Here is a 49,327-nt window from a genome sequence, read left to right on the forward strand (position 1 = left end):
ACGTTGCTTAGGTTAGCCTGCATCGGCTTTATTCTCGTGGGCATCATCGGACTGAAAATCACCTCTTAGGCGGAGCGGCGCGATGAGACCTGTTGGAGGTCAGCTCAGAAGTAGCTTTCCAACGTGCCGCGCCGCCGGACGTCGAGCGTGGCGCAGTGGAAGGCGCCACCAAATGCCGCATAGTGTAAGAACTTGCAGGAAATCGGTTCGAATCCCCAATTCTCAAACGCACGCATCGTTGCGGTATGATGTGGATCTACGATGACGCGCTTCTCATCCACCATCAAGACGTTCATGTTGAGCCATTTCCCGCATAGTGAAGTGACCCTCAGCACAGGATCGGTGATCGGGTCGGACTCGGGGGCCACGAGGATGTCCCATCCTTTCAAGACGGCCGGAAGATGGTCGACGTCGATGTACTCGGGATTGATCAGGATCTTGCCGGGCCCAAGCGGCAATATGGTGGTGTCGATGTGCATTGGATTGGGGCAGCGGCTCTCAATCTCATGGATGCGATAACTGTCGCCAAGGTGACGACGCAGCCATTCAATGCCGGACGCATTGGTGACGTTGCTGCGGGTCACGAACAAGTCGCGTCCACAGCGAAAGAAGTCGGCGGCGTCAAAGACCGGTTCGAATTCGGTGAGAATGTATGAGATCGGCTCGCCTTTCTCCGGAACGCGAAATTCAGGGTCGAACAGTTCGTCCGTCAGTTGCGGTCTGGGCGCGCTCGTCCACCGCGCGCCACGTTGGAAATAGTCCTTCAGGATCGCACGATAGGACTGCGTCTCGAAGTAGCGACAGGGCCAAACCATTGGGGTTTCGATGATCTCGTCGCCGATCACGAGCATGCTGTCGCGCGGGCAGGAATTGCAGAAGCCGCGCGAGGACCATCCTGGCGTGCTGAAGCGCTTCCTGTGGTCGACAGCGTCCGGCCGTCTTACGATGATGCCCAGCGACTGTAGCAGCGCAACAAAGCCATCAAGCTCACGCTGGGCCGGCTCGATCATGATCCTTGGGTAACGAAAGCCTGCGAGCAGCGACTGAGCACGCGCTGCCATGCCCGGAATGTTGCAGGTGACAACCGGATGATCGGATGGGATGACCGCACCCTCAAGCCTTCCGACGATCACTTCCTCCAGCGCGCCCCACTCGTTGTGTGAGTTCACCGGAGAAACTCGGGCCGATGGAGCGGCATCCGAACCGCGACCGTGCGTGACCATATCCATGCACGAGACCCTCTGCGCTACAACAGCCGCCGGTTCTGGAAGTTCCAGGCGTCCGACCCCCGGTTGTGGGTCGATCGCAAATTTCTGGTGGCGCCTCTTGGCCCATCAGCGAAGTGGCGCCTCGTCTGATGGAGGCCCGCTCGGTGGGGCATAGCGGACTAGATTTGCTCACCCTGAGTTCTTCGCATTTTGATCCATCTGCGACATTGGGCAGCGCTCAAGAAAGTGCACGATCTCACTTGATCGGCGGAATGGTTCGCCCAGGCGGCGATGTCCTGAGCCTACGCGCTTATGTTCAACTGCCGCAGCACGTCAGCGATGAGTTGCTTCACGTCCTGATGGCCACCATTGTTGAAAGTGATGCGCGTGCCTTGTCCGTCCGGCAGTGGCGTGGCGGTCACAATCCTATCCGTGTTGATGACGATGGGCTGATCGTCCGGTTGCGTGAACTGCACGAATGCCATGAAAGATCGATCCTGCCTGTTGGGCCCGCGAGCCGCGCGTGGCGCCCCGAAACCTGCGACGCGCGGGCGTCAACGTCAAGCCTGTGTACCGAAAACGTAAAGGCGAGGCGATTCAAATGGCTTGCGGCATTTGTGCCCGCTCCACCCGACGCGCCGCCTCGCTTCCCGGTGAGGGCAGCACTCATCTACGCGGTTGCGGAATGACCGCTGTTGGCCCTTCTGAGACATGCGCGTCCGGCCAAACGTCCGCTTTGCGCAAAAAGCCGCCCTCCCCGCCAGGTCACAGTTGCCCCAAAGTCTTCACCCTGTTTCGCAACTGGCTGAGCCGATGCTACCAGCCCGCGAATATCTGCCACAAAAGCAAGAAGCTCGGCCAAATGCTGGCGAAATGTGACGGCTTATGAGCCGCTCACCCTGGGCCCCACAGAAACCACCCCGATGTCATTTCTAGCCGCAGTTGTTTGCCTGATCGTACTCAGCATTAGCGTTCTCGTCGCCCACGCAGTCGACGCTCTTAGGACGTAGCAAGTCCGCCAGCGTGAACCAGGGGCCCGCGTTGCTTTACCGCCGCAGCCGGCAGGCGTGCGCCGCCAGCAGCTGCCCCGCGGGGTGCAGGCGGTTCTCCACACCCGCGACCCGCGGTATCTCGCGCTCGCTCGGCCCTACCACCCATTGATAATTTGCGAGCTCGTGTCCGCGCCGCGTTGATGCCGGCATGCGGCCTCAGAAGATCACCTTTGGCGCATGGGCCTTGCGATCAGAATCTTCGCCGGTTTGGGCTGCTAGTCTGCTTTGGCCTCATATGCACGGATCAGGGCGAGATTCTTCAGGATGCGCTCGGTGGCTGACTCCTGTTCGGCATCGTCCTCGCCGTCCCGACAGGAGAGGCGGCCCGCCTCATAGTCGGCGAGGTCCTGGCGATCGTTGTCTACCACCCAACGAAGGCGACCGATGGATTTCATCGAAGTCTCCACCGCAATGCGGTGGCCCGGCACACTGCCCCCGCCGAAACGCGTGCCGGGCCTAGCCAGTCCGCCCGCTGGTCGAATCTGACCGGCTGACGTCGATCTTAGGGCAAAATTGTGACTCTGAAAATTGCTCGGCTGCAACACTCGATAGCTTTCTGCGAAAGGCAGACTGCTACGGAAAGGTGCCATGCATTGGCCGCCAACAGGCCAGAATCGCAACTGCATTTAAGCGCGTCTAGGATGCGGTCGGTTTCCGCGCTGGTTCGATCGAAGTCCGAGACTCCCGCTCCATCGCTAACTCAGCCCCCAGCCCCTGCGATGGAGCGGGGCAGGATTTGGAAATCGTCACAACCACAGAAACTCTCGGCCCGGTTTGCCCCGCCGTCCGGGACTGCACCAGATCAGCGAGGCTGGCTTTCGCTCGATCTATTCTGCGAAGCATTTCTGCCTGTCGCATGCAAAAGGCGGTTATGGTGAGGTCACGCCGCGCGGCCTGCGCCTCGTGCAACGCATGATCGATGGACGCAGTAACATTGTAATCAATCATTGAATGCCCCTAGCTAGGCGCGGCAGCCTGGGAGCGCACTCGCCTATCTGAATCGCAGGAAATGAACGAGGCCGCGGGAAATTTGGCAATCCCGGCTAACTACGGGAAGGCCCGCCAGCGTGAACCGGCGGGCCTCGTGTTCAACGCCTCAGCCGTCCTGTTGTAGTTCCTGTTCGATCGCTTTCAGCCGCTTTCTAAGAGCGCGATCTATGGCGCGGGCTTCTCTTGGTGCGATCCTTCCCGTCCCAATATCGGTTAGCATCCTGCCCTGAAACGTTGCGATCTGCTCCAGCGTCATCTGCTCGATTTGAGCAATCCGCGCTTCAACATCGGCATTTGCTTCCGCCGCTTTCCTGTTGCGCATGTGCTTCGCTCCTCTGATGAGTCGCGATTTTGATCCTGGACCCCGGCGGCGGCGAAGCAAACGCCAGCGCCGCCGGGCTGTGGAAAACTACCGCCGCAGCCGGCGCGCATACGGTGCTACGCCACATGGGCCGCCCGCTGGACTCCCTGCGACGCGCCTATTTTGACGAGTGGAACGCTACAAGCTTAAGAATCGTCCGGCTCAGAACTAGACGAGCCGTTCAAGGACTCGCTACCTGAACCGCGCTCCACCGACCAGGGCCGCGGATGTTCCTGGATTGACGTTGTTATGCGCAAATCGCAGGCGTGCATCGTGTGTGCGCTAACCTTGGCAATCAGGGGATTGCACACACGAATTCTCGCAGTCTGTCGATCGCAGCTATCGCACTTTGGCTGATGACCGCTGCTGTTGTCGTGGCCATTTTCGTTCGTGGTCAGACGCAGGTGGCGCGCGACGGGCGCACGGCCGTTCTACTGGTGCCGGACGAGCGCGATCTTGTGCTCAGCGAAATGCGTGGCGTGCTTGCTTCTGTGCACGGTATCGTCGAGGCAGTCAGCGCGGGCGATATGAAGGCCGTCGCAGCCGATCGCGGTGTGGACGCAGGCACGCGCGGAGGAGTGATGCAACGCGGTGACCGCAACAGGCTTGGCACGTTCGGAGCCTCGGTCGCATGAAGCCAGCCTACTATCCCAAAGCGTCATCCGACGAAGGAGCAACGATGCAGTTCGATTTAGCCTGTTCCGTAGAAGCAAGATCCATGATTGATCTGCACAGCGAACGGATGGCGCTTCTGGCCCACTGCTGCCGTACGATTTGGCACGGATGTCAGCTTTGCGCGGCGCCTGATAACGCTTCCTGCACTGGTTTGCGCCATTGGCCGGTCGAAAGCTGCTATAGTTTCCCGATTGCGCAAGGCCCGCTCTCGGAGGGGTCACATGTGATGGCGCGGGTGTCTCTCTGTTTTACTTTTGCTGAGCGGTTGTGCGGCGCGATGCCCGAGTGTGATTCTTTGGATACGCGCAGAATGGTGGTTACGATCGTTTCAGACGACAGCAATAACGCGCTTGTCAACTACGCTGTCAAGAAATTCGAGCGCGGTTGCCGCGATGGTAAGTAATACGAACACAGAGGCTAAAAAATTAGCCCTTTTGGAAAAGGCGAGTCAAGGCGCCGCATATAGGTTGGATGATGCAATACGCACAAATTCAAGAAGCAAAGCCAAACGAGCAGTTACTTGTACTGGGCTGTATGTAACCGTCGAGGATGTGACAGCGCAAAAAGAGGTGGAATTTAAAGTTGAACAGGCTGCGGGCGGCAAGATTTCCATTTCGGTCAGTCCGTTTCAAATTTTGACCGATGCCTCGTCACTGGCGACTACCGACGAGGTAAGCGAATGATGTCGTTTATCGACCCGTTGGCGACGTGCCGATCCGGCCGAATGTCCGCTTTGCGCCAAGAGCTGCCGTATGAGAATGGCTGCCCGCTTCGCAATACAGGCCATTGCCAGGATTAAGCCCGGTTCGGACGAACGATCATGATCTACCATCCCCGATGTCGAACAGCACGCCGGGCAGCGCTAACATGGAGGGCTAATCGCTCGGCATTTTGATAACGACCTGCGCCGCAATCGGAGGAAACTATCGACCTCAGTCGCAAGCCGTTAGCCTTCAAAGGCGACTAGACGTTGTACGTCAATGTTCACCTGAAACACGGGGGTTGAGAATGAAGACGATCTTGGTACCGATCCAAAACATTGAGATCATGACATCCACGCTCGAGGCCGCCGCACGTCTCGCGCAACGTACCGGCGCCTACATCGAAGGCTTCCCGCTCCGGTTCGGCATCCCTCAATATTTAGTCGCAGAATTGGCCACCGGCATCCCTTTGGATTCTTACCATGCGAAGAGCCAAGAAGAATTAGCCGAAATGCACCGTTTGTTCGAAGCGTTCATGCTGAAGCACAATATTCCTCCAGCCACTGCAGGCTCGAGCCGACCATGCTTCGGCTGGTTGGAAACCGCGCCTAAGGGTGAAGACTTTGTTGGAAGTTATGGGCGTGCTTTCGACCTCATCGTAATGCCACGGTCCACCGTTGATGCTGCCGGCCCTCACCGGCGCGCCATTGAATCCGCGCTGTTTGAAAGCGGTAGACCCATCCTCCTGGCGCCACTAGACGCGCCAGGAAGCATCGCGACAAACATTGTCATCCACTGGAACGGTAGTACCGAGCAGGCTCGGGTCAACGGTTTTGCTATGCCGCTTCTTCGTCTGGCAGAAAGGGTAACGGTGCTAACCGTGATTGGCGGACAAGAGGTACCAGGCCCATCTGCCGATCAGATAGTCCGGCAATTGCTGTACAACGACATTGCCGCCAAGCTAGTGAGCGTTGAACTGGAAGACCGCGACACTGGTGAGGCGGTCCTTGATGCCGCCAGAGCGCAAGGCTGCGATCTGTTGATAAAGGGCGCCTTTACCCGCAATAGGCTGCGGCAAATGATATTCGGTGGCGCGACCAGTTATATCATGGAGCACGCGGATTTGCCCGTCCTAATGGCGCATTAGAACTGCGCGTACAATTCGCTCCATGCCTCCGATGCTGTGCGGCGCGACTGGGCATAGAATTGCTTTCTACCGCAGCTTGCCCAACGCAGGAGCGCGCCTTCCTCGCGCCCTGTCAGCCACGGCAATTCGTGAGGCCTTTGGCGTCATCTCCGACAGATAAGAGATCCAGCCCTGACCAGGTCCGGTATGCGCCAGAAGCGGTTCTCCCCGCGAGGTCGCGTTTTGACCGGAGCCGGAAGTCGAGCGGCCAAAATAACGATCCTTGCCGCGCTGATGCTGTTGACCTGCATGTGCTAGGATTACTGCAAATCGGCGACCACCCCCGGTGCAGCATACCGACGTCCAGGCACGCGAGGACTCAACCAGCGCCCTTTCCATGCTCTCTAAGAGGGTGTCGCCAGCCCACCTCAGAGATCGGTCAGCTTTTGAGCGAATTTTGCTAAGGCAGCACTTTCGACTTTTTCAACACAATCCGCCAGAAGCTGCCGTTTCAGGCCCCGGTTTGCCCGACGAGCGGTTTGCGGGGCGGGCTGTCACTGCGCGCGATCCGAATTCATCCTCGCCGCTTGCTGCTGGCTGGCCCTAAGGCGCCCTTGCTGTTCTCGAGGCGTCAAATCCGCTCGGTCAGTGAGGTAATCCTCGCGAGCGCTCGGCAGCTCCGCACCGGTGCGTCGGCATGCGGCTGGCGAGCAAAGCGAAGTGCCCTGCCCCCCATCAGCGGTTGACCAGATTTGTTGGTATGCTCATGACCGCCAACGGCCGCAATTTCCGGTCGTTTGCTGGAATGTTCGGGACGACCGACACTCGTGCGTGACACGAAACAGTGTCTGTCGCCGTCCGAACATATGCTCCCGTCCCGGCCGAGCCCAAATGTTTGGCCGACCGGCCTCGAACCTCGGCTCGGCCGAGGCAATTGCATGCCAGATCCAAGGAGCCCGACATGACCAGTATTCGTACTCAGGCGCGCAGCGAAATGAGACTCAATGTGATCCGCCTTTTGGCCTTCGGCCTGCTGTTGGTCCTCCCTGCGGCTTCCCGGGCGCAGCACAGCCCATCGATTGCCGAGCAGATCGCCAAGACCTACGGCCTTGATTCGTTTGGACAAATCGAGGCGATCCGCTACACGTGGAACGGTGAGTTTCCTGGCGGTCACAAAATTTCTAACAAGTGGGAATGGAGCCCGAAGACCGACACGGTCGCCTACGAGGGGAAAGATAAGGAAGGCAATCCGGTCAAGGTGACCTATCAGCGCTCCCAGCTCTCTAGCCAAAGCGATGTCGTCAAGAAAGAAGTCGATCCGGCATTCGTCAACGATCAATATTGGGTGCTGCTCCCGTTCCACCTGCTATGGGATGGTGCGACCGCAACCGACGACGGCCAGCAGAAGCGACCGACAGGTGACGCGTCTGCCCAGAAGGTCGTGGTGAAATACCCGTCGGAGGGCGGCTACCAGCCCGGCGACACCTGGGACCTCTACATCGGCGCCGACAAGCGAATTGAGGAAATCGCTTACCACCGGGGCGCTGCCAACCCGCCGCACTTCGTGACCGGGATATATGCGGACCACAAGAAGGCTGGTCCGCTCCTGATCTCAACGGATCACCCCGGGATGGTGGACGGAAAGCCCTTCCGGATCACGCTGACGGATGTGTCGGTAAAATTGACGGGATCCGACAAATGGATCGACGCACAATGACCCTCGGAAGTTTTTTTTCGGAAAGCTGATCGAAAACACTTAAGGCGCATCGTCCGATCGCCTGCGGGCGGTGCGCCTTGTCAGGCAATCGGCACGCAGAGTAACGATTCGATTAAGCGATACGTAGAGCAACCAAGTCCCCTGGGAGCCCGCGCATGCCCACCAATCCTTTCACCGACGTCTGGCATTTCCTGACCGCGACGACGAGTGACTATCTCCATCAGGGAAACTGGCGCTATCTGATCCTGGCGCTATTCTGGGCACTGCTGCTTGCCAGCATCGTGATTGCCGTGCGGAATTGGCGAGAAGATCCTGCGCAGCGCAGCAGCCGGCATCTTGGAATCTGGGTGGCGCGAGTCCTGGTCGGCTGCCTGTGGTTCCAGGGCATGTTGTGGAAATTACCGCTGCCGGTGTCCGACGGTCTGCAATACTGGACCGAACAGGAATCGACCAGCGCGGCGTTCGAGTTTCACCGCACCTTCATGAAGGACATCGTGCTGCCTCACATGACGATCTTTGGGCCGATCGTCTTTTTGGCCGAGCTAGTGTTCGCTGGATCGATGATCCTCGGCCTTGCGGTGCGATTGGTGGGAGTGCTGGCCCTCGCCTATACGCTGCAACTCTGGCTCGGGCTGTATGGCAACCCATCCGAGTGGCCATGGACGTATATGTGCCTGGCCCTCCTGATGTTCCTGTTTGCGCTCGACGGCGCCGGCCGCAGTCTTGGCCTTGATGCCTGGCTTCGCCGCGAGGTGCCCGTCGTGCGCGACGGCAAACGGTTTATTGGCTGGTTCTTCAACATCGCGGGTTGATCGTTGATCGCGGTCGTTTGGATGAGAAAACGAGCATATGAGGGCGCTGGCCTCGCAGCGACGCTCGTTATCGCGCTGGGCGCCGCCGTCAGCGCGCACGCCGCCGACATCGGCTATCTGGCTCCGCCGGGAGTCGCCGCAACGGCGTTTCCCGCACCCCAGCGTCCGGTTGCCAAGATCGTCAGCCCCAGGCGTTCCAATGAGGAGCACCGCGACTCCCTCAATGAGAATGGCGAGATCGTCCGTCTTCTTGAACTGAAGCCTGGCATGACGGTCGGCGACATCGGTGCGGGCAGTGGCTACCACACCGTTCGCCTCTCGCCGCTCGTCGGCCCCACCGGCTCTGTCATCGCTGAGGACGTCACGCGGAAATACCTCGTCGAGCTCGCCAGGCGAACGGAGCAACTGAATCTGGTAAACGTCAAATTCGCGCTCGGCGAACCAGGTGACCCGCGCGTGCCTGCGTCCTCGCTGGATGCCGCGATCCTCGTGCACATGTATCACGAGATCGCCGAGCCCTATGCCTTCCTCTACAATCTCGTACCCGCGCTAAAGCCCAGCGCGCGGGTCGGAATTGTCGACCTTGAGCGTCCGACATCGGAGCACGGCACGCCGATTGAGCTCCTGCGTTGCGAACTCTCTGCCGTTGGGTATCGCGAGATCGCGACATATCAGCTGGCAGGCGATGGCGGATACCTCGCGGTGTTTTCGCCACCGGAAAAACGACAATCTCCCGGGAGCATCGTTGCTTGTGCGGATCGTACCGGCACACGCTGATCACCTTCGCAGCTCGAGCGCGAGGCGAACAAACGTCGCCGAAATGGACCAGCCCGCCTTGACGCCGGCGACGAGATTGCCGGAAACCTTCGATACCCCGCCAACCCTGCGCCGCTGCCCAACGGCAATTTCCAGTGCCGGCAGTCGCGCCGAGGCGACCCGCATCAGCATTTCCAGGTTCCAGCCATAGGTCTCCTCTTTCATCCCGAGACCGCTGAGCGCATCCCGCCGGATGGCGCGAAACGGCGACAGATCGGTGAAGCTTGTGCCATAGACCAGACGCAACAGCAGCCTGCCGACATGGGCGGCAAGGAGCTGCTGTGGTGCCAGGCTGCCAGGCTCGCGCGAACCGCGTACGCGCGATCCGAGCACGAAGACCGCCTGGCCTGTAACGATCGGCGACACCAGATCCGAGATGAATTCCGCAGGATCGCCGCCGTCGCCGTCGAGGAAGACGAGAATGTCGGCGTCGGCGCGCACGGCGGCGATGCCGGCCTGAATGGCACGACCGTAGCCGCGGCGCGGCTCAACAATGACGCGAGCCCCAGCGGCCTTTGCCCGCTCAGCACTACGATCCAGCGAGCCCCCGTCAACGACGATGACTTCGCTCACATTCTGCGCGAGCACCCCGGTTACGACCTGGCCGATCGCCGTTTCTTCGTCGAGACACGGGATGATCGCCGAAACGATGGCCACCTCGTTCACAGGCTCCAGCGCAGGCCGCAATTGGCGCAGCATTTGGGCGGCTTGTCCGAGAGCAGCGCCGCACGAAAATCCCGATACGCGGGCCCGTTCCAGATGTCCTGCAAGGACTGCTGCGCCGCATGGCCAAGCGTATAATTGTCATAGCCATGCTGCGAAAACGGCGCGATACAGCACGGCAGTGCGCGACCATTGGCCGTGAAATACATCAGTGACCACGGCCGCCGGCAGAGCGACCACGGCGAACCACAGCCGCTGCCCTTCAGACTTAGGCCCGGCTCGCTTGCCGCGCCCGACGCACTGAAGGTGATGCCAAGGGAACGCGCCAGCTCCTCGGCCTGCTTCAGATAGGCGGCTTCGCCCGCGGTCAACCCTTCGAACAGGGCCTGTTCCGGACGCGCCTTGCCGATGGTCTGTTCATCGAAGAACACAAGGCGTTGCAGGTAGACCTCCTTGACACCGATCTCGGCTGCCACTTTCACGAACGCCGGGAGTTCCTCGACAGTCTCCTTCAGGCCTGTAAGCCAAACGGAAACCTGCGGCTTCGTATATCCCTCCCGCTCCTGCAGCTCGCGAAACGCGCGCACGTTGCGGAGGATGCGGCCGAAATAATCCCGGCCACGGATCGCCTTGAAACTTTCGCGGTTTGACGCATCGAGCGACACACGCAGCTCATCGAGCCCGGCCTCGATCAGCGCACGGCCGTTGCGCTCACTGAGAACCGTTCCATTGGTGTTGAACAGGACGTAAACGAGGCGATCCTTAAGGCATTTGACCATCCGCGGCAGATTCGCGACCAGCATCGGTTCGCCGACACCGTGCAGGACGGCGCGCGCGAGATCGGGAACCTGGTCGACGATCGATGTGAACAGGTCCCAGTCCATGTCTGCGGGCGGCTCCAGCTCCTCGTAGGTGCGAGGACAGGTGGTACACAACAGATTGCATCGGTTGGTCACTTCCAGATAGAGGCAAACCGGCGCACGCTGCGCGACCTCGGTGCGCTCGCCCGTAACCTGCTCGTGATAACGGCGTGGATCGAAGGGCGCGCGAATGCCCCGCGCTTCGCCGGAAAGGCTCATGGTGACAACCCCGTTTCTGCGGTTCGCTGCATGCGGGTCCTCCAGGTCGTCAGGGCCCAAGCCAGTAAGAGACCTCCGAACAGAATTGATTTTGTCACCATTCTTGGAATGTAGAAGTCCCAATCGAGTTGTTCGGACAGTAACAGTGCACCAATTGAAACAACCCACGTCGGCAGGGAGCCACACAGGGCGACAAACGGCGTGATGACGAGAAAGTACCAAGGATAGTTTGGCGACAACAGCAACAGAGTCAGGAGTAGCAGCATGTTGATGTCGGCAAGCCTGGACGTGATGCTATGATCAGAGCTGCGCGCCACGGAAAGCCCTTTGAACACGAGGATCAGCGCGGCCAGCACCGCGTAAGCTACCACGTCACCTTGGTGCTCGCCAAACACAAGCCGCCAGACCGACAACGGCCAGATCTCGTAGCCGGCACTGATGCCTTCTTCGCTCAGATAGCCTTGGGTCAGGAATCCGAAAGCGCCCCAACCGACGGATGAATAGGGAAGATAGCAGAGCACGACTGCTGCGATCACGACCAGCGGCATCTTGAGGTCCCACGGGCGCCAGATCCCGGCGAATACCGGTGCCGCAAACGGCTTGACCAGCATCGAAAGCGCGATCACGACGGCCCCGCGCAACGCATGGCCGGTCAGGGCAACGAACAGGCCCAGCAGCATCAGGGCAACCATCAGCGCGTCGACATGGCCGCTGTTGGCAATCTCCCACAAGGGCAGCGGATGCCAGAAATAGGCAACCACGCGCGTCACCGGGCGCTTCATATGCTGCAACAGCAGCATGATCAAAGACACGGTGACGGCCTCGCACCCCAAGAGCGCGAGACGCATCACAGTCACGCTTTCGCCGATCCGCGTGACGGTGAGAAAGAAAAATTGCGCGACCGGCGGATAGATCGTGACAGCCGTATCGACGCGGTTGATACGGGGAAAGATCGCGCCATCGCGGAGAAATACCAGCGCCTCATCCGCCGGAACATAACGGTAGGGATTGATGTCGGCGCCCTGAACCCTGCCATCCCAGACATAGCGATAGATATCGCTGGACAGGAGCGGATCGAACAACAGTGCATAGATCCTGAGCGCAATCCCGAATCCAAAGATGAGCCACAGCGCGTGATCGATTGGCACGCGCTCGGCGAGGCGCGTCGCCACGATCGTCAGGAGCCCCGCGGCGATGGTCAGAGCAATGAAGGCGTTGTCACCATAAGCCTCGAAGGCAAAGGGAGTGACCAGCGTCATGCCGGCGATAACAACACCGATGCCGGCCGACAGATGAAGCGGAGCAGCATTGTTGGCGGCGCGTGCCAGTCGACCGAATTGCCTTCGAGCAGCCCCGGCCATCAGTTTACGGGCTTATCATGGGCCCGGCCTCGAGAAAGGCCCGGGTCGCCGCGGCAAACCCGCCCTCGCGAAAGCGGTTCGAACGGCCAACCAGCTCCTCCTGTAGCCAACGCAACGTCTCGACATCGTCGACGTCGTACCATTCCGGAAGCACCGTTGTGGCAAGACCGATTTCGGCGGCGCGCTCGCGTGTGCTGCGGGCAACCGTTTCCGTTCCCCATGCGATACGGGTGAACAGCTGCTCATGCGGGTGCTTCAGCCCAATGAGGTAATAGCCACCGTCGCTCGCCGGCCCAAGCACCATCCGATCACCGGATTCGCGCAGCGCAGTGATCGCCTGCGCAAGGAAGCGAGGGGGCAAGGTCGGACTGTCGCCATTGACGAGCAGGACGCAGTCATGTCCGACATCGAGCAGCGCACGCGTCGCGCCGATCAGCACGTGGCCGAGATCATCGCCAGCCTGCAATAACAATCCGAACCCCGCAGGAAGCAGCTGTCGCATGATATCTTCGGCTCCCGCCGGCGCATAGACGCCATAGCCGCGCCTGCCGAGCGCTTCCGGTACCGCCTCGATCGCCGCGCCGACGTCTTGCAGAAAGCAGGCAGACAGCTGGGAAGCGGCCGCAGCGCCAATAGCGCTCGCAAGCCGCGTCTTTGAGCGGCCGGGTTGCGGCGCCTTGCCAATGATCCCGATCGCCGCGCCGCTCACCGAACAAGCCCGGATCGCACGCGATCAGCGGCGATCGCGACCAAGTGCAGCGTGTCATGTCCCTGCACGGGGATGGGCGAAACCCCGCCATCGTTGACCGGCATTACCAGACGAACCTCGTCACACCGTTGCCCGGTCATTGGTAGCGTTCCAGTCGACGGCGGGCAAGCGCTGTCCACCGGCCGCCGCTGGAAAGAAAGGCGTCGTCGACGCCAAAAAAAGATTTCAGGGGGAGTAACGAAATAGCTTTGAGCACGTAACTACCGTGGCCTGTACCCTGCCGCTGGCAAGGCAAGAGCTTGCCATGCTTGAGGCTGGTCGTGTTGATCCGATGGTGCGGGTCGCGTAGCATCGTTCGCGCAGAGAGCAGGTTCCATATTCTTCGAACTTGGTTGGCAGCACCTAGGTATCGAGGGTCGTTATGAATCACGAGACCGCAGTTTCGAATGCCAAAGACATCGCTGACCGCATTCTCGCACCGGCGGCCAGACAAAGCGACAAGGAAGCCCGATTTTCATCCGAGGCAATCGCGGCGCTCGGTCCGGCCGGATTGCTGGGGATCACGCTGCCCACCGAGGTAGGCGGCTCGGCGCTCGGACCACGGACCCTCGCCGCGGTCGTCGCGACGTTCGCAGAAGCGGATGCATCGGCCGCGATGGTTTATTTGATGCACATATGCGGCACCGCAACCATCGCGGCGGCCCGTCCGGGAGCCGCCGTCGCGCAGACGCTTAAGGACATTTCGGCCGGCAAACACCTGACTACTTTGGCGTTCAGCGAGGCCGGATCTCGTAGCCACTTCTGGGCGCCTGTCTCGCGAGCGAAGCGCAGCGGCGCCGGCGTGCACCTCAGCGCCAAGAAATCGTGGGTGACGAGCGCCGGTCACGCGCAAAGTTATGTTGTCTCGGCGCTGTCTCCTGAAGGCAAAGGTCCAACGGAGTCGACCCTTTACCTTTGCACCAGCGGTACGCCCGGACTGTCGGTCGCCGGCCCGTGGGATGGTCTCGGGATGCGCGCCAACGCATCCGCGCCGATGATCCTCGACGATTGCGAGGTCGCGCCCGGTTTCCAGCTGACCGATGACGGTGCCGGGTTCAAGGCGATGCTGGAGGTCGTGCTTCCGCTGTTCAACCTTGGCACATCGGCGGTCGCACTTGGTCTTTGCCGGGCCGCAGTGGCAGGAACCGCGGCACATCTCAATGCCGCTCGCTTCGAGCATCTGGGCCAGACCCTCGGCGAGAGTCTGCCGACGATTCGCGCGCAGCTTGCGACGATGCAGATCGACACGGATGGACTTGCCGCACGTGTCGACGATCTCGTCGATCACCTCGAGCGGCCCCGGGATACGACGTTGCTGCGCGTACTCGAGAGCAAGGCAGCGGCAGGCGATGTCGCCATCGCCGTCACCTCGGCCGCGATGCGGGTGTGCGGAGGCGCAGCATTTTCCAGGCATTTGGCTATCGAGCGATTGTTCCGCGATGCCCATGCGGGCGCTGTGATGGCGCCAACGGGCGATGTTTTGCGCGACTTCATCGGCAAAGCCATTTTGGGAATACCGCTGTTTTGAGCGCGAGAGCGCGGCGCCGCCTGGCAGCGCTTCGGGAGCGCGATTGATCGCATTTGAACATCGAGCCTGCGAAGGAAGACGCTGTCATGAGCCGGACGATCTGGGTAGGTGCCGTCGCATACGATCCAAAGGTGGTTGGTATCTGGGAGGGCATGCGACGGTATTTTCACGAGGAAGCGAGCATCCCTGTTGAGGTGGTGCTGTTCCAGAGCTACGAGGCACAGGTCGAAGCGCTACTGGCCCCGCCCGGCGCGCCGCTGCCGCGCATCGACATTGGATGGAATACGAACCTCGCTTTTGTCCAGGCCGATGCATGGAGCGACCATCGGTGCCGACCGATTGCGATGCGCGATACCGATGTCGGCTGGATGACCAAGCTCGTCGCAGTCACCGGTGGGCCTGTGGCGAAGCTTGCCGATCTCAGGAACCGCACGCTGGCTCTCGGCAGCCGCGATAGCGGCCATGCGGCAATCCTCCCGGTCTACTTTCTGCAGCGCGAGGGGTTCGTTGAGGGGAAGGACTACCAAACGCTGCGCTTCAACACCGACCTCGGCAAACACGGCGACACCGGTACAAGCGAGGTTGACGTCGTTCGCGCGGTCCTCGACGGCCGCGCCGATGCGGGAGCAATCGGCAGCCCATTCTGGAATACCGTGCATAGCGAGCGCCTGGTGCCGGAAGGCGCGCTGACGGAGATCTGGACCTCGCAGCCCTATAATCATTGCATGTTTACTGCTCGGGCCGATCTCGACCCTGCATTGGAGCAGGCGTTTGCCAACGCATTGTTTAGAATGAGCTACGACAACCCCAAGCATCGTCCTGTGCTTGAAGCGGAGGGGTTGCGCCAATGGATACCACCGCAGCTCGAAGCTTATGCCGAGTTGCGCGACGCCTCGACGCAACAGGGGTTCTTGAAGCGGCCCTGAACGCTGTCAGGCGCAATTGAAAATCCTTGCCAACCGGCGTTGATGCTCGGATTCGCGATCGAAGGCGCGGCGCACGGCCGCGAAGGAATCGGCAAGTGGAAAGATGTCGCGGCTGACCAGCAGATCGTTATCCTCAGCTCCGACCGGATGCCAAAACACGCCTTCAGCGGTGATCGTCACCTCGGGAACCAGATCTGCCCTTGCCAAGGCGATGCCCTGCGCGGCCGAGCCTCGGAGCGCAATTCGCCTGATCACCCGGTTCTCCTCGCTCACGTGATGGGTATCGAGGAAGCCACGGAACTCTTCCGCCTCTGCGTCAGTTGAAACCGTCGCCGCCAATCGCACCCGAAATCCGTCGGCGCGGGCCAGCTCGATTCCCTTCCAGGTGCGCGCCCATGTCCCCTTTCCACGATGGCTCTCGTGACGTTCCGGCGTTGGGCTGTCGAGGCTGATCTGCAAGGTCACTCGCTCGCGCGGCAATGAGCGCAGCGTTGCGAGTCGGCTTCCGGCAAACAGCATGCCGTTGGTGAGGACCGTAGTTGGCGCCGCCGCCGCGCATGCAGCAATGATCTCGCCAATATCCGGCAGCATGAATGGCTCACCGCCAGTGAGAAACATTTCGTCCACGCCAAGCTCCGCCGCTTCGACCGCAATCCGCCGCACCCGCTCGACGCCAAGCGCCCGCCGTTGAGCTTTGGGTGACGAGCGCACGCAACAATAGTCGCAAGCAAGGTTGCAGTCGAAGTTGGTGTAAAGCCACAGGCGTGAGCCGACAGGCCGATCCTCTCCAACATTCTCAGGAGCCTCTCCGTAGCGGAGCACCCAGCGGGTGCGGCCGCCTTCGACAGAAGTCCCGACCAGGCTATTGCGGGTGAAGCGACACCATGCCTCAAGCTCGGGGCCAATGCTTGCATCGCCGCTGATCACGGCGACGAGATCGCCCCTACGACTGAGGCGCAACGCAGCTATCAAATCTGGCAGGAGGCCCGAGGCAAACGTCTTGGTGCCGGCATCGAGCTCAAGTTTCGCGTTGGTTCTCATCCGTAGATCCTGGGTCCTGCGATCTACCGCACCATTTTCGCACCAGAAACGATCTCACCAGAGCGCAACGAACACGATCAATTTCCAACGAAAATTCAGTAAAATCAACGATTGCGTTCTTTAGCCCGTCGCCCATAACGGTTTGGTTGCGGGTTCGAGTCCTGCCGGGCTCACCAGTGAATTAGTGGCTTAGGCGGTTTTCATTTCCTCATTGTCAGGCTACCGCACCTGAATGCCTGATTGCTCTGCTTCTGCAAACATCAAACTACTGCTTCCCGTTCGATCTGACTATGGTTACTCCTTCTTGATCGTAGATCCGGCCGCCTTATCGCACGAACCGGCCAAACAATGCTCTGGCCAACGGCCCACTAACGGTCGACGTCTTTCGTACCTAAAGAGCCGTCTTGTCGGCCTGCGGCGGCTTGGCCGTCTGACCTTAGACGGACTGTCAGATATCGCCTATGACGCGACTTTTTCGGCGGGGGGCCGCTTTGCGCCAATAGCTGCCGTGCTCCACCGCCCCGCCCTTCTGCACGATCAACTGCGCTGCAATACTCGGCTAGCGAAAGCGCGGTGGAATGCCGACCTCGAGCGGGATAAGCCAAGCTCACGACTTCGGTCAGCGTCCTCAATGTGAAAGTGAAGCGAGAACAACGTCATCAGACTACGCTAAACTGCGAGATAGCAGCCGGTCGCCCTACTCCCACTCAATCATATCGGACGACGTTTTGTCGTTGATTTGCATGCACAAATTTTGACGCCTGACAGACAAATGCCGACGGTATACCCGGCGTGATTTTTTGGTCTTGAATTCACAGAAAAAATTGCTCCTCGCGAAGCACTCGCAATTCCGCCACCTATCAGAGTCTATCGACTGGATGGCGCGCCGCGTGCGTAATCAAGACTGACACTGCGCTCACTGGCACGAACTTTCAGATACCGTCAGAGCTGTCGGGAATATTTGCCTAGCGTGCCGTACGACGGTTTTGCCACGATTGCTGGCGCCTCGGTCAGCTTGAGCTAGATCAAGCTTTTCATTTGCTACCAGCAAACTGTCGGGGCATGCCCGACTCCGACAAACAAACTGACAGTGAGAAAGCCAAGCCGTCGCGCTTGGACGAGGCACGCCAGATTGTCGCGGAGTAAGTCGTCGACCTCCGCGAGATCCTTAGAAGGCTCCGCAAGCCGAACTAGGGTCGCCAACCGAGGCGGCCTCAATCCCTTCGGTTGCAGCAGAGGCCCTTAGCTCCCCCTTTCGCGCTGACCTTGGTTGATGGCCATTTTGACCCGTTGCTGAAGTTGATCCGGATTCCATCGGGTTTGACACGATCATTAGTACAGGCTAATCATTAGCTATGACTAATTATACTGTCGGAAGCCGCTGTCGTAACCGATTTGCAAGATCCCCTCGGCACCGCCAGGTTTGGGACGGCGGTTAGCCATGGCCAAGGACAGCGTGCAACTAGCCGCATTGGGGGATCCGACTCGCAGACGAATATTCGAACTAGGTCGTGTGGACTCTTGGGATTCTCAAATCAGCAGAAAGGTGATTCAAGGCTGTTTTTTTGGGGGAGGCAGTCTTGGGCGCCACGGATCGGTTGGTTTTGAGCGACGAACAGTGGGACCGCATGTCTGGCCTGATCATTGGTCGCTCGGACCAGCGCGGATCGACAGGGCGCGATAATCGCATGTTTGTGGAAGGCGTGCTCTGGATTGTTCGCACCGGAGCCCCCTGGCGTGACCTGCCGCAGGTTTTCGGCGAGTGGAACAGCGTCTTCCGGCGGTTCAGCCGCTGGAGCCAGAAAGGCGTCTGGCGGCGCGTCTTCGAGGCGCTGTCGGACGACCCGGACTTCGAATACCTGATCGTCGACTCCACCATCGTCCGCGCGCACCAGCATGCCAGCGGCGCAAAAGGGGGGCTCAGGATCAGGCCATCGGACGCTCGCGCGGCGGCTTGAGCACCAAGATCCACCTGGCGGTGCGCGGGCTCGGATGCCCCGTCCGCTTCACCCTCACCGCCGGTCAGAAAGGCGACGCCCCACAGGCCGCAGCCTTGCTTGAGGGCGCGCCCGCCGAGTTCATCATCGCCGACACTGCTTACGATGCCGATCACATTCGCGAGACGGCCGCCAGCAAAGGCGCCCAAGCCGTCATTCCGAACAACCCATCTCGATCGCTCAAACACCCGCTCGACAAGCACCTCTACGCGCAACGGCACCTCGTGGAATGCTGCTTCAGCAAGCTGAAGCAGTTCCGTCGCATCGCAACTCGCTACGAAAAGACCGCACGAAACTACCTCGCCATCGTCACCATCGCCGCCACGGTGCTATGGCTGCGATAAGTGTCCACACGACCTAGTGGGCGCGCGGCCTCGCACTGTCGTTGAAATCACCAGAGAACTGACAGTCTCCCAGTCAGCCGTCTCTCAGCATCTGAAGGTGCTGCGCGAATCCTGTTTGGTCCGTGCCGAGCCAAAGGGAGCCAGCAACATTTATCACATCGATCCAGCGGGGCTCGGCCAGATGCGCGCCTGGCTTGACCGGTTCTGGAGCAGCGCGCTGGCAGCCTACAAAGTGGCCGTCGAAAAATCAGTGGAGGACGAGCAATGAGCTTACGTGTACCGGCCGCGCCCATTAAACAATCTATCGTGGTTGAGGCGCCTATCGAGCGTGCCTTCAAGGTCTTCACCGAAGACTTCGGCAGCTTCAAGCCACGCGAGCACAATCTGCTCTCCGTCCCCATCGCAGAGACTGTGTTCGAACCCCGTGTTGGCGGTCACGTTTATGATCGGGGTGTTGATGGCAGCGAATGCCGCTGGGCGCGCGTGTTGGCTTTTGAACCGCCAAATCGTGTGCTTCTAAGCTGGGACATCAGCCCGCGCTGGCAAATCGAAACCGATCCCGACAAGACCAGTGAATGGGAAGTGCGCTTCATCGCCGAGACGCCAAGCCGGACCCGGTTGGAGCTTGAGCACCGTCACCTCGAACGTCATGGCCAAGGTTGGGAAGGCGTGCGTCAAGGGGTTGAGGGCGATCAGGGTTGGCCGCTCTATCTGAACAGGTTCGCCGAGCGGATTGCCCGCGAGGCATGATGCTCGCGTGTCCCTTACGATGTGATCGTGACTACGGAGGCCTGTATGGCAGCCTATTCGCTTAGCATTTTCGGAGTGCTTGTCCTTTGCCTCCAGTCAATTCTGCTGGCGGTCTATTCAGGAGCCTCCAAAGGCAGGGCCGGGGCACTCTCCGGACCTGTCCTGCCATTGGATGACGACAACTTGCTGTACCGGATAGATCGCGTCCACTTGAACTCGGTGGAGGCACTGCCGCCTTTTGTTGTCCCAGCATTGCTCGCTATGATGGTGGAGGTTAGACCCGTCACGCTTGCAACGCTCGTATGGGTCTACGTCGCAATTCGTCTCATCCATGTTGCGGTTTATCTGCGCGGCGGCAAAGCGGCCAAAGGTGGCAGCATCAGAACTATACTCTATGTTTCAGGGGCACTTGTAACCGTCGTACTCATTGCGGCAACTGCCGTGGCGGCCACCCACTAGGGTATCAACACTGGGCCATCTGACGACGGCAACAATTTTGGCTTTTGGCCCCCTTTGCGGATCTTGGAGCCCCGAACTGCTTGAATTCGGCTAATTCGGCATGACTCGCGAGCGGCATGTAACTCAACTATTTTTTGGTCCATGAACGATTGATGTTGCCCACCGCCGCCGCTGAGTCTGGTCGGAAACAGAAAGCGAGACCGCTTTTCGCCGCGTCCTGTGGGCCATGCTGATTTAATCCTAGCGGCGATCATGGCCGTGTTGGCTATACAAGGCGCAGTTCTGATAGTCCGCCAAGGCACTGGCGAGCTGCGTCCAAGCCCGATTGCGACGCAAAGTGAGACAGCTGCGGGCCGCTAACCAGCGGATTGACTGCGCATATTTCGGAAACGATCAGCCAAATTTCATTTTCGGCGGGCCGGCGCTGGCTATACGGCACCGTGCGAAATGAACATTGGCGTCTAGCCGCGTGGCCGCGGCACAAGTGGCGATCATGCGCCGTCCCCGCTTTATCGCCGAACACGCTCGAAATGCTCGTGGCTTCCTGGGTCGGATCATTGCCTCCATCATGGCTCGCGAGACCTGGAGCCAAAATTTGCGCTTGATGGATGCGGTCGGGATCGATCGCGATGACCACATTCTCGACGTCGGGTGTGGGCACGGGCGGAGTCTATCCGAACTGGCCACCCGAGCCTCGATGGGGCATGTCGTTGGCGCGGACCCATCCGCGCTGATGGTCGAGATCGCGTCGCAACGCAATCGGCCGCTGATCCAGGCCGATCGCATCGAAGTGGCCCTTGCGAGTAGAGGCGCTGCCTGCCGATGCGACCTTCGACAAGGTTCTCTGTGTTCACGTGCTCTACTTCTGGAAGGATCTCGACGTATCCCTGCGCGAGATCGCCCGCGTGTTAAAGCCTGGCGGTCGATTGGGATTGTTGTTCCGAACCAAGGCCGACCCGGCGGCCATCGCATCGTTTCCGGCCGAAATCTACCGCTTTCCGGAACTCGCCGAAGTGACGGTGGCTCTCGAACAAGCTGGTCTGAACGTCCATGCGGCCAGCGATCGCACGAACGAGCCTGTCCTCCTCATTGCGGGAAGATGACCGACTGAAACAGCAGAACGACCACAATCAACCGATCAGGCCGAGACGATCGCGCTCAGACGCTCGATCACCTGATCGATCTCGTCCGCCGTAGTGTCTCTTCCCAGGCTGAAGCGAAGCGCGCCCATTCCGATTCTTTCGGGTACGCCCATCGCGGCGAGAACGGGCGAGAGTTCAATCCGTCCCGAATGGCACGCCGATCCCGTGGACGCCGCAACGCCGTTCAGTTGCTCCAGCATGTCCGTGCCAATCCCGCCGACGAACGACACGTTGAGAGTGTTTGGTAACCGCTCCGTGGCGTGGCCATTGAGCGCGACGTGATCGCCGAAGCGATCTTGAAGCGTTGCCCAGAAACGATCACGCAGAGCCGCGATGCGCGCCATCGTCGCGAGGTCTGCGGCGATTTCGCAGGCCGTCCCGAGCCCAATCGCGAGCAGCGCGCTCTCGGTGCCGGCGCGCCGGCCGCGTTCATGGCCGGCGCCGTGGATCAAGGGCTCGAGCTCAAGACCGCCTCGGACGTAAAGCGCGCCCACGCCTTTCGGCGCGTAGAGCTTGTGGCCGGCAATCGAAAGCAGATCGCCCCCAAGTTCGCCGACCTTCGTCGGGATCTTTCCGACCGACTGCGCCGCATCGGTGTGGAAGCGGATCTCATGCTCACGCGCGATCGCGCCGATTTCCTCGATCGGCTGAATTGTGCCGACCTCATTATTGGCGTGCATGATGCTGATCAGGACTGTCTGCGGGGTAATGGCGCGGCGCACATCCTCGGGATCGACGCGGCCAGTGCTATCGACCGGAAGATAAGTGACCACAGCGCCGAGCCATTCGAGAAACCGGCAGGGAGCAAGAACAGCGGGATGCTCGACCGCCGATGTGACGATATGCGCCCCCTTGCGGTTGAGTGCGAAGAATGTGCCCTTGATCGCTAGGTTGTTTGCTTCGCTGCCGCCGCTGGTGAAAACAATCTCGTCGGGCGCGGCACCGAGCAGCGCGGCGACCTGACCGCGGGCCTGCTCCAAGGCGACTTTCGCCGGAACGCTGGCCCAATGGCCGCTGGACGGATTGCCGAACGCCTCGTCCAGGAACGGCCGCATCGCTGCCGCCACCGCCGGGGCGATCGGCGTACTCGCGTTGTAGTCAAGATAGATCGGCTGCATCGTCGCGACCACACCTTCCTAGTTGTCCTTCAGATGAAGCCAGGACAGCTGTTCATTGGCGAACACATGCTTGCCCGGTTTCAGCTCCTCCGCCCGGTCGAAGGCACCGACACAATAATGCGTCTCGATCGGAAAATGCACGGTGGCGCAGGTCAACGTCGAGCCGCAGCGGACGCAGAAACTGCGTGTGGTTCCCGGCGAAGACTTGAACGTCGTAATGGCGCCTTCGGTCACCGTGACTGCGTCGTTCTCGAAGCCGACGAACAGCTCACCGGCGCGCCGGAATGTCTGCGGCAACTGTCGCAACGGCACCAGAAGATGCCCTTGGGTTGGCCACGTGCTTCGAAACGCACCGCCTCGCACAGGCAGCGCCCAGAATAGATTTCGGTCATCGTCGCGCTCCGGGCCTGGCTTCCATGGCGATGGCGACGAGCACCCCCGAGAGGAAGGTGATCGCACCGATCAGGCCGATCGACCAAGCCATTCCGTACAAGTCGGCGATCACGCCAGCCGATAGCGCGCCTATCGCGTAGCCGAGATCGCGCCAGAAGCGATAAACGCTGAGCGAACGCGCGCGCCAGCTCGGATGCGACGCATCAGAGACCGCCGCGATCAGGCTTGGGTAAACCATCGCCGTGCCGACACCGAGCAGGACGCTCGCGACGAACCACCATTCGAAGTGACTGGTCGCCGCAGTCAGCAACAGGCCCGCGGCCTGCACCCACATGCCAGCGGTGATCAGGCCCTTGCGGCCCCAGCGGTCCGACAGCGGACCGGTCGCGATCTGCAGAATGCCCCAGACTGCCGGATAGACCGCCTTCAGAATACCGATGCGCTCGACCGACAGGCCAAAGGACACGAAGAACAGCGGGAAGATGCCCCAGCTCATGCCGTCATTGAGGTTATTGACGAGTCCGGCCTGGGAAGCGGCGAACAGGTTGCGATCTTTAAAAGAGGTCAGGAGGAATATCTCCCGAAAACTGATCGGAGCCGCCTGCCGCGCATGGCCCGCGGTCTCGAGCCGCACGTGATCGCGTGTGTCGCGCACCAAAAGGATCGAAAGTGCGAAGCCCAGGACCGCGTAGGCAACGCCGAGATAGATCGGCGCCGGCCTCAGCCCGTATTCAGATGCAATATATCCGGTGAGAAAGGCAGTCACACCCACCGCGAGATAGCCGGCGAACTCGTTCAGGCCAACAGCAAGGCCACGCGATTTCGGGCCGACCAGATCGATCTTCATGATGACCGTCATCGACCATGCAAAGCCCTGGTTGATACCGAGCAGCGCGTTGGCCGCGATGACCCACTTCCAGCTTGGCGCGGCGATGATCATGAACGGCACTGGCAGCCCAACGAGCCAGCCGAGAACGAGAACGCGCTTGCGTCCCCAGGCGTCGGCGAGCTGACCGGAGACCAGATTGGCGCAGGCCTTCACCACGCCGAAGCTGACGATGAAGGAGACGACCAAGGTGGTCGAACTGATTCGAAACTCCTCGGCGCCGATCAGCGGCACAACGGTGCGCTCGATCCCAACCATGCCACCGACGAAGGCGTTGATCAGGACAAGCAGAGCGAATTGCGGCCAGTTCTCCTTCAGGCCCAGCCTGACTGATGGGGCAGCTTGTGGACTGAATCCCGCTTCGCTCATCCGATCACGCGATGGTAGCCGTGCCGCCCGAATTCTCGGCCCTGATCTTCGCGGCTTCCAGCGGCGCCGGCGGAATCTCCGACAGCATGAAGCGAATAAACTCGGCTTCATCCGCGATCATGAGCGCCTGGTTGTGCCGCTTCTCGAAGCCGATGGTCGACCAGGGCTTGCCACTGAGTCGCCGGCCGCAGACTGAACCTGCATAGGCGCCGGCCAGCACCTCGACATCGTCTGGAAGCTGCTTCAACCGGTGTGCGCTGTGAAACAATTGCTTCGCGCCCTCCTCCGCGCTCGTGGCAAGCTCGGTGCGACCGAGATCGCCGACCACCAGCGTGTGACCGCTGAGGACGAACCAGGGTTCCTCGCCGCGGGTATGATCGGTCACGAGAATACAGATGTGCTCGGGCGTGTGGCCGGGTGTGTGCAGAACCTTGGCCGTGACGTTGCCGAGCGGAAGAACGTCTCCGTCCCGTACGCTCTTGAACGGAAACGCGACGCGCGCCTCGGCCGAGAGCACATAGGGCGCGCCTGTTGCCTCAGCGAGTGCCCGCCCGGCGGAGATGTGGTCGGCGTGAACGTGCGTGTCGATCACGTAGTTGATCTTCATGCCGGCATTTTCTGCGGCTTGACCATAGGGTCGGATATCACCAACGGGATCCACCACCGCCCCTGTCGCCTTGCCACCGCAGCCGAAGAGGTAGGAGATACCGACCGGATCATGATGCAAGAACTGGCGCAGGATCATGGGCTTGCACTCCTCTACGAGAGCAGCTAAGTAACATTCAATCGATCTGCTGAATGATATAATAAGGAACAACCGTGTCAAGCACCGGACCGAAACAGGCGATTTACGAGAGCCTCGCCGAAGTGGCGCAGGCGCTCGGTCACACTCACCGGCTTGAGCTCCTGGAGCACCTCGCCCAAGGCGTACGGACCGTTGAAGAACTGTCCGGTCGGGCGCACCTGACGTTTGCCAACACCTCGCGCCACCTGCAGATCCTCAGGCGGGCGCGCCTCGTCGAAACGGAGCGGCGTGGCAAGAACGTTCTCTATCGCCTGGCGGGCGAACCGGAGGTGGTCGCACTGCTGAAAGCGCTCGGTCGCGTCGGCGAACGGAATGTTGCCGAGATCGGCCGGGTCGTGACCGACTACTTTCAGGCGCGCGACGCGCTCGAACCGGTCTCCCGCGACGACCTGGTCGCAAGGTTGCGCGACGATCTGGTCACGGTGCTCGATGTGAGACCGGACGACGAGTTCGCGCTGGGCCATCTTCCCGGCGCTCTCAACATTCCGCTCGCCGAACTGGAACGACGTCTCGGCGAACTTCCGAAAGGACGCGAGGTAGTTGCCTACTGCCGTGGGCCTTATTGTGTTCTTTCGTTCGAGGCAGTGGCGGCGCTCAGAGCCCACGGCTATCGCGTCCGCCGGCTTGAAGACGGCTACCCCGAGTGGAAAGCCGCGGGTCTTCCTGTCGAATCCCTCGCCTGAGTTAAACTGGACCCTGTTGCATCATGGACAAGAAAATCGATCGCGCGGATGGCACATGGCCAATTGCCAGCGAGAAAGATTACTCTGCTGCTTCGATCTTCCGACCGGAAGCCCTGTTGAGGGAAGCGCGCAGGCAGAGACAATTACCGCTCGTCGCGGTACCCGAAATCTGCGTGTTGGACCCGGATGGCGATGTCGTTCGCTATCTCAAGCGGACCGGTGCCGGACGCATTCATGAAGGATGGGCCTGCTATCACACCGAACTTCTCGCCTTCGATCTCGACGGCATCGGCGAGGTCGGGGTCGTCGGCTGCGCAGTCGGTGCTCCCTTCGCCGTGCTGGTTGCCGAACAGCTTTTCGCATCCGGTTGCCGGCTGCTCGTCAGCGTCACCTCCGCCGGCCAGATCACTCCGATCGGACCGACGCCGTACTTCGTCCTCATCGATCGCGCGCTGCGGGACGAAGGGACGAGCTATCACTACCTGCCGGGCTCCACGTTCGCCGATGCACCCGATACGTCGCTTCTTGCTCGGGTCGAACAGACTGCGCACACTCTTCGAGGCATAGCGTTACATCGCGGCGCGACATGGACGACGGATGCCCCCTATCGCGAGACCGAGACAGCGATCGCGCGGGCGCGCAAGTTAGGCCTGCTCGCCGTTGAGATGGAAGCTGCGGCCCTATACGCGTTCAGCGCAACGAGCGGTCACTCCATCGTTTGTTTCGCCCACGTCACGAACTCTATGGCGCAGACTGAAGGGGATTTCGAGAAGGGCGAGGCCGACGGAGCTAAAGCCACTCTCGCGGTCGTTGCTGCCACGGTTCGCGGTTGGCGCAGCTAAGGTTTGGAGGACTGCAGGTAGGTAAATCAATCGCCGCATTCGGTTGGTGGCTCGATCGGGCGCTCAAACGAACACCAACCGGATTCGGCGGCCAGCAGAATCGTACCCAAGACGAAGCGCGTTGCCATCTGGCATAGCCTTCGCAGACCTATCGCCGAGTCTTAGGATGCTGAAACGCTCTTGCGAGGATTCATGCGGGACGAGCTAACAGCCGACGAACTGGCGTTTCTATTGAGGCAAGGCTTAGGGCCTGACGACGTCCTTGACGTGCGCAGGATGACGCGATCCTATTGGTTTCAAGAAATCAAAAGACTCAATAAGACCATCGCACTCGGCAGCGCGTGCAAGAAGGGAGGACACCGCCTCCGGTCTCGAAAGGGTCATTGCGTCCAGTGCGACAGCTCCAAGATCGCTTTCGCCGGCCGCCACGACCTGACACAATATCTCTATATCGCGGGTTCCTTACGAGCGCGCCTTATCAAGATCGGTGTCTGCAAGGATCTACGTCAGCGTATCAGACAGATTTGCACCGAGCGTCACGGAGATGCCCGGGACTGGGAAGTTATTTATGCCGTCGAAATCGAGAGGGCTGGAGAGATCGAGGAACGGGTCCTCAGCAGGCTTGGCCACTTTGCGATCCATTCTCACTATTGGAAGAATGGGTCTCTTCAGCAATCGATTGAGCTCCGCCGCTGTTCAATAAGTCAGGCACTTGAGGCAATGTCGGCCGGAGATCGAGGGGAAGGACTTCTATCTCGCCATCAATTGGCGTGACAAGTCTACGTACGAGTTCACCTAACTTCAGAGACGTAAGAATAATAAAGGTAGGCGGTGGGAAACTTCAAAGAGGTTCGGTTTACAGGAGCGGCGTGCTCCTCGAGACCTAATGTCTGTGTGGGTTTCGTTTATGGCGGCGCAGGCCCGGTCCCGGAGACGTCTGGTTCTCGCCTTTTTGCACGCTCTGCTACGCTGCACTAACCCGCCGGCAAACCGTCTGTTGGATATCCGCTTCCACTGAGTTAAGCGGAGTGTGCAGCAGACCAGATCTACACGAATGAACTAACGCGAATCTGGCCGATAACGGCCAGGTGCCCTATGCCCACTCAATCATCTAGGACTACAGAACCGTGTTGAATTGCAAGCACAATCTCTCAAAGCTGACGGACAAATCCCGACAGTACACGGCAATCGCCAGCAGCATTTCCTTCTGACCGGTCTCCTTCTTCGGCTTCTTCGGCGCCTTTATGGGCTCGGCCTGGCCGACGCTCCGGCTCGGCCCTAGCCGTGCCCGATGTAGTCCATTCTTCCACCATCCACTACCAACATCTGGGCCGTCACCCAACCCGCCTCCGGCGCAGCAAGGAAAGCCACGACGTTGGCGATATCCGCGGGCTGCCCGATGCGCCTCATCATTGTCCGCCCGGCCAGACTCTTCTCGATCGCGTCCCACTCGCTGGCGCTGCGCTTTCCCTGCGTCATCTCCGTGCGGACGAATCCTGGCGCCACCGCGTTCGCGGTGACCCCATCAGGGCCCAGTTCCATGGCGAAACGCCGCGTCAATATCGCGGCCTCCGCTTTTGTCGCGGCGTAGAACGCATTGCCGGGCAGCGCCGTGCCGATTGCGGCTATCGAGGCCACATTGACAATCCGGCCATAGCGGCGGGCGCGCATGCCTACCATCGCAGCGCGGGTCGCGTGAATAATGCCATCCGCATTGACGCGACGCATGCGATCGAACTGTTCGTAATCGAATGTGTCGAGTGTTGCCTGATGGGACACCCCGGCATTGTTGACCAGTATGGTCACCGGACCAAGCTGCGCCTCGGCCTGCTCGATCATCACCTGGACAGCGCGAAAGTCCGCAACGTCCGCACCGGCCGTTATAGCGCGGCCGCCTTCGCCCTAATTTCGGACGCGACCTGCGCGGCCGCATCCGCACGCGCCGCATAGTTGATGCACACGGCGGCGCCCCGCTGCGCCAGAACAAGCGCGATACCTCGGCCGATGCCGCGCGCGCGGCCCGTAACCACCGCCACTTGGTTACTCCATGTCATTGCTGTCCTCCCGCTTGCCTTCTGGCGAGACTCCGCAAGTTCTTGGGAATATCTGCCGCAACTAACGCCACGGCAAGTCGTTCCGATCCATTTCAGCGTTCGGGAACGCATCGCAAGGACGTGGCCACTCGCCCTTCTTCATACCCACTGAAGGTCGAGAATTTGCCGTTGCGTCAGCTGCTGACGGCACAGCGGACGCTCATGGTAAGCTCGACTTATTCCCAGTCTGCCCCGAAGCGGACTTCGGAGGCTGTAGGAAGCCGTTCTGAAGTAGGACCGCCTCGGTTGGTGGTCTCTTTCGTCTCGCTGATGTCGTCTGTTGGCCCCTCGCCGAAGGACGCTCTGAGCTCGTCAGCGGCAGCTGTCGGGGGCAGACCGGACAGGGTTTGAGGCGCGGCGAAATCCACGCGAATGGACCCAAAGCGCACATTCAGCGCCGATTCAAACACTAGCGGCCTGATAGCGGATACGCTGCATCCAGTGTTTGAAGCTCCTGAGGTGCCAGCGTCAGTGACAGCGCGACGGCGTTTTCCTTGACATGTGCCACGGACCCGGATTCGGGAATTGCAATGACGTTGCCGCTGCGGATGGTCCAGGCCAGTGCAACCGCGGCTGCGGAGCAAGCGTGTGCTGCGGCAATACGCCCAAGAACGGGATCGCTCAGTAAGCTGGCGCCGAGGCCGCCAAGCGGCGAATAGGCCATCACCGGCATGCCGTGTCGTTCGCACCATGGCAGCAGGTCGCGTTCACTGCTGCGTCCGCCGAGGTTGTAAAAGACCTGATTGGTCGCGCAGCGATCGCCTTGTGGAATACGGAACAGATCATCCATTTGGGAGACTGTGAAGTTGGACACGCCCCAGGCACGAATCTGGCCGGCGGCGCGTAGGCGCTCTAACCCCGCGACGACCTCGGAAAATTCGGCGTTCGGAGTTGGTTCATGCAGCAAATAGAGATCGAGATGATCAGTACCGAGCCGGGCAAGGCTCGCCTCGCAAGCACGCGCCATCGCATCTCCCGTGGCGTCATCGGCTTCCACCTTGGACACCACGAAGGCGCCATCACGCTGGCCGGCAATCACGCGCTTGATCAATTCTTCGGAACGGCCTTCGCCGTAATTCCCCGATGTGTCAATCAGCGTCATCCCGAGCGAGAGGCCCGTGCGTAGCGCTTCTTCTTCGTCAGCTGCCGGATGTCTTCCCTGCCCGATATGCCAGGAGCCCTGACCGATCGCGGGGACACTGGTGCCGTCACGAAACTTGACGGTCCGTGCCTTGCCCGTTGCGGCGACGGCCGTCGCTGCATCGAGAGCCAGCGCGCCTGACAAGGTCACCAACGAACCAAGCGCGACGCAACGTTCATTGAATTCACGCCGGCTCAGCAATCTTGTACCTCTGCTCTTCACGACACTGTTCGTTCGACGGTGTGCTCGATAATGAAGATCGTTCAGTTGAGTTCCACTCGGCCAGTCACCGTGAAGACTGAAGCCTCAGGCTGCTGAATCAAGACATGGCGGAATATCTGCTTGTGTCCCTTCTGCGAAGTGTCCGCGCGCCTCGTCGAGATCCGGATAGTGGGGTATAGCGGACTAGATTTGCTCACGTTGAGTTCTTCGCATTTTGACCCACATGAGACATTGGGCCGAGTATTTCGAACCCCCTTCTCGGGAGTGTGAAATCTGCTAGATTTCATGCAGCTGCCCTCGTCGTAACCGGACGTGCCGAAATCCTCCTTAGAGGGAAAGGGCAGCGATCATACCGTCGGCAGGTGTCGCACTCCTCGACCCACGCGCTTCTTTTTCTTGCGCTAAATACGGCAGTTTGCGCACGGCCTTCGCAACCTTGGTGGCGGTGCGCGAAATTTCGCTTGTTCTGACATCAATCGACATATTCCCCGCTGCGCAATAGGGAGAACGTCCATGGTTCGTAAACTCTTGATCGGCGTCGCCTCGGCCGCCGCTCTCACGCTTTCGGTTTCCGCGTTCGCGCAAAAGCCGCAGTTCGGCACGGCCTCAGAGGCCAAAGCATTGCTGGAGCGCGCTATACCCGTTGTGAAAGCTGACAAGACTGCCGCCTTCGCCAAGTTTCTCTCGGGCGAGGATGGCTTCAAAGACCGCGACCTCTACGTCTTCTGCGCCAACAGTGGAGACGGCAAGATAAACGCCGCCCCGTCTACCGTCTTGGGCAAAGATGCCAGAACTCTCGTGGATAAGGCGGGTGATCACTACGGCCAGAGAATCCTTGACCAAGGGAGCGCAAAAGGCGAAGGCGTCATCAGCGAGATCACTTACATGTTCCCGCGGCCCAACAGTGATGCACCCGTTCAAAAGACGGCCTTTATCACCAAGATCGCCGATCAAATTTGCGGCGTTGGCTATTACCAGTAGACCGTCTAGAACCGGATAATTCCGCGGGACGCAGCGCGCAAAAAGCGAAGCGGCATTTGCGCCCTGAATCAATGTCTCTTGCGGGCCCTGAAGAGACGCGCGTAGTGGCTTTCGAAACGTCGGCTCTTGAGGGCTAAGCAAACCAAGGCTGAGCCGGACTCGGATCGCTGCTTTTGACCCACTCCGGACCGGGGCGGCCGCCCACGATCTCATTCGATGTTGGCGTCGGCATCGACCGGATGATGGCGAGAGGCGCTGCGGGCCACATCGCCTTATGAAGAAGCCCCGCGGTTTGCACGGGGGCTTCTTTCCTGAATGCCTGGCTTACGATCCCGGAAGGAAGATCTGCCGCGAGTACCATGGGATCGCGGTAATGGCGATGAGTTGCTCCGAACCATCGAACAGAGGAGTAAGTTGCCGACCGGAAGCCTTGAACGAGACTTTTTGTGCGCGATCTGTCCCTGTTACTGTGCTGCGCACCACGTCCGTGGCTTGCTCATAGCGATATATGCGATAGAAGTCGGGTTTGGCTCCCGAATAGACAAGCGATTCGACATTAGCCCGCCCGGGCACGCCGCGGGTATACTGAACCTGAGCCTGAACCGAATCTCCGGCGTCTGTCGTGAAGGACCATGACTCCTCGACACTCGTCATTCCGGCAGGATCGCTGTGGATCTTTCTGTCCAAGTCAGCCTTCGCGTAGACGAAATTGCTATAGGGGCCGGGAGCGTAACTTGTTGGCGAAAACAGTCCGCCGACTACCATTGGTACAGCTTTTTCCATCCCTTGCCTCTTGGCTGGTATGACCAGCGCGGCGCCGCGAACAGCATCTACCGGCTTTCCCTCGGCATCTTGGGCCAAGATCTGGTCAACCAAGACGACTGAGAGATTGGATCCTTTGGACGGCCCAGTATTGGGCGCCTCTATTTGCCAGCCTTCCGGCAGCATTTTTTGAGCCGCCGAGTCGGCTACCTTGAAACTAAGAACCGTTCGTACGTCTAGAGTGCTGCTGTAGAGTTTCTCCTTTTCGCCAGCAAAGGCAGGCTGAGCGAGAAGTAACAAGATCGCTAGAGCGTGTCTGCGCATGGTCTCTCCTCCCTCGGTTGATCGATCCGGTGTGCCGGATCAACGACCCCTAGCCTATATCAAATCCTTTGAGCAGTCAGAGTCCGGTCCTGCGACAGAAGATTAATTCTGATCCGGATCGGCGAGTTTGCCGGACGCGTGTTCCTGGGTTTGATGCCAATGCCGAAATGTCCGAGTCTGGCCCCGAGCCGACCAACGTGTAAGCCGTTACGGCGTCGGCTGTCTGGGCTAGACCGGACATCAGCCCGCTCTGCCCAGACCGCCGCTTTTGACCCGTTGCGGAATTCGATAAGCCACCGGAGAAACGAGGAAACAAGTTCACGGCTTGCAAACCGGAGGCGACTGTGCGGGCAGCTCGGGATCCTTGTGGTATCGAGCGAGGATCGGTTCGAGAACCTCTTTCGGCCAGAATTTCGGAGTGCCGATCTGCTTCAAGCAGAAGGCGCTCCAATACAGCCCCGCTCGCGACAGCGACTGGCGAGTTGCAGCGGCTTGCGCGACCGCCTCGATGTCGTGGGATTCCGGATAAATGTAGACCGTCGTTGGATCGTCCTTCAACAGCGGAACGATTTGCTGGGCGTCAGACGGCGACCAACTGGTGCAGCCATCGCTGCGACCCCCGGAGTAGTCCACCAGAGTCCCAAATGGAACGTAACCGTTCTGGTTCGCATATGGACTACGTGGATTCTTTCGAAGACATATGTCCTTCAGTGTGACGGCCGCATGTCCACCGATGGCGCGCGGTCTGGCGTTGGCGGTCTCGCCTTCGCCATCGAACTGAACAAACGAGCGCGTCAAGGCCGCATCTTGTTTCGTCGACACACGATAATAGCCTTTGAACGACGTTTTCGTCTCACCTGTCACGTAGGCGCCGCCGGTCGTCAGGTACGAATCCATGGCATTGCCAAAATTCTTCGCGCACTCTCTGCCATTTGCGAAATCAGCAACACCCTTCAAATTGCGACCGCTGCCGTGCCCTGCGGAAATCGCACGAAAAGACCGGTCGGCTTGGCAAATAACGTAAAACCGGGAGCCCAATCTGCCATTGCCTAAATCGTTGGGGCGCGTCGCGTCCATGGCAAAATAGCAGGGATTTTTAACGACGCCTTCGTTCACCTTTCTCAGATAGAGGGCGCGCGCCCTCTGTAGGACCACTTGCGCGATCTGCCCGTCGCCTTCGCCAATATGGTCCCGCAGCCAGGCCGGAACGTCCGACGTTTGCTCCGCTGCAAAGGATCCAGCCGCCAGCCACGCGGCCATTGTGACGCTGAGACCAACCATCTTGAGAAAGCTCAATCCTGACCGCAACGGATCGCCTCCACAGTCGGCATGCTAGTCCTTACCCTTAAAAGCATTGTTGCCGCTCTGGTCGGAACGGAACGCCGCCGGGAAAATTAGTCTTCGCGGGCTTTTAGTAGCCACAATCTCTGTACTGTTTCGAGGCAACACGAAAGTGCGAGCCTATTTCAACGAAATCCACGTCCAGACATTGGTTTCCTCGACGGTATTCGCCAAGGCCGTTGCATTGAAGGTACTCAAGGTTTATTCGCCAGCGCTTTTCGCGCGGTGAGTAGGTTGCGAAGTCATGCTGGGCGCGGGCCGGTCCTTTGCAGATTCCAGTGATGTATTGTCGGACCTCAGCGGGCAAATTGCCTATAAGACGAGCATCCCAAGGATCCTCCTTATTTGCGGCACTGCCTTTGGAAACAGCGGGCAGTTCACTGCAAATCAGAAGGCAAAGAGCCAGCAACAAGGTCCGGACTGTCATTCGACACTCCCGTCAAGTGCGACCCGGTGCCGGCGCCTTCAACTGGACCGGGCGAAATTCACCGGCGCGATGTAAGTATCCTGCGCGCCCGGCTTGGCCGCAGGGAATGCCGGGAAGGGACTCGCGCGTCGAAGAATCTCGATCGCCTCGCGATCGAGTACATCGTTGCCGGACGACTTCGTTACAGTGCTGGCGATCACATCGCCTGCGCGGTTCAACATAAATCTAACGATGACCGTGCCTGACTTGCCGCGCGCGGCCGACGGGTAGCGCTTGAACTTTTGCAGATGGCCGAACACCAGCGCGTTATAGGCGTTTGAGCCTGCTTCGGTGAACTGTCCGATATGCTCGCTCTTTGGCGGCGCGCGGGTTTCCGGCGCGGGCGGTTGAGGCAGGGGCTTCGGTTCGTCCACCTCCTTCTCGACCTTTGGCAGCGTGACTTCGGCCTCTTGTGCCGGCGGCGGTGGCTGCACCACCGGCTCTTCCTGCTTCTCCTCGACCTTGGGCGGTTCCGGTGGCGCGGCCTCAGCCTGCTGCATGGTTGGCCCGACGGCGATGTCCTGGTCTTGAATCTCGGGCGAACTGCTTTCGACCGGCGCCAGTGTCACCGCGATCGCGGGCGGGATGTTCGGCTCGACCGGCCTGCGGGCATACCACAACGCAACCGTGGCCACGATCGCCGCGTGCGCCATCAGGATCGTCACGCCGGCAAATGTCCAGCGGGAAAGTCCGCGCCGTTCTGGCAGATGCAGTGCAAACGCGTTCATGGCTTGGCTGCCGGCGTTTCCAGGCCGACCAACGCGAGCTTGAGGTATCCGGCGTCGCGCAGGCTGTTCATCACCTCCATGAGCGTGCCATAGCTGAGGGTCTTGTCTCCGCGGACGAAAATCGTTTCGTCCTTATGGTTGTTGGTGGCGGAATCGAGTGCGGCCGAAAGCTCCCCGCGCGGCACCAAGGTCTCGCCAACCGCAATGGTCTCGTCCGGCTTGATGGTCACGAAGACGGGCTTGTCCGGCCGCGGCTGCTCCGGCGCGGTACTGGCGGGCAGGTTGACTCCGATGTCGACAGTGGCAAGCGGCGCCGCCACCATGAAGATGATCAAGAGCACGAGGATCACGTCGATGAACGGCGTGACGTTGATCTCGTGCTGGATTTCGAGATCGTCGCTGCCCGAACGTTGTCCAAGACGTATGGCCATGCTGTCACTCCGCGGCCCGTGACAGCATCGCCGCGCGGCCGTGCTGTCCGCGGCTGATCATCAACAGGAGCTGCGCCGAGGCGTCGTCCAATAGGGTGCGGTAGCCGCCGATGACCCGCACTAGGTGGTTGTAGATCACGACCGCGGGGATCGCGGCGACGAGTCCCATGGCGGTTGCGAGCAGCGCTTCGGCTATACCGGGCGCCACCACCGCGAGATTGGTCGTGTGGGATTCGGAGATGCCGATGAAGGAGTTCATGATGCCCCACACCGTGCCGAACAGGCCGACGAACGGTGCCGTCGCGCCGATCGTGGCGAGCAGGCCGGTGCCGCGCGAGATCTGCCGTGTCATCGCCGCCTGCACGCGCTCCAGCCGCAGGGCGACGCGCTCCTTGAATGCGTCGTCGACGATACCGTCGGACAGCTCGGCCTCGCGCGCAGTGGTGAGGATGAGCTGGGCGACGGCGTCCCTGTCGTTACGGCAGGNGCGAGGCTGCCGCCGCTTTCCAACAGCCTGGTGCGGCGGCGGGCCTGCCGCCGCGCACCCGCTAACTCAACCGTTTTGGCAAGCCACACCGTCCAGGTCACGAGCGATGCAAACGCAAGCCCGATCATCACCGCCTTCACGATGATGTCGGCGTTGAGGAACATGCCCCACGGCGAGAGATTACGGGGCAGCAGCGGATTTGACGTGTCAGCCAGCGCAGCCGTCGAGATCGCGAGCGGTGCAAGGCTCACGATTGTCAGCGTGACGATGCGGGCGAATTTTCCCGACTTCGCCCGTGATTTGCGATCAGGCATATGGTTCTCTGCTCCCGCTCATATCTTCTGTGAGATGCCGACGAAGAAACCACGCCGCGGTCCGAATTGCGGCGCGAACACGCCGATGCCGGACCCGTCCCTGATTTCGTAGATCTTGTCGAAAAGGTTCACGACATCGAACCGCACCGTGGTCGGCTTGTTCGGCGCGACGAAATGGAAGTCGTGCGACACGCCGACATTGACCTGGGTGTAGGACGGCACGTGGTCGGTATTGGCGAAGCCGGAACGAAGCCCGCTGCCGTAGATCATTGATGCGCTAAACTTCGTGTCGTACCACTGATAGGAGGCACCGGCCGAAGCCGTCACCCACTGGCTATGGTCGGTGTGGATGTAGTGGGTGGCGATGTAGGCCAGCTCGTCCGGATCGAACAGGAACTGGTTCGAGACGATATTGGTGCCGATCTGGCGCGCCCACGCCACGTTGCCGTAGAGCTTGAGATTGCCCTTGGTATAGCTCGCCTTGAGTTCGAGCCCGATATTGTTGGCCTTGGCATAGTTGAAGCCATCGAGCACATAGGCTTGGCCGAACTGCCCGTCATCGAGCAGATCACGCGCCAGCTTGACGTAGCCGTCGAGGCCGACTTCAAGGCCGGGAATCGGCCAGATCTTCTGAACCACGCCGGCATCGAAGACGTGGGCTCGTTCCGGCAGCACCGGATCGTTCTGGGTGACCGCGGGCGCAGCCACCATGCCCTGGAACAGCGCAATGTTGGTCGGCGCCGCAATCACCTGCTGCGGCGGCGTGAAGGTCCGCGCGTAGCCGGCATGGACGGTGGTGCCGTCCTGGGGCACCCAGGTCAGGCTGATGCGCGGGCTGAACTGGTTGGCATCGACATATTGCCACATCTGGTCGAAGCGCAGACCCACGTTGAGGGTCAGGTTGTTGGTGATCTTCCATTCGTCCTGCACATAGGCACCGAACAGCCAGCCAAGCTTGCTGGAGGAATCGTAGATGGTGACGGGTGGGAGCGGTGCGCCCGTCGTCGGGTCGAACGCCTGACCACCATTCACCGGGTCACTGGGGAACGTCGTGTTGATGCCAGTGACCAGGGACCGCTCGGCGCTGGTGGTGAACCCGAACCGCAGCGTATGCGCGTCGGCGATGCGCCAGGCGGTATCTTCCTGGATGCCGTTGACGTAACTCTGACGGTACACGCTCGATGAAATGCCGTTGATGAGCAGGTCACCGATCGGGTCGGGCCAGAAGTGGAGCTGGCTGTAGCGGTTGAAATAGGAAAGCTGGTAGTCGATTCCTTCGGCCGAGTGCTGGTAGGCGACGACGTTGAACTGGTTGAGTTCGGACTGCCGCTCGTTGAGAAACGCGGAATTGAAGCTGGTTATGTTCCCCAACTGGAAGTTGGACGGCTGCCCGGGATTGTTGGGAATCTGATACAGCGCGTTCGAGACGCCGCCGATATAGGTGATGCGGCTGTTGGGATCGAGCACCGTCGAGACGTAGGCAAAGCCCTTTTCCTGTTGCGTGCGGTCGTGGATGGCCTCATTTGCGGGCGTCGGATTCTCGATGCCGAGATTGTTGTAGAGATAGCGACCCGACACGTAATACTGCGTTTGTCCCACCGTCCCGCCGTATTCGGCGAATGGCGTGATGGTCTGGTGGCTGCCGCCATAGACGCTGACCTTGCCGGAATTGTCGAACGCGTCCGCCTTGGTCGTAATATCCAGCACGCCGGCCGTGCGCAGCCCATATTGCGCCGGCAGCGCCCCCGTCAGCAGGGCCATATTGCCGACAATACCTGTGTCGAGGATTTGTCCGAAGCCGCCGACCCCGTCGGGCAGCATAATGCCGTTGATGCGGTATTGCAGATTGGCATGCTCGTTGCGCACATGCAGTTCGCCGCTCGCCGCCGAATCCTGATGCACGCCCGGGAACTGCAGCAGCGCCTTATCCAGCGCAGTGTTGTTACCCTGCGGCAGGGATTCGATGGCCTGGTGGCTCAGTTGGTAGGAGCCGGCCCCGATCGGCGGGAAGATGGTTTGGCGGGCCGCGTCGAACTTCTGGTTCTGCTGCGCGACGACCTGCTGCTGTGTGGGCGGAGTCGATGCGGGAGGCCGATTCGTCGCCACGACGCGCGGAGGCTTCGTGCGGGGCCGCGGCCGCTCTGCCGGCGCCACGACGCGCGTCTCGGGCAGGACGTTGCCGCCCTGCGCTTGAGGCGGAGGCGACGGGGGCTGTTCCGCAGCCGCGGGGCTTTGCTGCGGTGAGGGCTGGGTCGCAGCCGGCGTTTCGGGCGCGGAAGGGGAAGCGGATGGCTGCGGCGTTGGCGAGGCGGCTCCGGCTTGCGCGAGCGCGGGCGCGCCTGACGCTGCGACCAGCACGAGTGCGGACGCGGATAGGAGAAGGCTACGCGGGATGCGCAAAGAGGCGGAATACATGAAGATTCCTGACTGAGATGATTCACACGCGGGCCAAAAGGCGACACAAGCCGTGTGGTGAGCGACGGAAGCTCGGCCGGTGGCGACAGCAGGTCTGGTGCTGCGCTACGCGAGCGAGGCAGCGGCGTCAGGAAATCGGTGGCCCGCGGGACTGAAAGGCCGCGCGTGGCGGCTGAGGGATTGCGTACTCATGCTCGATCGGGCGGTCGATCGACACGTCGGCAAAGCTAACGGGTAGCGCAGGTGGTGTCGCCGCCAGGGCGTTCCCCATCGCCGCGGTGGCGACGCAGATCGGACAGAGATAGTCCACACCGTCAGCAGGATGGTTTGGCGTCTGATCGCTATTGTCCGGCGTGCTTGACGCGGCGAGGGCAACCTGGCTTGGACCTGAGCCCGGGCCGCCAATGGCGTGAACGTGACCAAAGGCCAGCGCAAAGTTAATGGCAATCGCAAGGAGCGCGAGCCATGAGCCTTGTCTGACATGATCCCGGAACCAGCGCATGCGAAGCGCGACCGTCGCCTTCTTTCCATTCTCTGGGGCCACAATCCTATCCGACTTGGCAGTCGGGTCAACCAGGTTCCTGTCATACTCGGCCAGGATTGCCAGACATCGGCGCGAGCGTGCACGCAATTTGAGCTGTTCTCGCTGCCTTCCCGCAGGTCGGGACGCGTGGCCGGTCGCCGCATCTCGTGCAGGCAGCACGCCTATTGGGCCGCGGCCCCGACCCTGTGATCGGGACCTCGCTCATGAGCCAATCCAGCCTTTAGTCGTGATGGCACCCCGCAGTCCGGTGACGCTCCTTCACGCACAATCTGCAAGACCTATCTTTGGTTTGTCTTGGGTATGCCGATAGGTCTGCGGCAGTCGTTAACGAGAGGTCCTCGAATGACCATCATCCTCAACCACACCATCGTCCCTGCCCGCGACAAGAGGGCAGCGGCGCAATTTTTTGCGCGCATTTTTGGCCTCCATGCCGATGCGAAAGGCGGCCATTTCGCGCCCGTACGTGTCAACGACACGCTCACGCTCCTTTTCGACGACGGCGAGGAGTTCGAGAGCCACCACTACGCCTTCCACGTCAGCGATGCCGAGTTCGATGCCATCTTCGGCCGCATTCGCGAGGCGAAGCTCGCCTATGGCAGCGCACCGTGGAGCCTCGACGATGCTAAGCTCAATGACTGGAACGGCGGCCGCGGCGTCTATTTTCGCGACCCTTACGGCCATGTGCTCGAACTCATGACCGTACCTCAGTGAGCTTCAACCCCTCTGGTGCACCGATGAAGTGATCGAGCGACGTTGTGCAGTGCGTGAGTCAGGTCCTCGCCCATCGCGTCATTTCGCGGCGATGCGGAAGCTGGTCGCTATCCGGGCATAGCGGACGATACGCGGACTTGCCACTGGCCCAATCCGGTCGCGCATGACCCGGAACGAACCTTCCTTGGCCATCGACTTGACTGGAAGCAACGCGCCGCCGATCATTTCACCGCGCTATCTTTCTCGAGCGTGGCAAATACCGGATTGAGAAAGCGCCTTTGGCTCGCGGTTCAAGCCGCGCGCCGGATCGAGACCGAGCCGGCCCGCCAATACAAGGCGCGCGCTCATTTTGTGAAACGGGGAGGGGCAGGCCGCAGGGCGTTCACCGACCGTCCGTCCCAGCCCGGCCGCATGGCTGCGGGGGTTTTCCTCCTCCTCGCGGTGCACGGTCACGAACGCCGCGCGCCGCGGTCCCCGCCCCTAGGGGAACGTCAGGCCGAAAGCGGCCGGGTCGGGCTGCTCGCCGTCCCGGGGGACCAAAAAGCGCTCCAGCCCACCCGGCACGAAGCTGAGCAGCAGGGTTGCCTGGTCGCCGACCACCTCGATCGTATGCGGCACACCGCGGGGAAGAGCCGCGTAGGCGCCCGGCCCCACCTTGACGCGGGCATCGCCGACCCGCGCGATTAGCTGCCCCTGCACCACGTAGACCAGCTCGTCCTCGCGCGAGTGGGTGTGCAGCGGCGGCTCCTCCCCGGCCCGCACCGTCCACAGGACAGCGCCATAGTCGCCTCCGGACTGGCTGCTCTCCACTTTCATCTCGACGCTCGAGCCTCCGCTCGAGGTCACCGACTTGCCGCCGTGGGGCGCCGTGAGAACCGGCTGCTGGACTGGCATTTGTAGCCTCCTGATCGCGTTAAAGATGACTATCCACCACCCGACGAGAATGACCTTGCAACGCCGGCGCGGGAAATTACCTCTCGCCATGGAGTCGATAGAGGATCGTTATTGCCGCCGCCGCGTGATGCCGTAGCGAGGAATGCCACCAGCCGCATCTGCAGAGACTTCTAAACCCGTTGCCCCCCTTGGACCAATCGAGGTTGCGCGTGCCAACGCGCGCCGCCGTCCTTGACCATGACGCCGCGCCTACGGTGGATTTGTCGTGCGCCACGTCGCCGACCGGATGCCGGACCGAGGTAAGAGAGGGAAAGACATCGCCATTTTGCAGATGGGGCAGGATGTCTACAGAAACATTTCGGAAATCAGGAATTGCGTTGCTGTGGGTAATGACCAAGCTGTTCTTGCACACTCAGGTCTGGTGGTGGCACGAAGCCAAGTCCCCCGACCCGCCACTCGATCCGAGCTGACCCGGACGCGCTACGTCGCCTCTTGGCCCATCAGCGAAGTGGCTGGGCGCGTCGTTGAGGTCCGCTCAGCGCGGTGAAAGCGACGTGATTTGCTCACCTGAGTTCTTCGCATTTTGCCGAGTAGGCCCAGGGAATTTCACCCCGAGCCTCTCACAGATCCGGACGTGACACTCTCGCGTCATCGGCTCGTGCCATCGCATGAAGGCTGCCGCCTTCCATTGGTGACTGGGTTCCTCCCATTGCTGGTTGACCCGATCCAATGGCGATGACCTGCCTCCTTCGCTCCACGGGCATTACCCCGCTTCATCGCTAATACGAGGCAGTCCGCCCCTCTCCGGGGCATCGGTACTTTCGACCTTGCGGTTGTGGCCGCTTGTGTCTTTTCCCTTGGCATCGCCGGCCAGGTTCTCACGTTCCGTACGAAAGCCTGGGTCGAGCTTCGCGCCGCCTACATGCCGGATGTCGCTCGGGCAGTCTCAGGCATCCCCCGAGCTGATCCCGGAGGTTCACCCCCCGGTTCTGACATCGCCTAATCCGCTTTCGACACTTCTGCAGCGGTTCGCTTGCGCTCGCCTCTCTCGACCGTGCCTGCCGGAATCTCGTCCCGGCGTTTCCGCAACGCTCACCACCACGGCTTTCGACCGCAGCGGCTTGCGGTGGCTTGAGATCAGCACCTGATTGCCGAACCCGAAGGGCCCTCCTTCATCTCTCGTACAGTTGCGCATCACCGGTACTCATGGCGATGCTCGTGACACACGACCCATTTCAGAAGTCAGCCCCAGTCCGGCAATGGCCGAATATGCTTTGATGCGAAGAGTCTCAATTGCAATTTGGAGATTATTCTTTGGCTGCCGAGCGCATGGACCGGCGATTGGCAGCAGCGCTAGCGGCAGATGTCGCCTTTGTTGGAGGCTGCATGGGGGCGACATCTCTCGATCCTGGCGATCATCTCAGTCAAGGTCTTTGCGCAGTCGGTCTCGCATTCGTCCGAAATCACGACGACGTGTTGGCCTGTGCATGGCGTGCCTTGGCCCTCAATCAGGAAGGCTGGCGATTCGAAGTCCCGTTCAGTGGCGCTTGACGCCGGCGGTGTGTTTTCCGCGATGCGGCCGTACCGACGCATGTAGTCCCGACGCGTCGCCGAGCGGTGCCCGCGAGGCCATCCCATACGCGGAATATCCGCCGCCCGAATAGATGGAAAAGGTCGGGTCCGCGGCTGCGGCCGCGGCAGGCTCAGAGACCGACTCCCATGCCGAGGCGGGCGTCGCAAGGAGCGCGGAAAGAACGAGCGTCGCGCCCAAAAATTTGAAGCCAGTCATGCTATCCTCTTGTTACTGGAGCGCAGCTATAGCTTTCGATGGCGTGGGCAAGGAAAATGCCGGCGCTCCCTAGACCCAAAACTGCGGCAACCCAATCGATCGTCGCAAATGTTCCATTGTGCCCACGCCCGATGCGGTCGCCGTTAACTCCTGCCGTACTGGTCTTGATCGTAGGCCTGCAGGATGCGGACAAAATCGGCCATGCTGGATCGATCCAGATTTTCGGCCATAGCCGCAACCTGAGTTTTGGACGCGGGCTGGCTCCCTTGCCAAAACCGAATTAGGAGATCGGGGATGTTTTTCATGGCGTACTCTCCGCAGCCAACTGTGGCAGTAGACACTAATTGCTGGAGCGGCGACGCGTGGCTCGATTAAGGGAAAGGGCGGCGGGCGCTACGCCGCCGACCTTGTCCTGCAACTGCCTGCTCGCGGGCCGGTTCCGTTGCTTTTCACTCCGTATTCATTAGGTAGCACCGAGCACTTGGTTAACGCCATTGCGCTGAGGTGGCTCCGGCTAGTAAATCGGTTTAGGTCGACCAGACGTCGGTTTAGTCCCTACCCCCGCGATGTTGCTCGGCCGCGCGGACGAGGTGATCGAATGGGGTTGGCGACTTCCGTTGATGGCCCGAAGGCGCAGGTCCGGGCGGCGTCCCTGTTGTCGGCTCATCGAGGTAGACCGGAAGAAACCGGCCGAGCCGTCAACCGGCGCTCATGACCCTGACCGGACATCCGATCAGAGCGGGCGACACGTAACAACCGGTCTAAGCCCATGCCCTAATTTGAATCCAGCCGTCTCCTAAATTGGTGATAGGAACGTCGGCCGTTAACCTCGGTTGGGCTTCCGAGGCCGGGCAGGTGCTGCATTTCAAGGCGATTATGTCCGATGATCCGGCCGACGAAAGTGCTGCCGCCCTTCGCGCGAAGGCGGAGCATTGCAGAAGCGTCGCCAGACTCATGGGGGAAGATACGCGCGCCAGACTGATACGAATCGCTACCGAATATCTTGAGCGCGCCTCAAAGTTGGAGCGACCCAAGCAAAGCGAATAGAGCAACTTGGTGCTGTCCGTATTCAAGCCCGAGTGCGCTACGTTGAATTTGGCGGTGTCCTAATTTGCCAGAAGCGAGTACAGTCTCGTCATCACCGGCCAAGGCTCTGTCCGTAGGCGTCGGTGGCTGAGAGACCAATAGCGCTCCCGCCTGCATGGCGAGGGGAGTGCCCCATGTTCCCAGCACCGGACCGAGATATCATTTTCCGCTCTGGCGAGATCATTGCCGAGTCAAGGCAACTCCTGAGGTCCAGCGCCGCTGTCCTGCAGCAGCTGGGATATTCTCCCCGTTGCACGTCGGAGGAGGATGAAGAGGCCCTCAGTCTGGCAGATGATGAGCCTGCCGTGATCCCCCAACATCCTCGCCTCGTCGGCTAATCGACGCGCCTCATTTGCGTTCGCGAGGCTCTCAGGTCCGCTGACTCGCCGGAAGAGGATTCGTGAGCTCTGCTTCTGCGCCGAGCAAGGTGAATTGGAATCTTCAGACACGGCCTGGCAGGATCTAGGAACGCGTGGCACTAAGGGGCGTTGCCCCTTCGTGAGGACGCTGCTTGCTGAGCACTATCGGGCCGAAAAACTCGAAGCCGAGGATCGCTTCTCTCGCTTCCAACTTGAGACGCTTGAACGTAGCTACAGAACACTGGCTGAAAGTAGGCTTGTGCTGCTCCGATCGAAAACGGTGCAGAAGGCGCTTGAAAAACGCCATAGCCGTTGATCACGCGCCTCGCAAAAAGGGAGTGCCTCATGCCCGACGCGCAACTTACGAACAAGCTGTCGCCTCGCGAAACGGCGTGGCCCCGTTGCCCGATGTGCGAGGCTAAGATGGAAGTTCTGCGGGTTGTAGCGGGAAGACCGGGGTTCGAGCACCGGACTTTGAGGTGCACTAAATGCCCAACGATGTACGAAGCACAGGCTCCGTCGGATCCGATTGATTCGAACGCGCAGAATTGGCTTCACAGCGGATTGAATCCGCCCACATGAATGCTCTTGTGGAGACTGGGCCCCTCGATACACCAGCTTGTTTGCAAGGAAGCCCGCGAAATCGAGTCACAATCCGTAGGAGACGTCGTGAAGCGAGCCAACTCCGACTCGGCTGAACAGGCCGCAAGATTAGCCCGGCGGACTTTTGCCGCTGAAAACGGTGCGAAAGCGGTGCAAGAGGCTGAAGCAGAGGCCGCCGCCATTCGCAAAAATATGGCGCGGCTGCGCGAATTAAGGTTTGCAAAAGAGGCGCAAGAGACGCGCCCCAGAGAAGCCACGGCCGTAAAAAAGAAGCCAAAGAGGCGCGTGCGCGCAATACGCTAGTTAGGTACTCCTCGCGCCGGTCGTGGTCGGCTTCGGATGGCCTATTGACGTGCAAGGCAGCCTTACCGATTGACACGGCCGTCCGATAGTGGTGACGTCGTGGTCACTAAACTGTTTTGTTGCGACAAGTAGATCCGCTTGTTCGAGACCGGCGAATAGAAGCGCCGTCACTGTCACCCTCACAATCACAATGAAGCTCCTGCGCATTGGCTGCGTGCAGGACCGTCTTATTTCTTTCGCAGCCCCCGAGGAGATTCAATTGCAGGTACTTGTTCGCGACAACAATATCGAGCAAGCACTTCGTGTGCTGAAGAAGAAGATGCAGCGCGAGGGCGTCTTTCGAGAAATGAAACAGCGACGCTCTTATGAGAAGCCTTCGGAGAGAAAGACGCGCGAAAAATCTGAGGCAATTCGCCGCGCCCGCAAGCTGGCTCGGAAGCAAGCGATTAGGGAAGGATTGCTTCCGGCACCGCCGAAAAGGAAGCTTCCAGAGCGCAAAGCTCCTTTGCCGGTGGTCACCAGCAAGGAACGCGTTGAATGAAGGAAACTTCGGCTCCGAGAGATTGCTGAGCGGTGTCGTCTCATGGTCCCCGCGAACGAGTAGCACCCCTCACGGATTAGGAGCGCGTACCTATGGCCTGAAATCGATGCTGCGTAGCACGATTCCCGGCGGACTGCCTTCGAACTCGGTCGCGCGATATTTGCTGGCGGCGCGGGCCTCGATGCAGTCGCGCAAGCGGATGAACTGTGCTTCGCGCTGCTCGGGCCTCGCCTGCGGGCCGCGCTCGAGATAGTCCATCGCGGAGGTCGAGATTGCGCAAGGGATCTCCTTGCCGGCGTCGAGCATCGAGAACAGGACGATCATCCGGTCGTATTCGAGGCCGATGTAGCGACCGCTCGTGAGCATCATGGGCTTACTCCCTTACGCGATCGCTCCCTCGCGCGATTGCAGTTTGACTCGATCGCCCCCCGCAGCCCACCGTCCGTGTCCACGCACAGCGCATCGCGCGATGAAAACGGGCGGCCGGGCTCGCCTCAGCCCTCCCCGGCGAGCCGTGCGAAATCATCGAGCAGCGCTGCCACCAGCGCACGGTGCCGCGTGTCCTCGGTGGGCAGGCTCGCGGCATAGAGGTTGAGCAGATAACGCGCCTTCACCGCGGCCTCCGGCCAGGACGTGGCGGGCACCGTCATCAGCCGGTTTTCGAGATCGGCCTCGCGCTCGCGCAGCTGCCTGACATTGGACTCGACCTCGGACAGCGCGCGGCGCAGCTCGGTCGCCTTTTGCGCCGCCATGCCGCGGTGCTTGTCGAGATCCACGGGATGGTCAGTCATTTGGCGACGCTCGCATCTGCGGCTTTGTTGGTAAGGTCGACCGAGCCGATCGACAGCACCTCCATGGTGCCGCGCGGGCCTTCCGCGGGCACGCGGATCGTCGTGGCGGTGCGGCGATAGGCCGAGAAGGTCAGGCCCTCGATCGTCTCCTCGTCGGTGACGACCTCATAGGCGCCGGCGGGCAGCAGGCGCTCGATATCGCGGATACGGAACGGATGCTTGAACGTGACGGTTTTTCGCCGCGAGCGGATGGTCATGCACGCCTGCCTTCCTGCAAGGGCGGCCCCAACCGACGCCGACAACGACGACCATGCGCCCATTGCGCGGCAATAGCCAGCACTTTTGTCACCACGCCGCGTGTGCTGACGCCGCAGTACGGCGCTCGCACGCGCGGCGTTTTAGTGCTCGCTGTTGGCATAGCGCAAGCGTAGGGTAATGGCATCACCGCACTTCGCAACGGCATCGACCGGTGACTGAGGGTCACGTGCGCTCCCGCCGACAGAGTTGCAGGAGCGTTCGATGTCGCGTTTTCGCGCCTCGGAATGGATCGTGCCGCCGGTGATCGTTCCGCTTTTTCTTCTGCTTCTCGTATGTGGCGCCATCCTCAATGGCTAGGACAACGCGCGTGCCCTATCTGGTCAGCGGAACCAACGAGTACGGCAGCGCCAATCTCGGCCGCGGCAGCGCGACCGTCGCGCTGCGCCTTGCGCGAAAGCTGCTGCGCGAAGGCTACATGGACGTGAGAGTCTGCACGCCGCGCGGGCGGGTGCTGCAATCGAGCGAACTGGACGAACTCGCCCCCCCACAGGAGACAAGCGACATGGCAAAGGGACAGCAACGCAGCAATCGCGAAGCCAAGAAGCCGAAGAAGGAGAAAGCCAAGGTGATCGCCGCGGCGCCGAGCCGCAAGGAGGTCACCTGGCAGCCGGATTTCGGGCCAGCAAAGAAGAAATAGGCAAGGGGCTTTCCAACGCAGCCAAGACCCTCAACGGACATCCGATCGGCAAAGGTTCTGGGGGGCCGACGCGGCGAGGTTTTGTCGGTATCTCTAATTTGCTCTCGGCTTTGGCACTTGGCGGTTGAGCGTTAACTCACGTACCTCGCCAGCCTTCATGTTGAGGGCTTCTACTTCCGCGGGCTTCAACCTGTTCGATAACAGGGCTGCGGTCCACCCTTCCGGGATAGCATTCAACACCTGAGTAACTGCCTCCTCCCGAGGGGCCGCGGCCACCCAAAGCTGGTGCTCCCGATCATCGGTGGTCACCCGAACCAAGTGAAGGTTGGTTGCATTCGCCATATCTCCTTATGCATCAAGCCGGATGCATGTTCCTGGCTTTGATCCTGTTCTCGTTCCTTATTGGAACATCGTTCCGCACGCAGTCGTTTAAGCCTAGCATTTTGGCGCTCACCGCGGTCCCGGTTATCACCACGCTCTGCTGGGTAATTACATGATCGCATCGGGTCGGGTATCTTGGTTCAAGCTGGACAAAAAGTTCGGCTTTGTCGAACTAGGGGAAGGCCTCGGCGATGCCTTCCTCCACGTTTCGGTGCTAAAGGCTGCTGGGTATGTCACCTTACCAGGGGGTACCACGATCCGAGTAAGACTTGAAACTCAAGCAGACCGACGGCGAGTAGTCGAAATCATTGAGATCGACACCAGCACCGCGCTTGAGGGCGAGCCTGAGCCGATTAAGCGCAAAAACGCCGAATGAGCCGCCGGCAAGGCTCATACATTTCGGTCACCTGCCATGTCGCCTGTTGGCCCAGGCCGTGTGAAAATCACGCAACTTGGGGCGCGCCGGCGCATTCGCGGCCGCCGAGCTTCCAATTCGGTGGGATCGCCCCCGGTCATCTCAGTGGCAGCCAGGAGCTTCATGTAGGCGCCGATTTGGTCGCGCAGGGGCCAGCCTCACGCCCGCATCGCCTCCAGCAATCCGGCTACGCCCACGATCATCATCACGCGCTTCATGTTGTAGGCGAGCACGTTGAGCGCCATCTCGGTGGCCACCTTTGGCAGCTTTTTCGTGAGAAAGTGCGTAGCTCCCATCCAACACTTCAACGTGCCGAACGGGTGCTCCGCTGTCTGACGGCGGACACCCATTGCATTGGGGTTGTGGTCGAGCCGATCCTGAACTTTCTCCAGAACGGCCTCGTGCTCCCAGCGTGAGATGCGGCGCTCAGTGCCTGTCGTGCACTGAGCTTTTAGCGCGCAGGTTTTGCAGGTGCCTGTCCAATAGCGGCGCAGTATCTTTCCATCCTCTACGTTCGTATAGTGATCAGTTAGCCGCTCGCCGGCGGGACAGCGATAAACATCGTCGGCGGCGACATAGACGAAGTCCTGTTTGCCGAACCGGCCAGCAGCTTTGGCGCCCGAAGTCATCGGCTTCGGCAACGTCACTGTGATGTCGGCTTCCTCGCAGGCCCGGATCTCCTCTCCATCGTAATAGCCGCGGTCTGCCACGGCTTCGAGCGTCTCGACAGCCATCTCGTCGCGCGCCTGCCTGGCCATGTTGGCGAGTTGGTGGCGATCGGTACCCACGTTCGTCACCTCGTGAGCCACGATGAGATGATGCTGGGTATCAACTGCAATCTGCACGTTATAGCCAACGATCCCGGTGTCCTTGCCACTTGTCGCCATCGACCGCGCGTCAGGATCAGTCAGCGAGATCTGCTTGTCCTCGCTCTTCATCATCTCCGTATTGATCGCGGTGAGCCGGACGATCTCCTCCTTGAGCTTCTCGATCTTGCCCTTCAACCGCTCAACCTTCGCCGCAGGCACCGCATCGCCGTGCCGATCGGCGGTCTCGAGCTGCGACAGATACCGGGCGATGCTCTCGTCGATCCGCTCCAGGCGCCGCTTCATCTTCGCCTCGGTGAAGTTCTTGTCCCGCGCATTGACGGCCTTGAACTTCGATCCATCGATGGCGACGCTCGCTGCAGCAAGCAGATCAAGCTTGCGGCACAGTGCGACGAACTCGCGGCAGACCTCACGAATGGCCTTGCCATTGTCCTTGCGGAAATCCGCGATGGTCTTGAAGTCCGGCGCCAACTGCCCGGTCAGCCAGATCATCTCGATATTGCGTTGGCATTCCCGTTCCAGGCGTCGGCTCGACGGCACGCGATTGAGGTAGCCGTAGATATAGAGCTTGAGCATCATGCCGGGATGGTAGCCGGGTCGCCCCGTCTCGAATGGCTGGACGCCAACGAAGCCGAGCTTATCCAGATCGAGCCCGTCGACGAACACATCGACCGCACGCACCGGATTGTCCTCGGTCACGTAGTCGTCGAGCAGCGCGGGGAACAACGTGCTCTGACCGCGATCAACCCCTTCCACGAATCCCGCCATCGCTCGTCCCACCGATTCATTGGAGAACAATAGCAGAGGCGGAGTTTTCACACGACCTGGGCC

Annotated in this window: 50 protein-coding genes and 4 pseudogenes; 23 read left to right on the forward strand and 31 right to left on the reverse strand. The window is 60.5% G+C overall.

Translation table 11 applies throughout. The features are described 5' to 3' along the window. Window positions 1-104 precede the first annotated feature (104 nt). The 4 genes from AYJ54_RS00900 to AYJ54_RS00915 all read right to left on the reverse strand — a co-directional run bounded on the left by AYJ54_RS00900 (window position 105) and on the right by AYJ54_RS00915 (window position 3,572). A complete protein-coding gene (locus tag AYJ54_RS00900; protein WP_136623344.1) occupies window positions 105-1,223 on the reverse strand; it encodes an amidinotransferase in 1,119 nt (372 codons plus the stop codon). A gap of 287 nt (window positions 1,224-1,510) precedes the next feature. After that, on the reverse strand, window positions 1,511-1,693 hold the full coding sequence (locus AYJ54_RS00905; RefSeq protein WP_057855957.1) for a hypothetical protein: 183 nt from the start codon (window positions 1,691-1,693) through the stop codon (window positions 1,511-1,513). 782 nt (window positions 1,694-2,475) lie between these two features. Further along, entirely contained in the window at window positions 2,476-2,655 is a 180-nt protein-coding gene (locus tag AYJ54_RS00910) for a hypothetical protein (RefSeq protein ID WP_063696017.1), read from the reverse strand. 701 nt (window positions 2,656-3,356) lie between these two features. Further along, on the reverse strand, window positions 3,357-3,572 hold the full coding sequence (locus tag AYJ54_RS00915) for a hypothetical protein (protein ID WP_063696018.1): 216 nt from the start codon (window positions 3,570-3,572) through the stop codon (window positions 3,357-3,359). Window positions 3,573-3,967: 395 nt separating this feature from the next. On the opposite strand from AYJ54_RS00915, the gene AYJ54_RS00920 reads away from it, so the two are divergent. From AYJ54_RS00920 to AYJ54_RS00940, 7 genes are all read left to right on the forward strand, one after another. After that, complete coding sequence (locus AYJ54_RS00920; protein WP_063696019.1) at window positions 3,968-4,246, forward strand: hypothetical protein; 279 nt, start codon at window positions 3,968-3,970, stop codon at window positions 4,244-4,246. After that, complete coding sequence (locus AYJ54_RS48725) at window positions 4,243-4,689, forward strand: hypothetical protein (protein WP_136623346.1); 447 nt, start codon at window positions 4,243-4,245, stop codon at window positions 4,687-4,689. Before AYJ54_RS00920 ends, AYJ54_RS48725 begins: the two co-directional genes overlap by 4 nt. Beyond that, entirely contained in the window at window positions 4,679-4,969 is a 291-nt protein-coding gene (locus tag AYJ54_RS48730; protein WP_136623347.1) for a hypothetical protein, read from the forward strand. Before AYJ54_RS48725 ends, AYJ54_RS48730 begins: the two co-directional genes overlap by 11 nt. Window positions 4,970-5,294: 325 nt before the next feature. Further along, window positions 5,295-6,134, forward strand: coding sequence for a universal stress protein (locus tag AYJ54_RS00925; RefSeq protein WP_063696020.1), 840 nt, complete (start codon window positions 5,295-5,297; stop codon window positions 6,132-6,134). Window positions 6,135-7,074: 940 nt separating this feature from the next. Continuing rightward, window positions 7,075-7,830: a hypothetical protein gene (locus AYJ54_RS00930; RefSeq protein WP_063696021.1), complete on the forward strand. Its 756-nt coding sequence runs from the start codon at window positions 7,075-7,077 to the stop codon at window positions 7,828-7,830. Window positions 7,831-7,985: 155 nt separating this feature from the next. Further along, window positions 7,986-8,642: a DoxX family protein gene (locus tag AYJ54_RS00935; RefSeq protein ID WP_063696022.1), complete on the forward strand. Its 657-nt coding sequence runs from the start codon at window positions 7,986-7,988 to the stop codon at window positions 8,640-8,642. A 21-nt stretch (window positions 8,643-8,663) separates the two neighbouring features. Beyond that, complete coding sequence (locus tag AYJ54_RS00940) at window positions 8,664-9,419, forward strand: class I SAM-dependent methyltransferase (protein WP_082905403.1); 756 nt, start codon at window positions 8,664-8,666, stop codon at window positions 9,417-9,419. On the opposite strand, the gene AYJ54_RS00945 is transcribed toward AYJ54_RS00940, so the two are convergent. The 4 genes from AYJ54_RS00945 to AYJ54_RS00960 are packed head-to-tail and all read right to left on the reverse strand — an operon-like array spanning window position 9,420 to window position 13,270. Further along, complete coding sequence (locus AYJ54_RS00945; protein WP_063696023.1) at window positions 9,420-10,157, reverse strand: glycosyltransferase family 2 protein; 738 nt, start codon at window positions 10,155-10,157, stop codon at window positions 9,420-9,422. It lies immediately after the preceding gene. Then, on the reverse strand, window positions 10,121-11,200 hold the full coding sequence (locus AYJ54_RS00950) for a radical SAM/SPASM domain-containing protein (protein ID WP_063696024.1): 1,080 nt from the start codon (window positions 11,198-11,200) through the stop codon (window positions 10,121-10,123). Before AYJ54_RS00950 ends, AYJ54_RS00945 begins: the two co-directional genes overlap by 37 nt. Further along, window positions 11,197-12,561 (reverse strand): MptA/MptB family glycosyltransferase, encoded by a 1,365-nt coding sequence (locus tag AYJ54_RS00955; protein WP_063696025.1) that lies wholly within the window; start codon window positions 12,559-12,561, stop codon window positions 11,197-11,199. Before AYJ54_RS00955 ends, AYJ54_RS00950 begins: the two co-directional genes overlap by 4 nt. A 4-nt stretch (window positions 12,562-12,565) precedes the next feature. Then, entirely contained in the window at window positions 12,566-13,270 is a 705-nt protein-coding gene (locus tag AYJ54_RS00960) for a TIGR04282 family arsenosugar biosynthesis glycosyltransferase (protein WP_063696026.1), read from the reverse strand. Window positions 13,271-13,691: 421 nt separating this feature from the next. Here AYJ54_RS00960 and AYJ54_RS53355 point away from each other — a divergent pair, with 421 nt between their 5' ends. Then, window positions 13,692-14,837 carry an acyl-CoA dehydrogenase family protein gene (locus tag AYJ54_RS53355; protein WP_063696027.1) on the forward strand — a complete coding sequence of 382 codons (1,146 nt, stop codon included), beginning with the start codon at window positions 13,692-13,694 and terminating at the stop codon, window positions 14,835-14,837. An 86-nt stretch (window positions 14,838-14,923) separates the two neighbouring features. After that, window positions 14,924-15,763: a phosphate/phosphite/phosphonate ABC transporter substrate-binding protein gene (locus AYJ54_RS00970; RefSeq protein ID WP_063696056.1), complete on the forward strand. Its 840-nt coding sequence runs from the start codon at window positions 14,924-14,926 to the stop codon at window positions 15,761-15,763. 6 nt (window positions 15,764-15,769) lie between these two features. Here the strand turns inward: AYJ54_RS00970 and AYJ54_RS00975 are convergent, their stop codons facing one another. Continuing rightward, entirely contained in the window at window positions 15,770-16,804 is a 1,035-nt protein-coding gene (locus AYJ54_RS00975) for an Rv1681 family radical SAM protein (protein ID WP_063696028.1), read from the reverse strand. A 1,628-nt stretch (window positions 16,805-18,432) separates the two neighbouring features. Here AYJ54_RS00975 and AYJ54_RS46495 point away from each other — a divergent pair. The 4 genes and pseudogenes from AYJ54_RS46495 to AYJ54_RS01000 all read left to right on the forward strand — a co-directional run bounded on the left by AYJ54_RS46495 (window position 18,433) and on the right by AYJ54_RS01000 (window position 20,354). Then, window positions 18,433-19,145 (forward strand): annotated as a pseudogene (locus tag AYJ54_RS46495) (IS5 family transposase). A gap of 16 nt (window positions 19,146-19,161) precedes the next feature. Beyond that, entirely contained in the window at window positions 19,162-19,413 is a 252-nt protein-coding gene (locus AYJ54_RS00990) for an ArsR/SmtB family transcription factor (protein WP_063696029.1), read from the forward strand. Then, window positions 19,410-19,895, forward strand: a complete 486-nt coding sequence (locus AYJ54_RS00995) for an SRPBCC family protein (protein ID WP_063696030.1) — start codon at window positions 19,410-19,412, stop codon at window positions 19,893-19,895. The genes AYJ54_RS00990 and AYJ54_RS00995 overlap by 4 nt, the downstream gene beginning before the upstream one ends. Before the next feature lie 45 nt (window positions 19,896-19,940). Continuing rightward, window positions 19,941-20,354 carry an MAPEG family protein gene (locus AYJ54_RS01000; RefSeq protein ID WP_063696059.1) on the forward strand — a complete coding sequence of 138 codons (414 nt, stop codon included), beginning with the start codon at window positions 19,941-19,943 and terminating at the stop codon, window positions 20,352-20,354. A 265-nt stretch (window positions 20,355-20,619) separates the two neighbouring features. On the opposite strand, the gene AYJ54_RS51830 is transcribed toward AYJ54_RS01000, so the two are convergent. Further along, complete coding sequence (locus tag AYJ54_RS51830) at window positions 20,620-21,015, reverse strand: hypothetical protein (RefSeq protein WP_245328839.1); 396 nt, start codon at window positions 21,013-21,015, stop codon at window positions 20,620-20,622. 136 nt (window positions 21,016-21,151) lie between these two features. Between AYJ54_RS51830 and AYJ54_RS53360 the strand changes: the two genes are divergently transcribed. Further along, on the forward strand, window positions 21,152-21,457 hold the full coding sequence (locus tag AYJ54_RS53360) for a class I SAM-dependent methyltransferase (RefSeq protein WP_063696031.1): 306 nt from the start codon (window positions 21,152-21,154) through the stop codon (window positions 21,455-21,457). A gap of 35 nt (window positions 21,458-21,492) precedes the next feature. On the opposite strand, the gene AYJ54_RS01010 is transcribed toward AYJ54_RS53360, so the two are convergent. The 4 genes and pseudogenes from AYJ54_RS01010 to AYJ54_RS01025 all read right to left on the reverse strand — a co-directional run bounded on the left by AYJ54_RS01010 (window position 21,493) and on the right by AYJ54_RS01025 (window position 25,007). Next, window positions 21,493-22,614, reverse strand: coding sequence for a cysteine desulfurase family protein (locus AYJ54_RS01010; protein ID WP_063696060.1), 1,122 nt, complete (start codon window positions 22,612-22,614; stop codon window positions 21,493-21,495). 18 nt (window positions 22,615-22,632) lie between these two features. Continuing rightward, window positions 22,633-23,006 (reverse strand): annotated as a pseudogene (locus AYJ54_RS46505) (GFA family protein). After that, window positions 23,003-24,262, reverse strand: coding sequence for an MFS transporter (locus AYJ54_RS01020; protein ID WP_063696033.1), 1,260 nt, complete (start codon window positions 24,260-24,262; stop codon window positions 23,003-23,005). The pseudogene AYJ54_RS46505 and the gene AYJ54_RS01020 overlap by 4 nt, the downstream one beginning before the upstream one ends. Before the next feature lie 4 nt (window positions 24,263-24,266). Further along, window positions 24,267-25,007 carry an MBL fold metallo-hydrolase gene (locus AYJ54_RS01025; protein ID WP_063696034.1) on the reverse strand — a complete coding sequence of 247 codons (741 nt, stop codon included), beginning with the start codon at window positions 25,005-25,007 and terminating at the stop codon, window positions 24,267-24,269. 74 nt (window positions 25,008-25,081) lie between these two features. On the opposite strand from AYJ54_RS01025, the gene AYJ54_RS01030 reads away from it, so the two are divergent. The 3 genes from AYJ54_RS01030 (at window position 25,082) to AYJ54_RS53825 (ending at window position 27,366) form a co-directional block, all read left to right on the forward strand. Further along, window positions 25,082-25,750, forward strand: a complete 669-nt coding sequence (locus tag AYJ54_RS01030; RefSeq protein WP_063696035.1) for an ArsR/SmtB family transcription factor — start codon at window positions 25,082-25,084, stop codon at window positions 25,748-25,750. A 23-nt stretch (window positions 25,751-25,773) separates the two neighbouring features. Next, window positions 25,774-26,592, forward strand: coding sequence for a nucleoside phosphorylase (locus AYJ54_RS01035; protein WP_063696036.1), 819 nt, complete (start codon window positions 25,774-25,776; stop codon window positions 26,590-26,592). Between the two features lie 276 nt (window positions 26,593-26,868). Then, the gene (locus AYJ54_RS53825) at window positions 26,869-27,366 is read left to right on the forward strand and encodes a GIY-YIG nuclease family protein (protein WP_430641379.1); all 498 of its coding nucleotides are present in this window, start codon (window positions 26,869-26,871) and stop codon (window positions 27,364-27,366) included. A 504-nt stretch (window positions 27,367-27,870) separates the two neighbouring features. Here the strand turns inward: AYJ54_RS53825 and AYJ54_RS01045 are convergent. Further along, a pseudogene (locus AYJ54_RS01045) lies at window positions 27,871-28,757 on the reverse strand (SDR family NAD(P)-dependent oxidoreductase). Window positions 28,758-29,094: 337 nt separating this feature from the next. Then, complete coding sequence (locus tag AYJ54_RS01050; protein WP_245328837.1) at window positions 29,095-30,027, reverse strand: aldo/keto reductase; 933 nt, start codon at window positions 30,025-30,027, stop codon at window positions 29,095-29,097. A 534-nt stretch (window positions 30,028-30,561) separates the two neighbouring features. On the opposite strand from AYJ54_RS01050, the gene AYJ54_RS01055 reads away from it, so the two are divergent. Next, entirely contained in the window at window positions 30,562-31,029 is a 468-nt protein-coding gene (locus tag AYJ54_RS01055) for a cache domain-containing protein (RefSeq protein WP_063696038.1), read from the forward strand. Window positions 31,030-31,353: 324 nt separating this feature from the next. Here the strand turns inward: AYJ54_RS01055 and AYJ54_RS01060 are convergent, their stop codons facing one another. From AYJ54_RS01060 to AYJ54_RS01090, 8 genes and pseudogenes are all read right to left on the reverse strand, one after another. After that, a complete protein-coding gene (locus tag AYJ54_RS01060) occupies window positions 31,354-32,115 on the reverse strand; it encodes a hypothetical protein (RefSeq protein ID WP_063696039.1) in 762 nt (253 codons plus the stop codon). Between the two features lie 318 nt (window positions 32,116-32,433). Further along, a complete protein-coding gene (locus AYJ54_RS01065) occupies window positions 32,434-33,396 on the reverse strand; it encodes a hypothetical protein (RefSeq protein ID WP_136623350.1) in 963 nt (320 codons plus the stop codon). A 525-nt stretch (window positions 33,397-33,921) separates the two neighbouring features. After that, the gene (locus AYJ54_RS01070) at window positions 33,922-34,587 is read right to left on the reverse strand and encodes an energy transducer TonB family protein (RefSeq protein ID WP_161491787.1); all 666 of its coding nucleotides are present in this window, start codon (window positions 34,585-34,587) and stop codon (window positions 33,922-33,924) included. Between the two features lie 59 nt (window positions 34,588-34,646). Continuing rightward, window positions 34,647-35,081: a TonB system transport protein ExbD gene (gene exbD / locus AYJ54_RS01075; protein ID WP_063696042.1), complete on the reverse strand. Its 435-nt coding sequence runs from the start codon at window positions 35,079-35,081 to the stop codon at window positions 34,647-34,649. Window positions 35,082-35,085: 4 nt separating this feature from the next. After that, window positions 35,086-35,532 carry a tonB-system energizer ExbB gene (exbB, locus tag AYJ54_RS51055; RefSeq protein ID WP_201724107.1) on the reverse strand — a complete coding sequence of 149 codons (447 nt, stop codon included), beginning with the start codon at window positions 35,530-35,532 and terminating at the stop codon, window positions 35,086-35,088. A gap of 36 nt (window positions 35,533-35,568) precedes the next feature. Then, window positions 35,569-35,882: pseudogene (locus AYJ54_RS51840) on the reverse strand (tonB-system energizer ExbB); the annotation flags it as partial. Window positions 35,883-35,900: 18 nt separating this feature from the next. Continuing rightward, entirely contained in the window at window positions 35,901-38,297 is a 2,397-nt protein-coding gene (locus AYJ54_RS01085) for a TonB-dependent receptor (RefSeq protein WP_063696043.1), read from the reverse strand. A gap of 127 nt (window positions 38,298-38,424) precedes the next feature. Next, a complete protein-coding gene (locus tag AYJ54_RS01090) occupies window positions 38,425-38,799 on the reverse strand; it encodes a DUF2946 family protein (RefSeq protein ID WP_063696062.1) in 375 nt (124 codons plus the stop codon). A 384-nt stretch (window positions 38,800-39,183) separates the two neighbouring features. Here AYJ54_RS01090 and AYJ54_RS01095 point away from each other — a divergent pair, with 384 nt between their 5' ends. Then, window positions 39,184-39,552 carry a VOC family protein gene (locus AYJ54_RS01095; RefSeq protein ID WP_063696044.1) on the forward strand — a complete coding sequence of 123 codons (369 nt, stop codon included), beginning with the start codon at window positions 39,184-39,186 and terminating at the stop codon, window positions 39,550-39,552. A 480-nt stretch (window positions 39,553-40,032) separates the two neighbouring features. Here the strand turns inward: AYJ54_RS01095 and AYJ54_RS01100 are convergent, their stop codons facing one another. From AYJ54_RS01100 to AYJ54_RS51065, 3 genes are all read right to left on the reverse strand, one after another. Beyond that, a complete protein-coding gene (locus AYJ54_RS01100; protein ID WP_063696063.1) occupies window positions 40,033-40,446 on the reverse strand; it encodes a cupin domain-containing protein in 414 nt (137 codons plus the stop codon). Between the two features lie 1,537 nt (window positions 40,447-41,983). Continuing rightward, the gene (locus AYJ54_RS01105; RefSeq protein WP_063696045.1) at window positions 41,984-42,235 is read right to left on the reverse strand and encodes a hypothetical protein; all 252 of its coding nucleotides are present in this window, start codon (window positions 42,233-42,235) and stop codon (window positions 41,984-41,986) included. 143 nt (window positions 42,236-42,378) lie between these two features. Then, the gene (locus AYJ54_RS51065) at window positions 42,379-42,540 is read right to left on the reverse strand and encodes a hypothetical protein (protein ID WP_201724105.1); all 162 of its coding nucleotides are present in this window, start codon (window positions 42,538-42,540) and stop codon (window positions 42,379-42,381) included. Window positions 42,541-44,349: 1,809 nt separating this feature from the next. Between AYJ54_RS51065 and AYJ54_RS01120 the strand changes: the two genes are divergently transcribed. Both AYJ54_RS01120 and rpsU read left to right on the forward strand, forming a co-directional pair. Next, window positions 44,350-44,586 (forward strand): hypothetical protein, encoded by a 237-nt coding sequence (locus AYJ54_RS01120; RefSeq protein ID WP_082905405.1) that lies wholly within the window; start codon window positions 44,350-44,352, stop codon window positions 44,584-44,586. A 259-nt stretch (window positions 44,587-44,845) separates the two neighbouring features. Next, window positions 44,846-45,127 carry a 30S ribosomal protein S21 gene (gene rpsU / locus AYJ54_RS01125; protein WP_063696065.1) on the forward strand — a complete coding sequence of 94 codons (282 nt, stop codon included), beginning with the start codon at window positions 44,846-44,848 and terminating at the stop codon, window positions 45,125-45,127. Window positions 45,128-45,217: 90 nt separating this feature from the next. Here rpsU and AYJ54_RS01130 read toward each other — a convergent pair whose 3' ends face one another. The 3 genes from AYJ54_RS01130 to AYJ54_RS01140 form a co-directional block, all read right to left on the reverse strand. After that, window positions 45,218-45,496: a DUF1488 family protein gene (locus AYJ54_RS01130; RefSeq protein WP_063696048.1), complete on the reverse strand. Its 279-nt coding sequence runs from the start codon at window positions 45,494-45,496 to the stop codon at window positions 45,218-45,220. Between the two features lie 125 nt (window positions 45,497-45,621). After that, window positions 45,622-45,918 carry a hypothetical protein gene (locus AYJ54_RS01135; protein ID WP_063696049.1) on the reverse strand — a complete coding sequence of 99 codons (297 nt, stop codon included), beginning with the start codon at window positions 45,916-45,918 and terminating at the stop codon, window positions 45,622-45,624. Next, complete coding sequence (locus AYJ54_RS01140; protein WP_063696050.1) at window positions 45,915-46,175, reverse strand: hypothetical protein; 261 nt, start codon at window positions 46,173-46,175, stop codon at window positions 45,915-45,917. Before AYJ54_RS01140 ends, AYJ54_RS01135 begins: the two co-directional genes overlap by 4 nt. Window positions 46,176-46,525: 350 nt before the next feature. Between AYJ54_RS01140 and AYJ54_RS51070 the strand changes: the two genes are divergently transcribed. Together AYJ54_RS51070 and AYJ54_RS01155 are read left to right on the forward strand one after the other, a co-directional pair. After that, a complete protein-coding gene (locus tag AYJ54_RS51070; RefSeq protein ID WP_201724108.1) occupies window positions 46,526-46,873 on the forward strand; it encodes a hypothetical protein in 348 nt (115 codons plus the stop codon). A 493-nt stretch (window positions 46,874-47,366) separates the two neighbouring features. Further along, the gene (locus tag AYJ54_RS01155; protein ID WP_063696053.1) at window positions 47,367-47,630 is read left to right on the forward strand and encodes a cold-shock protein; all 264 of its coding nucleotides are present in this window, start codon (window positions 47,367-47,369) and stop codon (window positions 47,628-47,630) included. Between the two features lie 197 nt (window positions 47,631-47,827). Here the strand turns inward: AYJ54_RS01155 and AYJ54_RS01160 are convergent, their stop codons facing one another. Next, window positions 47,828-49,264, reverse strand: coding sequence for an IS1182 family transposase (locus AYJ54_RS01160; RefSeq protein WP_063696054.1), 1,437 nt, complete (start codon window positions 49,262-49,264; stop codon window positions 47,828-47,830). Window positions 49,265-49,327: the final 63 nt, after the last annotated feature.

Source organism: Bradyrhizobium centrolobii, assembly GCF_001641635.1.
In the GTDB taxonomy this organism is placed as follows: domain Bacteria; phylum Pseudomonadota; class Alphaproteobacteria; order Rhizobiales; family Xanthobacteraceae; genus Bradyrhizobium; species Bradyrhizobium centrolobii.

Bases quoted from the DNA above. Each gene is read 5' to 3' on its own strand.
- AYJ54_RS00900 (WP_136623344.1), bottom strand. From the start codon at position 1,223: ATGGTCACGCACGGTCGCGGTTCGGATGCCGCTCCATCGGCCCGAGTT.
- AYJ54_RS00905 (WP_057855957.1), bottom strand. From the start codon at position 1,693: ATGGCATTCGTGCAGTTCACGCAACCGGACGATCAGCCCATCGTCATC.
- AYJ54_RS00910 (WP_063696017.1), bottom strand. From the start codon at position 2,655: ATGAAATCCATCGGTCGCCTTCGTTGGGTGGTAGACAACGATCGCCAG.
- AYJ54_RS00915 (WP_063696018.1), bottom strand. From the start codon at position 3,572: ATGCGCAACAGGAAAGCGGCGGAAGCAAATGCCGATGTTGAAGCGCGG.
- AYJ54_RS00920 (WP_063696019.1), top strand. From the start codon at position 3,968: ATGACCGCTGCTGTTGTCGTGGCCATTTTCGTTCGTGGTCAGACGCAG.
- AYJ54_RS48725 (WP_136623346.1), top strand. From the start codon at position 4,243: ATGAAGCCAGCCTACTATCCCAAAGCGTCATCCGACGAAGGAGCAACG.
- AYJ54_RS48730 (WP_136623347.1), top strand. From the start codon at position 4,679: ATGGTAAGTAATACGAACACAGAGGCTAAAAAATTAGCCCTTTTGGAA.
- AYJ54_RS00925 (WP_063696020.1), top strand. From the start codon at position 5,295: ATGAAGACGATCTTGGTACCGATCCAAAACATTGAGATCATGACATCC.
- AYJ54_RS00930 (WP_063696021.1), top strand. From the start codon at position 7,075: ATGACCAGTATTCGTACTCAGGCGCGCAGCGAAATGAGACTCAATGTG.
- AYJ54_RS00935 (WP_063696022.1), top strand. From the start codon at position 7,986: ATGCCCACCAATCCTTTCACCGACGTCTGGCATTTCCTGACCGCGACG.
- AYJ54_RS00940 (WP_082905403.1), top strand. From the start codon at position 8,664: ATGAGAAAACGAGCATATGAGGGCGCTGGCCTCGCAGCGACGCTCGTT.
- AYJ54_RS00945 (WP_063696023.1), bottom strand. From the start codon at position 10,157: ATGCTGCGCCAATTGCGGCCTGCGCTGGAGCCTGTGAACGAGGTGGCC.
- AYJ54_RS00950 (WP_063696024.1), bottom strand. From the start codon at position 11,200: ATGAGCCTTTCCGGCGAAGCGCGGGGCATTCGCGCGCCCTTCGATCCA.
- AYJ54_RS00955 (WP_063696025.1), bottom strand. From the start codon at position 12,561: ATGGCCGGGGCTGCTCGAAGGCAATTCGGTCGACTGGCACGCGCCGCC.
- AYJ54_RS53355 (WP_063696027.1), top strand. From the start codon at position 13,692: ATGAATCACGAGACCGCAGTTTCGAATGCCAAAGACATCGCTGACCGC.
- AYJ54_RS00970 (WP_063696056.1), top strand. From the start codon at position 14,924: ATGAGCCGGACGATCTGGGTAGGTGCCGTCGCATACGATCCAAAGGTG.
- AYJ54_RS00975 (WP_063696028.1), bottom strand. From the start codon at position 16,804: ATGAGAACCAACGCGAAACTTGAGCTCGATGCCGGCACCAAGACGTTT.
- AYJ54_RS00995 (WP_063696030.1), top strand. From the start codon at position 19,410: ATGAGCTTACGTGTACCGGCCGCGCCCATTAAACAATCTATCGTGGTT.
- AYJ54_RS01000 (WP_063696059.1), top strand. From the start codon at position 19,941: ATGGCAGCCTATTCGCTTAGCATTTTCGGAGTGCTTGTCCTTTGCCTC.
- AYJ54_RS01010 (WP_063696060.1), bottom strand. From the start codon at position 22,614: ATGCAGCCGATCTATCTTGACTACAACGCGAGTACGCCGATCGCCCCG.
- AYJ54_RS01020 (WP_063696033.1), bottom strand. From the start codon at position 24,262: ATGAGCGAAGCGGGATTCAGTCCACAAGCTGCCCCATCAGTCAGGCTG.
- AYJ54_RS01025 (WP_063696034.1), bottom strand. From the start codon at position 25,007: ATGATCCTGCGCCAGTTCTTGCATCATGATCCGGTCGGTATCTCCTAC.
- AYJ54_RS01035 (WP_063696036.1), top strand. From the start codon at position 25,774: ATGGACAAGAAAATCGATCGCGCGGATGGCACATGGCCAATTGCCAGC.
- AYJ54_RS53825 (WP_430641379.1), top strand. From the start codon at position 26,869: ATGACGCGATCCTATTGGTTTCAAGAAATCAAAAGACTCAATAAGACC.
- AYJ54_RS01055 (WP_063696038.1), top strand. From the start codon at position 30,562: ATGGTTCGTAAACTCTTGATCGGCGTCGCCTCGGCCGCCGCTCTCACG.
- AYJ54_RS01060 (WP_063696039.1), bottom strand. From the start codon at position 32,115: ATGCGCAGACACGCTCTAGCGATCTTGTTACTTCTCGCTCAGCCTGCC.
- AYJ54_RS01065 (WP_136623350.1), bottom strand. From the start codon at position 33,396: ATGGTTGGTCTCAGCGTCACAATGGCCGCGTGGCTGGCGGCTGGATCC.
- exbD (WP_063696042.1), bottom strand. From the start codon at position 35,081: ATGGCCATACGTCTTGGACAACGTTCGGGCAGCGACGATCTCGAAATC.
- AYJ54_RS01085 (WP_063696043.1), bottom strand. From the start codon at position 38,297: ATGTATTCCGCCTCTTTGCGCATCCCGCGTAGCCTTCTCCTATCCGCG.
- AYJ54_RS01090 (WP_063696062.1), bottom strand. From the start codon at position 38,799: ATGCGCTGGTTCCGGGATCATGTCAGACAAGGCTCATGGCTCGCGCTC.
- AYJ54_RS01095 (WP_063696044.1), top strand. From the start codon at position 39,184: ATGACCATCATCCTCAACCACACCATCGTCCCTGCCCGCGACAAGAGG.
- AYJ54_RS01100 (WP_063696063.1), bottom strand. From the start codon at position 40,446: ATGCCAGTCCAGCAGCCGGTTCTCACGGCGCCCCACGGCGGCAAGTCG.
- AYJ54_RS01105 (WP_063696045.1), bottom strand. From the start codon at position 42,235: ATGACTGGCTTCAAATTTTTGGGCGCGACGCTCGTTCTTTCCGCGCTC.
- AYJ54_RS51065 (WP_201724105.1), bottom strand. From the start codon at position 42,540: ATGAAAAACATCCCCGATCTCCTAATTCGGTTTTGGCAAGGGAGCCAG.
- AYJ54_RS01130 (WP_063696048.1), bottom strand. From the start codon at position 45,496: ATGATGCTCACGAGCGGTCGCTACATCGGCCTCGAATACGACCGGATG.
- AYJ54_RS01135 (WP_063696049.1), bottom strand. From the start codon at position 45,918: ATGACTGACCATCCCGTGGATCTCGACAAGCACCGCGGCATGGCGGCG.
- AYJ54_RS01140 (WP_063696050.1), bottom strand. From the start codon at position 46,175: ATGACCATCCGCTCGCGGCGAAAAACCGTCACGTTCAAGCATCCGTTC.
- AYJ54_RS51070 (WP_201724108.1), top strand. From the start codon at position 46,526: ATGGCTAGGACAACGCGCGTGCCCTATCTGGTCAGCGGAACCAACGAG.
- AYJ54_RS01155 (WP_063696053.1), top strand. From the start codon at position 47,367: ATGATCGCATCGGGTCGGGTATCTTGGTTCAAGCTGGACAAAAAGTTC.
- AYJ54_RS01160 (WP_063696054.1), bottom strand. From the start codon at position 49,264: ATGGCGGGATTCGTGGAAGGGGTTGATCGCGGTCAGAGCACGTTGTTC.